The organism is Yersinia pekkanenii (genome assembly GCF_001152565.1).
Taxonomy (GTDB): domain Bacteria; phylum Pseudomonadota; class Gammaproteobacteria; order Enterobacterales; family Enterobacteriaceae; genus Yersinia; species Yersinia pekkanenii.
The window spans coordinates 1-55,189 of sequence record NZ_CQAZ01000034.1 but is presented as its reverse complement, the minus strand read 5'-3'; the positions used below and the strand labels follow the sequence as shown (position 1 = coordinate 55,189).

The following is a 55,189-nucleotide window of genomic DNA, read 5'->3' as shown; positions in this document are numbered from 1 at the left end:
TTGCAGAAGCACATAATTGCAGTGACGTGTAATCTTTATCCAGCTCCAACTCTTCAATCAGATGTCCGAATTCCTGTGCCAGCTCCCGCTGTGAAATCCGGCGGATATGTTCGGTTTGCAGTTCCTCAGTCATTTCACCGCGTAGGCTGCGAAACAGTTTGCGCCAACTGCCGTCAGCCTGTTGACTCTGGTTTTCGGCGTCGCGCTGCTTTTGTTGACTGCGGGTATCAACGGATCTCGGTACGTGAGTGGATCAAAACCCCCGCCTTTTTGCCAATAGACAAAAGTGGGCTTAAACACGTCAGAATTAAAATTACTTTAAGCAATAAACACAAATAGACTCAAAGGATTTTGCAAAAACACATATGAATATTCGAATGTATTGTTGTAATATTCACGGTGTTGGATATGCTAAACATCTTATAAATGGAGAATAATGATGGCTCTAATGCCCCTACAACTCTTCAAAAACCTATCTGACGAAACCCGTCTGGGTATCGTGCTGCTACTCAAAGAGATGGGTGAGTTATGTGTATGCGATCTCTGCGCAGCCCTTGATGAGCCCCAACCGAAGGTCTCACGCCACCTGGCAATACTACGTGAAAGTGGTCTGCTTCTGGATCGCAAGCAAGGGAAATGGGTTCACTACCGCCTGTCTCCGCATATCCCTTCATGGGCGGCACAGGTCATTGAGCAGGCCTGGTTAAGCCAGCAGAACGAGGTTCAGGCTATCGCGCATAAGCTGGCGTCAGTAAACTGCTCCACCAGCGGTAAGACCATCTGTATCTAAAAAATTCATCTTAATATATATGGATAATGTAATATGATATATTGAAAATAGAACTGCTTACAGTGTTTGGCCCAATCGTGGGTTAATCATTCAGATCATGTTACAGGGCCATTTTGCTGCCTTGACCGGAGGTTCTATGTTACTGGCGGGAGCAATATTTATCCTGACCATTGTGTTGGTTATCTGGCAACCAAAAGGGCTGGGGATTGGCTGGAGTGCAAGCTTAGGGGCGGTACTGGCCTTAGTCTCAGGCGTCGTTCATGTCACCGATATTCCTGTTGTCTGGAGCATCGTCTGGAATGCCACGGCGACCTTTATTGCCGTGATTATCATTAGTCTGTTGCTTGATGAGTCCGGTTTTTTCGAATGGGCCGCGTTGCATGTTTCCCGTTGGGGCAATGGGCGAGGACGCCTGCTATTCACCTACATTGTTCTATTGGGCGCTGCCGTGGCCGCGCTGTTCTCCAATGATGGTGCCGCACTCATTCTTACACCTATTGTTATCGCTATGTTGTTGGCGCTGGGTTTCAGCAAAGGCACAACGCTTGCTTTCGTGATGGCAGCCGGTTTCATCGCTGATATGGCTAGTCTGCCGCTCATTGTTTCGAACCTGGTCAACATTGTTTCTGCTGATTTCTTCGGACTCGGCTTCAGTGAATATGCGTCGGTGATGGTGCCAGTGGATATCGTTGCTATCATCGCGACATTGGTGATGCTGCACCTGTTCTTCCGCAAGGATATCCCACCAGTTTATGAGCTTTCTCTGCTTAAAGAACCGGCAAAAGCGATTAAAGATCCCGCGACGTTCAAAACCGGTTTGGCGGTGTTGGTCCTGTTGTTGGTCGGTTTTTTTGTGTTGGAACCGCTAGGCATTCCGGTCAGTGCAATTGCGGCCATTGGCGCATTAATCCTGTTTGCTGTGGCGAAAAAAGGGCATGGGATTAACACCGGAAAAGTGCTGCGTGGCGCACCCTGGCAAATCGTTATTTTCTCGTTGGGTATGTACCTGGTAGTTTATGGCCTGCGCAACGCCGGTTTAACGGAATATCTTTCTGGTATCCTTAACGTACTTGCCGATAAAGGGCTTTGGGCAGCCACAATAGGAACCGGTTTCCTGACGGCGTTCCTGTCTTCTATTATGAACAATATGCCAACGGTTCTGATTGGAGCACTGTCTATCGACGGCAGTACAGCTTCCGGTGCGATTAAAGAGGCAATGATTTATGCCAACGTGATTGGTTGCGACTTGGGGCCGAAAATTACCCCCATTGGTAGCCTGGCGACACTACTCTGGCTCCATGTTCTTTCGCAGAAGAACATGACAATTACCTGGGGATATTACTTCCGCACCGGGGTTGTCATGACTTTACCTGTGCTGTTTGTCACGCTGGCCGCGTTGGTACTCCGGCTCTCTTTCAAGCTGTAATGAGATACTGATATGAGCAACATTACTTTTTATCACAACCCGGCCTGTGGTACTTCGCGTAATGCGCTGGGGCTGGTTCGTAACTGCGGCGAAGAACCGACCATTATTTTTTATCTTGATACCCCCCCTTCTCGCGGCGAGCAGGTCGTTGATGAATCAGGTAATTGATCTTTAACATCATTGGGTAATGGGCTCTTCCTGATTAGGCGTTCTACTCTGCAACGCCGGTTATGGCCATTATAAAAGTTCTTATTAATGAAGATGAAGAGGATTATATTTTAGGTTTTTCGATGATTTAATGACCGGTTAGAAATAGACCGTCGCGGTTAATCATGGTGAATTAAGGGCGCGGAGACCCTTTGAGGTTGCTATCAATTTTCAGTAGTACTGATAATAAAAACATGTTCTTAAAAACAGTATTGACATCTAGTACAGAACACGTAAATTAGAATTTAACACCGGTGCACGTAGTCGCAAACTCTTTATTTAACCGGTGTCCATGTAGTAAGTTTGAAATAATGCGATAAAGGTCACGAAATATTTTTTATGTGAGATTCGCAATGGGTTTTGTATAGTGAACCTGTGCGATGAAGCTTTCAGGCCATGCAGTAAATCTTTACAATCGCATGCTGTGGACCATAACGCGATGAGTTAAGGCTTTGTTGTTAATAGTAATGTTCGCGATTTGTGTACGTAAGTATGAAGTCGAGGATATCGCGACGAAAGTAAAGCCACGTAACAAAGAGTATATATCGCGAGGGTGATGTACTAATTTAGTCAGTCTTATCATGAGCATGGCTAAATGTAATAAACGGGAAGAGTTACCATTCAGTTAATATATTGGAGGGCAAAGTAGTCTAAACGCAAAATATTCCTGTAAAACATGTACATCTTTAATTAGTAATATCGAGAGATAGCATCACATTATTAAGTTGATTAATGTTTAATTCTAAGTCTGTAGTAACTTAAAAGCCCTGGCTAATCTAGTCGGGGCTTTTATCATTTGGAAGCCTACTGTTATATTGAATAAAAAATCAGAAGGTTATATGAATGTTCGGCTGGTATCACCATGTGAAGCAGAGCAACTGTGGCAAATAAGGAACAGGGCGATAAGGCACAGATGCAAGGATATTTACGATGAGAAAACACTTACGGCCTGAACTCCGGACCAGATGGCAGGGGGATTCCCGAGGGCGATCGTGGATAATCCATTCTTTGTCGTTGATGACCCATCCCGTCAGGCTCTTGTTGCATGGATATGACCTGTCATTTGTAGATCGAAACCCCTTTGTTTACTCCTCTCGTTGCTTAATTATCCTCAATTAAAGGATTTACTCATGATCATGGATGTAAAGCTCACACACTTAACTGACAGATATCCCGGTGCATTATCGTGGTCGTTTGGTGATTCACCCGAATTGGCTGATGAACTCGTCGCATTGGTCGTCACGGGGAAAAAGACAGCAAGTTGCGGTTCACTACACTCCTTTGAAAATGAGGAAGAGCCACCCTCAATAGGAAGTTACAGCATTATTCTTGGTGGTAATGGCAAGCCAATTTGTGTAATAAGAACCGTTGCATTGCGCCTTATCCGGTTTTCGGATGTCACTGCGGGTCTTGCGAGTCAGGAAGGAGAGGGAGACCTGAGCCTTGGCTATTGGCGAGCGGCGCATCGGGCATTTTTCGAACGCGCGGGGGTATATTCAGACGATATGGAACTCGTCTTTGAACAGTTTGAACTTATTGAAGTACTGTGACCCTGCTGCTTGTCAGTGGCAGGATGTAAAATGTTGTACGAACCGGGTGCCTGAAGTGACGTGTTTTGAGCGTTGCAATGTAAAATCCGTGTGAAATATATGTGACTCGGTGCGCAAAAATACCCCAATTTTATGCTGATTTCATCGGCCAAATCACGTCGAAAATCCTCCCGCTCGGCTTTAATTCCGCATGAAGTTAATTATAACTAATTAATTTTAAAGATTATTACCATCACTATTTTTTTGATGTGCGGCTGCATATTGCAGTTTTTCCTGAGCTTGATTGTACTTGTCTATACGAGTATATGTTAATAAATGCTTAAGCTAAGTAATGTCGTTGATACCTGAAAAACTGGTTGAAGGAAATTGCCGTGACTGCCCAAAATAGATTCCGTGATAATGAGATTCGCGCCCCGCGTGGTACACAACTGACCGCCAAAAGTTGGCTGACTGAAGCCCCGTTGCGCATGCTGATGAACAACCTTGATCCTGAGGTGGCTGAAAATCCTAAAGAATTAGTAGTTTACGGTGGTATTGGCCGTGCTGCCCGTAATTGGGAATGCTATGACCAGATTGTTGAGAGTTTGACTCATTTAAATGATAACGAGACTTTGCTTATCCAGTCTGGTAAGCCGGTCGGTGTATTCAAAACTCACAGTAATGCCCCCAGGGTATTGATAGCTAACTCGAATTTGGTGCCTCACTGGGCTAACTGGGAACATTTTAACGAACTCGATGCTAAAGGGCTGGCCATGTACGGCCAGATGACCGCCGGCAGTTGGATTTATATCGGTAGCCAAGGAATCATACAGGGTACCTATGAAACCTTCGTCGAGGCCGGCCGGCAGCACTTCGGCGGTAATTTGAAAGGGCGTTGGGTGTTAACGGCAGGGCTCGGTGGCATGGGTGGCGCACAACCGTTGGCCGCGACTCTGGCGGGTGCCTGCTCTCTGAATATTGAATGCCAACAGAGCCGCATCGATTTTCGTCTTAAAACCCGTTACGTCGATGAACAAGCCACTGATCTGGACGATGCGTTAGCGCGAATCAAAAAATACACCGCCACCGGTGACGCGGTTTCTATTGCATTGTGCGGTAATGCGGCTGAGATCTTACCTGAACTGGTCCGTCGCGGGGTTCGCCCGGACATGGTGACCGACCAAACCAGTGCGCACGACCCATTGAATGGTTATTTGCCAAAAGGTTGGCGCTGGGAAGAGTATCGCCAGCGTGCGCAAAGTGAACCGACACTGGTGGTGAATGCGGCCAAAACCTCAATGGCAGAACATGTCGAAGCGATGCTGGCCTTCCACAATATGGGTATCCCAACCTTTGATTACGGCAATAATATCCGCCAAATGGCACAAGATATGGGTGTTGCCCATGCCTTTGATTTCCCTGGTTTTGTTCCTGCTTATATTCGTCCGCTATTCTGCCGTGGTATTGGCCCGTTCCGCTGGGTCGCACTCTCCGGTAACGCCGATGATATTTATAAAACCGATGCTAAGGTTAAAGAACTTATCCCTGATGATGCGCATTTGCATCACTGGCTAGATATGGCCCGTGAGCGTATCAACTTCCAAGGGTTACCCGCCCGTATTTGCTGGGTTGGTCTGGGTCAACGCGCTAGATTAGGCTTGGCATTTAACGAAATGGTACGTACTGGGGAGTTGTCGGCTCCCATTGTCATTGGCCGCGATCATCTGGATTCTGGCTCAGTCGCCAGCCCTAACCGCGAAACCGAAGCCATGCAGGATGGCTCTGATGCGGTATCTGACTGGCCGCTGCTTAATGCTTTATTGAATACAGCCAGTGGGGCAACTTGGGTATCACTGCACCATGGTGGTGGTGTCGGGATGGGCTTCTCGCAACATTCTGGCATGGTGGTGGTGTGTGATGGCACTGACGAAGCCGCCGAACGTATCGCCCGGGTATTACATAACGATCCGGCTACTGGTGTGATGCGTCATGCTGATGCGGGTTATGACATTGCTATTAATTGTGCACAAGAGCAGGGGTTGAATCTGCCAATGGTTGCCGCGACTCAAGGGAAACTCTCATGAAAACAAGCATGAAAACAATGACTCTACGCCCCGGCCAGATGACTCTGGCAGATTTACGGCATATTTATCAGCATCCGGTGCATATCACTTTGGATGATAGTGCTTACATCCCTATTCAGCAAAGTGTGGATTGTGTACAGGCTATATTGGCAGAGAAGCGTACTGCTTATGGTATCAATACGGGCTTTGGCCTGTTGGCCTCCACCCGTATTGCCACGGAAGATTTGGAAAACCTGCAACGCTCGATTGTGCTTTCCCACGCAGCCGGTGTTGGGGAGCCAAATGACGATGCCATTGTGCGTCTGATTATGGTGTTGAAAATCAATAGCCTGGCTCGCGGCTATTCAGGTATCCGGCTGGAGGTCATTCAGGCGCTGATGACTTTAGTTAATGCGCAAGTCTATCCACATATTCCGCTAAAAGGCTCAGTGGGCGCTTCTGGCGATTTAGCCCCGCTGGCACATATGAGCTTACTGCTGCTGGGCGAAGGTAAAGCCCGCTATCAGGGGGAATGGCTCGATGCCCGTACGGCACTGGCAAAGGCGAATCTGGAGCCTCTCACCCTGGCTGCGAAAGAGGGGTTGGCGCTACTTAATGGTACTCAGGTTTCTACTGCTTATGCATTGCGTGGCTTATTTGAGGCGGAAGATCTCTATGCTGCGGCTTCTGTCTTTGGCAGTCTGACCGTTGAGGCGGCATTAGGCTCCCGCAGCCCGTTTGACGCACGAATTCACGCCGCACGGGGGCAACGGGGGCAGATTGATGCCGCGAACACTTATCGCCACTTGTTGGGTTCCCGCAGCGAAGTTTCTGAGTCTCATCGGAATTGTGACAAAGTGCAGGATCCATACTCTTTGCGTTGTCAGCCACAGGTGATGGGTGCCTGCCTGACCCAAATGCGTCAAGCCGCAGAAGTACTGGCTATTGAATCTAATGCAGTATCAGATAACCCACTGGTGTTTGCTGAGCAAGGCGATGTGTTGTCTGGTGGTAATTTCCATGCTGAGCCAGTGGCGATGGCGGCGGATAATCTGGCGCTGGCGCTGGCTGAAATTGGTTCATTAGCAGAGCGCCGTATCTCACTATTAATGGATAAGCATATGTCGCAGTTACCCCCATTCTTGGTGGAAAATGGCGGCGTAAATTCTGGCTTTATGATTGCGCAGGTCACTGCTGCAGCGTTAACCAGCGAAAATAAAGGGCTGGCCTTCCCTTCCAGCGTTGATAGCATCCCAACGTCGGCCAATCAGGAAGATCATGTTTCTATGGCCCCCCGTGCTGGCAAACGTTTGTGGGAGATGGCCGAAAATGTGCGCGGTATTCTGGCCGTCGAGTGGTTGGCAGCATGTCAGGGGCTGGATTTACGCAAGGGACTGAAAACGTCAGATGCACTAGAGCCTGCGCGTCTGCTCTTGCGCCAGCATGTGGCCTACTACGAAAAAGATCGTTTCTTTGCCCCCGATATTGAGGCTGCAAGCCAACTCATTGCACAGCGTCATATGAATGAATTGATGCCACCGCATTTGCTACCAAGTCTTTAATAACCCGTAATCCATTAATAATAAATATAACAAACTATTACATCTACCTATGGGGGGTCCCAATTATCGGGATCACCCTCTCTGAACCCCTGCCTGAAAGGGCACAAATTTGCGAGAATGTACCATGAAGAATGATTCATCCACGCTCAAACGCGGCCTCAGTGCGCGGCATATTCGGTTCATGGCGTTAGGTTCCGCCATCGGTACTGGTCTGTTTTATGGCTCTGCAGAGGCGATTCGCTTGGCTGGCCCTGCTGTTTTACTGGCTTACCTGATCGGTGGCGCTGCGGTATTTATGGTCATGCGCGCATTAGGTGAGATGGCAGTACATGATCCGGTAGCCGGCTCTTTTGGCCATTATGCCAGCCGCTATCTTGGGCCGCTGGCGGGCTTTCTAACCGGCTGGACCTACACCTTTGAGATGATTATTGTGGCGTTGGCAGATGTCACCGCATTCGGTATCTATATGGGGCTATGGTTTCCTGATGCGCCGCAGTGGGTTTGGGTACTGAGTATTATTTTCTTTATTGGTGCGCTGAATCTCTGCTCTGTCAAAGTCTTTGGTGAAATGGAGTTCTGGTTATCGTTGCTAAAAGTCACGGCGATTATTGCTATGATTGCCGCCGGTTTAGGCATCATGATGTTTGGTTTTGGTGCGGGTCATGAAAGCACCGGTGTCAGTAATTTATGGTCTCACCAAGGGTTCATGCCGAATGGTCTCACTGGGGTTATTGCGTCATTTGCCGTAGTGATGTTTGCCTTTGGTGGAATTGAAATTATCGGGGTGACTGCCAGTGAGGCGAAAGATCCCGAAAAAGTTTTACCGCGCGCTATCAATACAGTACCTATACGTATTCTGCTGTTCTATGTTTTGACTTTATTTGTTCTGATGGCTATCTATCCGTGGAACAGTATTGGGCAAAATGGCAGTCCTTTTGTTGAGATTTTCAGCAGTTTAGGTATCAACTCCGCAGCTAATATACTGAATTTAGTGGTTATTACTGCCGCTATTTCGGCGATTAACAGTGATATCTACGGTGCTGGTCGTATGATGTATGGCATGGCGCAGGAAGGGCTGGCACCCAAATGCTTTAGCCGCCTGACCCGTAATGGTGTGCCATGGATGACTATTTTGGTAATGGCAATTGCGCTGCTATGTGGTGTGGTGCTGAATTATCTGATCCCTAAAAATGTGTTCCTGATCATCGCCTCGATAGCCACCTTTGCGACTGTTTGGGTGTGGCTGATGATTTTGCTCTCACAAGTGGCAATGCGCCGCTCTATGAGCAAAGCCAATATTGCTCGGCTGGCCTTCCGGGTACCATTTTGGCCGGTAGCACCCATTCTGACCATTATCTTTATGGCATTTATTATTGCCGTTCTTGGGTATTTCCCAGATACCCGTATTGCTCTATATGTTGGCTTGGCTTGGGTAGCATTAATGACGCTTGCCTGGTGGATTTGGTTGCGTAAGGCACCACCACAGATCATTCACGAGCGGGTCGAAAGCCGCGAAATGTAGCACCGGTGGGTCGCTGATAATATATTCAGCGGCCATAGAGATGTTTCAGGGGTGTGGCGGGAGTGTCGGTGAATTGAGCACCAGTTTTTGATGTAACTCAAAAGCCATGGTTTCAAGACGTGTTGTCAATTGATTGGTCAGCGTTGTCAGTTCTGTATTCTGCCGCAGTAATTCCAGCATTTGTTCAGCATTCTGCGCGGCCATTTTTTGCCGCTCTTCATTAGCAATGGCTAACGCCTCACGATGCTGTGCATCGGCTTCTGCATGGGCCTTATCGCGTTCTGCCTGACGGGTTTGCGCCAGCAAAATAAGTGGAGCGGCGTAAGCGGCCTGTAAGCTAAAAGCCAGGTTCAGTAAAATAAAGGGATAAATATCAAATTTGACGACACCCATGACATTCAGACCTATCCATACCACCACGATGAGTGTCTGTGCGCCCAGGAAAACCGGAGTGCCAAAAAACCGCGCAAAAGCTTCAGCCTTTTGGGCAAACCAACCGTTGCCGAAAGGGTTAGACAAATGTTCATGTGCGCGATGGAAGCGTAGATAATCTACCTTGTGTGGTTGTTCGGTTACGAGTTCAGTTTTTTTCATAGGATGTTACCCCGGTAGGTGAGTGATGCTGGCGCGATGTATTCACGACAAAGTTATACCCGTCATACTTCAAACCGGTCATCGACCGATTTGTTTTACCGCCTTCCTGTAACTCGAATTATTTAGGGCATGGATCAGATTATTTAATACTAGAGGGAGATTAAATTGGGAAGCGATAATTAGTCTGTTTAAAGATGTTTATTGGCAGCAATAATGACATAACAATTTTATTGTTATCACACTATATACCAATAGAATGTTTTGCGTTTAAAGTGGCTGCATGGCCAGATGGTGGTAAACTGACCTCAATTATGAAAAATTATAGACCTACGGAGTAGCGGCCCATGCCTGCCATAGCCATTAAGCGGTGGATTAAACGGATTGTACTGGTCTTGGTGGTAATGTCCGTTACCATACTTGCGATACGAATTTACGATACACAACGTGGCCCAAAGCTTGAGCTTTGGCATACTTTTGTTCCGCATGAAATGCGTGCAACTGAGATTGATAAAGCCAGTTGGGCGGATTACATCAAAACTGAAAATAATATTTTCGATGAAGTTCGGATTAATGTTACCGAAAAACTAGAGCCAAGAACTCAGGTTCCACTCAATCGTTATTATTCAGGTAGCGCGATTTATCCGCCACATTTTAAAAATGACTGGAACCGTTCTTATATTTTACAGCCCGACGGTAAGCCTAAAGGTGCTGTTGTATTGCTGCATGGTTTGACTGATACCCCTTATAGTCTGCGTCATATTGCTGAAAATTATCGTCAGCGTGGATATGTTGCTGTGGGTATTCGTTTGCCTGCCCACGGTTCTGTACCTGCCGCACTGACGGATGTTGAATGGCAGGATTGGTTAGCCGCAACTCGCCTGGCAGTTCGTGAAGCTAAGGCATTGAGTGGCCCGGACTTACCTCTGCATGTCGTTGGCTTCTCCAATGGCGGTGCGCTGGCAATGAAGTATACGCTGGACTCGATGGATGACCCGAAACTGGCGAAACCCGCGCGTGTCATATTGATATCCCCAATGATTGGCGTCACCAGTTTTGCGCGTTTTGCCGGTATTGCGGGCTGGCCTGCTATCTTCCCGGCCTTTGCCAAAGCAGCCTGGTTGGGGATAGTGCCCGAGTTTAATCCGTTTAAATACAACTCGTTCCCGGTGAATGCCGCCCGTCAGTCTTATTTACTGACTTCGGTGCTGCAACAGCAAATTGCTCGTGATGCCAGAAACAATAAAATGGACGAGTTACCGCCTATTTTGACCTTCCAGTCATTAATGGACTCAACGGTCAGTACTCGGGCTGTCGTTTCCGCGCTCTACAACCACTTGCCGAAGAATGGCAGCGAAGTGGTGCTGTTCGATTTGAACCGTGCAGCCAGTTTCGGCCCGTTACTGAGAACATCTTCTTATACCGCTCTGGCGCGCTTATTGCCTCCACCGCCGCGTAATTACAATACCACGGTGATCACTAACGTTTCACCGCAAAGTAATGAAACAGTGGCGATTACCACCTTGGCTGGTGAAACCAACGAGACTTCAGTGCTAACCGGGCTGATTTATCCGCCGGATATCTTCTCACTGTCCCACGTGGCATTGCCATTCCCCATGAGTGATTCACTGTATGGCCGCTATCCGGACCCGCGTGACCAATACGGTATCAGTCTGGGGACTTTTGCTGCTCGTGGTGAACGTGCTGTGTTGGTCGTCGGGTTGGATTCACTGATGCGCATTTCATCTAATCCGTTCTATCCCTATATGTTGCAGCGAATAGACGACAAGATAGACGCACCCACTAAATAAGATTGCCTTCGAATCCCTCAAAATCCCATGAGAATTATCTTGTGGGTTTTGAGTGTTTGGCCATTCTTTTCGCTTTATTTTCAAACAAATAAATCGGTATATCTTCCATAGACTATGCGTGAGTTCGCGGATTGGTTCATTAAGAATGGTTAAGATAATTCTTGTAATCGATATCAGTAGCATGCTTATTGATCTCGCACTGAACCTGAAGAGGGGTTCACTGTCTGATTGATTCAAGCCGTGAATAGTGTCTTTGGAGACCTGGCGTTATATGGACAGAGTTAAATCTTTATCGCAGCAAAGTATTTCTTTGTTGTTGGCGGTTTATATTGGTATTTTCCTGAATATATCTGTCTTTTATCGTCGTTTTGATTCATTCAGTCAGGGTGTCCAAGGCATAAAAGTCGTGTCAGCTATCATTGAAGTGATGGCCATTATTCTGTTTACCTTTTTTGTGATGCGGGTTATTTCCCTCGGCGGGCGGCTTTTTTACCGCATAATTGCGACGTTGTTGGTTCTTATTTCTGTCGCTGCCAGTTATTACATGACTTTTTTCAATGTCGTGATTGGCTATGGCATCGTGATTTCCGTATTAACGACAGATACTGACCTTTCTAAAGAGGTTATCGGACTCCATTTTGTGATTTGGATGGTGCTGGTTAGTGCCTTGCCTTTGCTACTTATCTGGAAAAATAACCTGCGGCTAACCCTACTTGAGCAATTTTTGACACCGGGGCAGCGTATCAAACCGTTATTGTTGATGGCGGTTGTGGTGGGGCTGGTTTGGTTGCCGTTACGCTATCTGGATAATGTACAAGATGCGAACGAGCAACTGAAAACTGTCGATTTACCCAGTTATGGTGGGGTGGTTGCTCACTCTTATTTGCCTTCTAACTGGTTGGCAGCATTGGGTTTATACGCTTATACACAATACAATGAAAAGTATGATGCGGCAGTATTATATAACCCTGCGGAACACCATACCTATGTGGCACCGGTAGGTATTGATGACACCTATGTTGTGTTTATTATTGGTGAAACGACGCGTTGGGATCATATGGGATTGCTGGGCTACCCACGAGATACCACCCCGCGCCTGAGCAAAGAAAAGAACCTGGTCGCCTTTCGCGGCACATCTTGTGATACCTCGACGAAACTTTCCCTGCGCTGTATGTTTGTGCGTGAAGGGGGTACGGAAGATAATCCGCAACGCACACTGAAAGAGCAAAACGTATTTTCGGTAATGAAATCATTGGGTTTCACGTCTGAATTATTCGCTATGCAGAGCGAGATGTGGTTCTACAATAATGCGAATACCAATAACTATTCATTCCGCGAATTAATCGCTTCGGAAAAGCGTAACGATAATAAACCGGTAGACGACATGCTGCTGGTTGATGAGTTGAAGGAGTCACTGGGGCGTTATCCGGTCGGTAAACATTTGGTTGTGCTACACACTAAAGGTTCACATTATCTCTATTCTCAACGTTACCCCCGCAGCTATGCCCGCTATCAGCCGGAATGCATGGGTGTGGATGATTTCTGCAGTAAGCAGATGCTAACAAATGCTTTTGATAATAGTGTGTTATATACGGATTCGTTTGTCGCAAATGTGATTAATCAAATGCGTGATAAGAAAGCTCTGGTGTTTTATTCCTCGGACCACGGTGAGTCCATTGACGATAACTCTCACTTTCACGGTACTCCGCGTGAAATGGCCCCACCGGAGCAATTTCGCGTACCATTGATGGTTTGGGCATCGGATAAATTTCTGGCACAACCCGAACATCTTGTTGCTTTTGAGCAATTACAGGCAGAACAGCGGGTGGGCAAAACCCATCGTCAGGTCGAACTGTTTGATTCCATCCTTGGTTGTTTAGGTTACACCTCGCCAGATGGCGGAATTAATGCACAAAATAACTGGTGCCAATCCCCAACTCAGCAGCAGCCGGCGATTTAGTCGCCATCGGCCAGATTTACCTCAGTCTGGTCCGATTTTTGACACCTCGCCCCCCTTTGTTATTTCTTGGTTACGGTATACTCCAGTCCTTATCCCTCATCGGCTGGAGTCTGGACATGACTTACCGTGTTGCCTTTATTGATGACCATGACATTGTACGCTCAGGTTTTGCCCAGTTGCTCTCTTTGGAAGATGATATTCAGGTGGTGGGGGAGTTCAGTTCAGCAAAGCAGGCACGCGCTGGATTACCGAGCTTACAGGCGAATATCTGCATTTGTGATATTTCCATGCCTGATGAGAGCGGCTTGGATTTACTGAAGGATCTCCCTTCAGGGATGGGGGTCATTATGCTGTCGATGCATGATAGCCCTGCGCTAGTGGAGATGGCACTGGAGCGCGGCGCACGGGGGTTTCTCTCCAAACGTTGTAAGCCGGAGGATCTGGTTAATGCCGTCCGCACGGTGGGCAGTGGCGGAGTCTATCTGATGCCTGAGATTGCCCAAAAGCTGGCACGCGTTGCCGTCGACCCGTTAACCCGCCGTGAACGTGAAGTTGCTGTGTTATTGGCTCAGGGAATGGACGTCCGCGAGATTGCAGAGTCACTCGGCCTGTCACCAAAAACTGTTCATGTTCATCGCGCTAACTTATTTGCCAAATTGGGTGTCAGCAATAATGTTGAACTGGCGAAGCAGGTGCTGAACCTATGATGCAGCGTTTGATCATGTTGGTAGCGCTATTTTTTATCTATACCACAGCGGCTTTCTGCTTGTGGTCAGTGGGTACTCAACTGGTCGATCGGCCTTTACAGGCACTGCTGTTGTTCCCCTTTGGCCTGCGTATGGGCATTTTATTGCAAAGCCCACGCCAATATTGGCCGGGTATTCTGCTGGGGGATGCCCTATTGTGGTGGCTGCTAACTGACCAGTTTGGCTACCCTTATAGTCTGTTGTTGACTGCTTTTCCCCTGCTGCTGGCGACCACCGTATTGGCGGTTGTTGTTTCCCCTTGGTTATTGCGTAATCAGAAGAATGACAGTGAATGGCAATGGCCCTTGATGCAAGGTGCGGTGATTATTGGTGCCGCGTTAATACAGGCATTGGGATGGCAAATTGCCAGTAATCAGGGCGCTATGGCGCTATTGCTGGGGCTGGTTGGCGGCTTTACCATTGCACCGATTTGCCTGTTGCTGTGGCATTATCTGGCGCGTCAAATCTGGGCTCCTCTGGAGCCGGGGCTGATCCATAAGCCGATTAACCTACGTTTGCACCATATCCTGTGGTATTTGCTATTATTTGCCTTGAGTATCTGGCTACAGCATCACATCACCGAGTCTGATTTATATCTGTTTGCGCCATTCTGTCTGGCTATTCCCATTGTATTTATGTCCTATCGCTATGGTTGGCAAGGGGCGGTGGTGGCCACACTGCTCAATGGCATGGTGTTATTGATCAATACACCAGCGGAGTTAGATTCACACCGTGATTTGTTGTTGTCGCTACTGGCACAAAGCTTGACCGGTTTATTATTGGGGGCGGGGATCCAACGTCAGCGCGAATTAAATTATCAATTACAGATACGGTTGAATGAAAATCGTGAATTGGCTAAAGCATTAGTGGTGGCAGAGGAGCACGCCCGCCGTGATGTCGCGCGTGAGTTGCACGATGAGGTAGGGCAAACGGTGACCGTCATCCGTACCCAAGCCAGCATCATTAAAAAGCTGACAACACAACAACCTGTATTGAGCAGTGCCGAGATGATAGAGACATCGGCGTTGCGAGTTTACGACGGTGTGCATGATATTTTGGCGAAACTATGGCCTGCGGCATTAAATAACCTGCCCTTGTCGGCCGCTGTTGCAGCCTTGATGCGTGAGCTTATTCCGCAGGACCAATCAGTGGTCGGGGTACTGAATTGGCAACTCGATGATGCTCCGATGGATGAAACACTGAGGATTACCTTATACCGTATCTGTCAGGAGGGGGTAACCAATGCCTATCGTCATGGTGCTGCCAGCCGGATTGAAATTAATGCACAACAGGAGGGGCAGCAGATAACGCTGACGATCCGTGATAATGGAAAAGGTGTTGATTTAGCGACATTAACGCCAGGTTATGGTTTAAGAGGTATGCAGTCGCGGGTGAGCGCTTTGGGCGGAAGTTTTACGCTGGGTATTGATAATGGCACCTGCTTAAATGTGACCTTTCCCACAATTTCTTTGTCAGCTAATGAAAACTAAGAAATATTCTCGTTTTATGCGCGTGTTTTTCTCACTAGTTCTGTGCGCGCGAGGAACATGATGACACTACGTGTAAAATTTTCTGAGGTTCATATGTGGTCTTTCCTCAAAAGCCGCGATAACGTACCGCCAGTGACGGATCAAGAGCAAATTGATTCATCGTATAAATATTGGCGTATTCAATTAATGTGGACGATGTATATCGGCTACGCAGCATTTTATTTCACCCGTAAAAGTTTTAACTTCATCATGCCTGCCATGCTCAGTGATTTAGGTTTGACGATGTCTGATGTCGGGATTTTGGGTACGCTGTTTTATATTACTTATGGCTGTTCTAAATTTATCTCTGGGATGATCAGCGACCGTTCAAATCCGCGCTATTTTATGGGTATTGGGCTGGTCATGACCGGGGTTATCAATATCCTGTTCGGCATGAGTTCTTCATTGTTGGTATTTGGTTCCTTGTGGATCCTTAACGCCTTCTTTCAGGGTTGGGGCTGGCCGCCATGTTCCAAAATTTTAACTAGCTGGTATTCGCGCTCAGAGCGCGGTGGTTGGTGGGCGATGTGGAATACGTCGCATAACTTTGGTGGGGCGTTGATCCCCTTGTTAGTCGGTTTTATTTCCCTGCACTTTAGTTGGCGCTACGGCATGATTATCCCCGGAATTATCGGTGTAGTGATTGGTTTGCTGATGTGTTGGCGCTTACGGGATAAGCCAAGCACTATGGGCTTGCCAAGTGTGGGTCAGTGGCGCAATGATGCGATGGAGCTGGTGCAGGAGTCTGAAGGCCAGGGCTTATCGAACAAAGAGATTGTGAAACGCTATGTGTTGACCAATAAATATATTTGGTTGCTGGCGGTGTCTTATGTGCTGGTTTATATCGTTCGTACTGCGATCAATGACTGGGGTAATCTCTATTTAACACAAGAGAAAGGCTATTCTTTGATGACGGCCAACTCGGCAATTTCACTATTTGAAGTCGGCGGATTTATTGGTTCGCTGGTGGCGGGTTGGGGATCAGATAAATGGTTTCGTGGTAATCGTGGGCCAATGAACCTTATTTTCGCCATTGGTATTTTCCTTTCTGTCGCTTCATTATGGATTATGCCGGGTGTCAGTTATGTCTTGCAGGCGAGTTGCTTCTTTGCCATTGGTTTCTTTATTTTTGGCCCGCAGATGCTAATTGGTATGGCTGCTGCTGAATGTTCACATAAAGATGCGGCAGGTGCTGCTACCGGCTTTGTTGGATTATTTGCTTATCTGGGGGCGGCCTTATCGGGTTACCCTATTGCGCGAATTATGGAAATTTGGCACTGGGATGGTTTCTTTGTGGTTATTTCCATTGCAGCCTGTTTATCTGCTTTCTTCTTGCTGCCATTCCTGCGGGCACAATCGCCGCAGTTAACGCACTCCGAGGCCTGATGTCATCCCAAATGATTCACTTTTAACCACTGGTGGTGGTTTTAACAACAGTCGCCAGTGGGTTCTTAACAAAGTGATTGACGGCTCAGGGTGGTAGCAGTAAGATGCGCCCCGATTCGGCGAGTAGCGCAGCTTGGTAGCGCAACTGGTTTGGGACCAGTGGGTCGGAGGTTCGAATCCTCTCTCGCCGACCAAATTTAAGAACCCTGACTTTTAAGTCAGGGTTTTTTTCGTCATTTTCTCATCTATTCTCTTATTTAAAAATACAGCTTAAAAAATTACAAATAAGCTAAATTCTGCTCACATGTCATGAACAATAATTACCATTAAGGTGATGTATTTGTGTTGTATATTATTGTTACTCATTAAATAAATTATATTATCTTTATCTGGTTGACTTTTATTATCTAAAAATAGGTAATGAATGGCGCTATGATTCAATAGACACCTTCATGCGACAAACATTAAAATTAATAATTTTATAAGGATAATATAATGAATATAAGATGTAGCCATACTGGGAAAATAGTTTCAATAATTTCAGTGTCTGTATTTTTATCTCTCAGCAGTGTATCAATAGCCCATTCGACAACGAATATTATTGCCGATGTTCGGGCCCCTGTAGAGCAACAGGCGGATATAAAAGTCGAGTCCTTATCCCCGCTATCCAAAGGGGTATGTCATAGTCTAAATTGTGGTGAAAAAACAACGGTAAATATTCAAACGCCAGATGAGTATGGATTATCACATAATAAATATAGTCATTTTAACGCGCATAGCGATAATGATGTGATAATTCTGAATAACGTATTGTCCGGTGAGGTTAATGGAAATCCTCATTTAAAAAATGCCGCGGCCCAGGTTATCTTAAATGAGGTTGTCTCTCCTCATGCCAGTTATTTAAACGGGCAGGTGAAGCTTGTCGGGCAGGATGCTCATGTTATTATTGCTAATCCATCTGGTATCAATTGTAGTGGATGTTCATTTTCTAACATGTCCCACATCGCCCTCACCACAGGGGTACCCACTTTCGATAGTGATAATAAATTGAAAAGCTTTGTTGTTACTGAAGGGAATATCAGTATTAGCAATAGCGGGGATGGCGCTAACGTGACGAAGCATCAGCGTAGTATTGAAGGGAAACGCGTCTATCTTGATTTATTCTCCAAGTCACTCACTCTTGCCGGTAAGCTACATGCGGATGATGTTTTTGCTGTGATGGGTGATGTTGAAATAAATCTGGCCTCTGCGGGTCAAAAGGTCACAGCAACACGGCCTGCCTATTTAAGTCCCCCTGTCACGCCGGTAAGTATCGATGTCGTTGACATAGGGGGAATGTATGCCAATAAAATACGTATTTACGCCGAGGGGGATATAGTCAATAGCTCGGATAGCGGGATTATATCTACGGGGCTACTTCACATGAGAGCGGGTGGCAATATTGATAATAGACACTCATATATTGAAGGCAGAAGTGTCGAGTTATATAGCCGAGGTGTAGTTAATAATAAAAATGGACATATTAATTTAAATGATAAATCAACGAACAAATCAAATATTAGAATAGTGGCAAAATCGTTAAATAACAATCAGGGCAATATCTACTCTGAAGGTGGTGCTGGGATCTATATAAATACGGGTGAAAGCATTAAAAATGAGCATGGATATATCGGGTTGTCTAACGGAATAAAAAACCAGCAAATTAAAATAAAAAATGGCAGTGGCTCTGTTTTTTTGGCTGCAAATAAATAGTTTTTAGTGATGGAAGATGTATTTTTTTCATTCCTTATTTATTTCACTATTAAATAATTGCAGTTGAAAATGAATTTATAGTTAGCCGCTATTCCGCGGTTAACTATCTTTTTAGTATGTTTTAATGCATTTTGTATTGAGAGAGGCTCTATTGAGATGACGAATGGAAAAATATTTGTAAGTGAGGTTAATCACCATAATAAAGTATGGGGTGGGTTATCTTTATTTTATTTTATGGTGTTTATTTTTACACCTTCATTTAATGTATATGCTGAGGTTAATCAAACTCAAACAACAATATTGGAGCAGCAACAACATATATTAAAAAATAATCTTATTCCTCCGCTTTCACATACACAAATTGAAAGTAAGCCTACCGCGCCACCCGAGGAAAACTCTGCCGACGACACAACCTGTTTAGTGATTAATCAGGTGGAGTTGATCAATATTAATGATTTCCCCAATGCAGTACATTTAAAGCGGTGGGCGCAGGGTGCAGAAGGCCGCTGTTTGGGCGATAAAGGATTAACAGCATTACGGGATAAATTGCAATGGCAAATGGCTATATCACTTCTCGGGTTATTTTTACCGAGGGAGGTTATGTGGATGGCTCTTTATATTTGACGCTGATACCCGGTAGAGTTGACCGCATTGAACACCATGATGACAGTGATAGTTACGCCCAACTGAGTCCTCTTTTCCCTGGTAGATCCGGTGATCTGGTGAATTTACGCCAGCTAGAACAGGGGTTGGAAAACTTACAGCGCTTGCCTTCGGTGAACGCCACAATGGATGTGAAACTCAATCGAGAAGACCTAAGCAGTAATATTGTTGTTAAGCGTCAGCAATCCCGTTTCTGGCGAATCAATGCTTTTCTTGATGACGCCGGGCATTATGCTGTTGGCCGCTATCGTGCCGGTGTGACATTTTTTCTCGATAATCCATTATCATTGAGTGACTTGGCTTATTTTTCTACCAGCCGGGATTTGGATAACCACCATAGCAAAGGCAATAACCATTTTTCATTACATTACTCAGTGCCTTACGGTAATTGGCTGTGGAATGTAACCGGTAGTCGGGGCGCTTATTATCAGTCTTTATTGTTAGCCAATAAAACATTTAAATACCATTCCCGCTGGCAGTCATTGGATTTGAAAATTCAACGGTTATTGATGCGAGGCGATGACTATAAAACGGTCGTTTATACTGGGGCGCTAATTCGTAAGTCCAATCGCTTTTTGGTCGATAAAGAACTGGATGTTCAGCGGCAGAATACGGTCGACTGGCAACTGGGGCTGCAACATCTGCATTATACCCATTGGGCCACTATTCGAGCCGGTGTTAATTACCAACAAGGAACCCAATGGTTTGGTGCTCGCCCGTCTCTTGGCAAAGAGTCGTTTCCGGCGGCTAAGCGAATTAATGTTACGGCTTCATTGGATATCCCCTTCAAACTGGGCGATCAGCGTTTCTATTATCAACCGACTTTTAGTCAGCAATATGCCGGTACCCATTTGGTGATGCAGGATAAGTTTTCTATTGGTGGGCGTAATTCAGTCCGTGGATTTCCAACCGGTAACGCCCTGGTGGGGTCACAGGGGGGGGTCTTGAAAAATGATATTGCCTGGATAATTCCACATACCGCCAGTCAGTTCTATGTGGGTGTGGATTACGGTGGCGTGAGCGAAAAAGGCAGCCCGTTTTTAGTAGAAGAACATTTGGCTGGGGCGGTTGTCGGGATCCAAGGAAATTATCATCGGTTTGGTTATAATTTTAATATTGGGATACCACTTGCTAAACCGGCTAATTTTACCACTGATCCTGTGGTATTGGGCTTCACACTTAATTGGCAATATTAGCTTATAGGCTTTTTTTCTTGGGATGCACCCATGAGGGGCACTATTATGGGGCGCTTTTGTATCGAGGCGGGCCATCTCTTACGAGAAGGGGGAGGGCCGATCCAATTTTGCTTTTTTAACAGCACACAAGATGTTTGAGATTATGGCTGGATGTGACAAGGATCACGTCACTTATCGGCTGTTGTAGCTGCATTTTCTCCTATTTTCTGTCGAAATTACAAAAAAAACTGAACAGATATACGTCATTTAGCAACAAAGTTTTTTTGTTTGTCGCTGGATGTTACGACTGCTTTATTTGAATTACCCAGTCAATATCGCTGACATATTATCGGTAGCATAATTTTTCATGCTAATAATGTTAACGAGAAGTTTTTTTTATGTTTGCTTGTTGTTTCTCATTGTCTTGATAAATCCTTTCAGGCCGTATTGACGTTGCCACCAACTGTTGCCAAATTGGTACCCTCAGGGGCAGTAATCGAGAGCAGTTTGGGTGATTTCACATACTCAACATTGTCGTCGCGATAGCTTTTATCCGGCATCTCAATCCCGCATCCCTGCGGCTAATGAGCCAAAACGGCACAGTCCGCGGACTAAAAAATTATAGGGTCTGGCCGTACACACAACACACATCACCATAATGGAGCACAAGCGATGACGATTTCCTTGGGAAAAACAGGGATACTGAAATTCGGTATTGGGCTGATTGCACTGACCGTGGCAGCCAGTGTACAAGCTAAAACATTAGTCTATTGTTCTGAGGGTTCTCCGGAAGGTTTCAACCCACAGCTTTTCACCTCTGGTACGACTTATGACGCCAGCTCGGTGCCTATTTACAACCGTCTGGTTGAATTCAAACTCGGTACCACCGAAATTGAACCTGGTCTGGCTGAAAAGTGGGAAATTAGCGAAGATGGCAAGAGTTATACTTTCCACCTGCGTAAAGGCGTGAAGTGGCAAGATAATAAAGACTTCAAACCGACCCGTGATTTCAATGCTGATGACGTGATCTATTCCTTCATGCGCCAGAAAGATGATAAACATCCGTACCATAAAGTCTCTGGCGGCAGCTATGAATACTTCCAGGGTATGGGTATGGGTGATTTAATCACCAATATCGTTAAAGTTGATGATAATACCGTTCGCTTTGAACTGGCCCGTCCGGAGTCGCCATTCTTGGCTGATTTGGCGATGGACTTTGCTTCTATTTTGTCTGCTGAATATGCCGACAATATGCTGAAAGCGAGCACGCCAGAAAAAGTCGATTTAAACCCAATTGGCACCGGCCCGTTCCAGTTACAACAATACCAAAAAGACTCGCGTATTCTGTACAAAGCCTTTGATGGTTATTGGGGTACCAAACCGAAAATTGATCGTCTGGTCTTCTCTATTACCCCAGATGCGTCAGTCCGTTACGCCAAATTGCAGAAAAACGAATGCCAGGTTATGCCATACCCGAACCCGGCTGATATTGCTCGCATGAAGCAAGATAAAACCATCAACCTGATGGAGCAACCGGGCTTGAACGTCGGTTACCTCTCCTTCAACGTTGAGAAAAAACCACTGGATAACCTCAAAGTCCGTCAAGCGTTGACCATGGCCGTGGATAAAGACGCGATTATCGAAGCGGTTTATCAGGGCGCAGGCCAGTCGGCCAAAAACCTGATCCCACCGACGATGTGGGGCTACAACGATGACGTGAAAGATTACGCTTATGATCCGGCTAAAGCGAAAGCGCTGCTGAAAGAAGCGGGTCTGCCAGACGGTTTCTCCATCGACCTGTGGGCAATGCCAGTTCAGCGTCCGTATAACCCGAATGCGCGTCGTATGGCTGAAATGATCCAGTCCGACTGGGCGAAAGTAGGCGTGAAAGCCAAGATAGTAACTTACGAGTGGGGCGAATACCTCAAGCGCGCCAAAGACGGCGAACATGAAACGGTGATGATGGGTTGGACCGGGGACAATGGGGATCCAGACAACTTCTTCGCCACCCTGTTTAGCTGTGATGCGGCCAAGCAAGGTTCTAACTACTCAAGATGGTGTTATAAGCCGTTTGAAGACGTGATCCAGCCAGCTCGTGCTGAGTCTGACCATGACAAACGTGTCGCACTTTACAAACAAGCTCAGGTTGTTATGCACGATCAAGCCCCTGCGCTGATTATTGCTCACTCAACGGTGTACGAGCCAGTGCGTAAAGAAGTGAAAGGTTATGTTGTAGATCCGTTGGGTAAACACCATTTCGAGAACGTGTCCCTGGATTAATTTTAGCCTGCCAGATGACCGGTGAATGTGCGTAATCGGCATGTTCACCGGTTTCTTATTTAGGTTAAGACAGATACAGATGTGAGCCATATAAGCCTAGTTGCCCACGAGCAGCCAGGCATTCTACACAGAGAGTTCGGGATATGTTGCAGTTCATACTCCGACGTTTGGGGTTAGTTATCCCAACGTTTATCGGCATTACTTTGCTGACCTTCGCTTTTGTTCATATGATCCCGGGTGACCCGGTGACCATCATGGCCGGGGAACGCGGTATCTCCACCGAGCGTCATGCTCAAATCATGGCGGAAATGGGGCTGGACAAGCCTCTTTATCAACAATACTTCCATTATGTGAATGGCGTATTACATGGCGACCTCGGCATTTCGTTGAAAAGCCGTATTGCTGTCTGGGATGAGTTTGTTCCCCGCTTTAAAGCCACTCTGGAACTTGGGATCTGCGCGATGCTGTTTGCTATCGCCGTCGGTATTCCGGTGGGGGTGCTCGCGGCAGTTAAACGCGGTTCAATATTCGATCACACGGCGGTAGGGATCTCCCTCACCGGCTACTCGATGCCTATCTTCTGGTGGGGCATCATGCTGATTATGCTGGTCTCGGTTCAATGGAATTTGACCCCGGTATCCGGGCGCGTCAGTGATACGGTGTTCCTCGATGACAGCCTGCCTCTAACCGGTTTTATGCTGATTGACACCCTTATTTGGGGTGAGCCTGGTGATTTCAAAGACGCGGTTATGCACATGGTTTTACCGGCCATTGTCTTGGGTACCATTCCCCTTGCAGTCATTGTGCGTATGACTCGCTCCTCCATGTTGGAAGTGTTAGGCGAGGATTATATCCGTACTGCACGGGCGAAAGGTCTGAGCCGGATGCGGGTGATTGTGGTCCATGCATTGCGTAATGCTCTGCTGCCGGTGATTACCGTGATTGGCTTGCAGGTCGGTACCCTGCTGGCTGGCGCTATCCTGACCGAAACCATCTTCTCCTGGCCGGGGTTGGGGCGTTGGTTGATGGATGCCTTGCAACGCCGCGATTATCCGGTGGTGCAAGGCGGTGTGTTGCTGGTCGCAATCATGATTATTTTAGTTAACTTGCTGGTAGATGTGCTCTATGGCGTAGTTAACCCGCGTATTCGTCACAAGAAATAAGGGGCGCATAATGTCTCAACTTACCGAGTCTGTTGTAAAACGTGCGCCGAAACCCATGACTCCTTTGCAGGAGTTTTGGCACTATTTCAAGCGCAATAAAGGGGCTGTTGTCGGCCTGTTCTACATTATTATTATGCTGCTGATTGCCGCAGGTGCTACCTGGTTGGCCCCACACGGCCCGGCAGAGCAATTTCGCGATGCATTACTGAAACCACCGGTCTGGGAAGCAGGGGGGAGCTGGAAGTTTCTTCTCGGTACTGATGATGTGGGTCGTGATGTCTTGTCCCGCCTGATGTACGGTGCCCGGCTCTCGCTGTTGGTCGGCTGTCTGGTGGTGGTGCTGTCACTGGTAATGGGGGTGTTTTTCGGCTTACTGGCCGGTTATTTTGGCGGCATGGTCGATGCCATCATCATGCGTGTTGTCGATATCATGCTGGCACTGCCAAGTCTGTTGTTGGCATTGGTTTTGGTGGCGGTATTCGGGCCTTCCATTGTTAACGCCTCATTGGCGCTGACCTTCGTTGCCTTACCGCATTATGTGCGTTTGACGCGCGCAGCGGTGCTGGTTGAGGTCAATCGCGACTACGTAATGGCCTCAAGAGTGGCCGGTGCGGGTGCTATGCGCCAGATGTTTATTAATATCCTGCCAAACTGCCTCGCGCCGTTAATCGTGCAGGCTTCTCTCGGCTTCTCTAACGCCATTCTGGATATGGCGGCTCTCGGCTTCCTTGGCATGGGTGCGCAACCGCCAACACCGGAATGGGGCACTATGCTCTCCGACGTGTTGCAGTTCGCCCAAAGTGCCTGGTGGGTCGTGACCTTCCCCGGTGTGGCGATCCTGCTGACGGTTCTGGCGTTTAACCTGATGGGGGACGGCCTGCGTGATGCTCTCGACCCCAAACTCAAGCAGTAACAGAGGTAGAGAGATATGGCACTTTTAAATATAGACAAACTGTCAGTGCACTTTGGCGACGAAGGTGCGCCGTTCAAGGCTGTAGACCGTATCAGTTACAGCATTGATCAAGGACAGGTGGTAGGGATTGTCGGCGAATCCGGCTCCGGTAAATCGGTCAGTTCACTGGCTATTATGGGGCTGATTGATTACCCCGGTAAAGTGATGGCCGATAAGCTGGAATTTAATGGCCGCGACCTGACCAAAATTTCTGAGAAAGAGCGGCGTCAGTTAGTGGGTGCGGAAGTGGCTATGATCTTCCAAGACCCGATGACCAGCCTTAACCCATGCTATACCGTCGGTTTCCAGATCATGGAAGCGCTGAAGGTACATCAGGGCGGCAACCGTAAAACCCGCCATCAGCGGGCGGTTGATTTGCTGACTCTGGTGGGTATTCCTGATCCCGCTTCACGGCTGGATGTGTATCCGCATCAGCTTTCTGGTGGGATGAGCCAGCGCGTGATGATCGCCATGGCGATTGCCTGTAAGCCAAAACTGCTGATTGCCGATGAGCCGACCACCGCGCTGGACGTGACTATTCAGGCGCAAATTATTGAATTACTGCTGGAATTACAGCAGCGTGAAAATATGGCGTTATTGCTGATAACCCATGATTTGGCTCTGGTGGCGGAAGCGGCACATCATATTATTGTGATGTATGCCGGCCAGGTGGTGGAAACCGGTAAAGCGTCAGAGATTTTCCGCGCGCCACGGCACCCGTACACGCAGGCATTGTTACGTGCGTTACCCGAGTTCGCGCAAGATAAAGCGCGGTTGGCATCTTTACCAGGGGTGGTTCCGGGCAAATATGACCGTCCTGACGGGTGCCTGCTTAACCCACGTTGCCCGTATGCCAATGATCGTTGCCGCCGTGAGGAGCCTGAATTACTGGGGCCAGCGGGGCGGCAGGTTAAATGTCATACACCGCTCGATGATGCGGGGAGGCCGACCCTATGAGCCAGAACACACCGGCAATACCTGATACAGAAAACATGCCTGATACAGAGAATATGTCTGATACCGAATTGAGTGGGACTTTAGCTGCGGATAGCGGCCACAAACCGCTATTGCAGGCGATTGATCTGAAAAAGTACTATCCGGTGAAGAAAGGTTTCTTCGCGCCGGAACGTTTGGTTAAAGCACTGGATGGGGTTTCGTTCACCCTTGAACGGGGAAAGACCTTGGCAGTCGTCGGGGAGTCCGGTTGTGGTAAATCCACTCTGGGCCGCTTACTGACCATGATAGAGATCCCCACGGGGGGCGAGCTGTACTATCAGGGTCAAGATCTGCTCAAGCCTGATGAAAGTGCGGAAAAACTGCGTCGGCAGAAAATCCAGATTGTATTCCAGAACCCTTATGGTTCCCTGAACCCGCGTAAGAAAGTCGGGCAAATTCTGGAAGAACCACTGCAAATCAATACCAAACTCAATCGCCAAGAGCGTCGTGAAAAAACATTGGCGATGATGGCGAAAGTTGGCTTGAAGACCGAGCATTATGATCGCTATCCTCATATGTTCTCCGGCGGTCAGCGTCAGCGTATCGCCATTGCTCGTGGGCTGATGTTGAATCCGGATGTGGTGATTGCTGATGAGCCGGTCTCGGCGCTGGATGTGTCAGTTCGGGCGCAGGTATTGAACCTGATGATGGATTTACAGCAGGAACTGGGGCTGTCGTATGTCTTTATCTCCCACGACTTGTCAGTGGTTGAGCATATTGCCGATGAAGTCATGGTGATGTATCTGGGCCGTTGTGTTGAAAAAGGCAGTAAAGCGGCCATTTTTAACAATCCACGCCACCCTTATACTCAGGCATTGTTATCTGCGACACCACGGCTGAATCCGGATATGCGCCGTGAGCGTATTAAGCTGACGGGGGAATTACCCAGCCCGATGAGCCCGCCGCCAGGTTGTGCGTTCAATGCGCGCTGCCGCAGAGCCTTTGGTCCTTGTACTCAGTTGCAACCACAACTGAAGCAATACGGCGGCCAAATGGTAGCCTGTTTTGCTGTTGATAAGGATGAAGAGGAAAAAAACGGATAGCAATCGCGTAAGGTTGCTGATAATCCTAATTTACAGGCCGGATACAGAATATTCGCGCGTCAGGCACCGGTGTTGACTGATCAAGTGTTAATCTTGGTCAGTCGCTGCGAGTTGTCGCTTGATGAGAGAGATTAATGTTGATAGTCGAGATAGTTAAACGATGGGCCTGTGGTCTGCTGTTGCTGACCAGTTTTGTTAGCGCAGCAGCCTGCGATTGGCCTGCATGGCAGCAGTTCAAACATGATTATATCAGTGATGTCGGGCGGGTTATTGACCCTAGCAGCCCGCAGAAAATAACCACCTCTGAAGGACAGAGTTATGGGTTGTTTTTTGCACTGGTTGCTAATGATCGGGAAATCTTTGACCAGTTATTAACCTGGACGGAAAACAACCTGGCCGCAGGCGATTTAACGGCCCGCCTCCCCGCATGGCTGTGGGGGCAACACAAGCAACAAAATTGGGACGTTCTGGACCCGAACTCAGCCTCTGATGCCGATGTCTGGATTGCATACAGTTTGCTGGAAGCAGGCCGGTTATGGAATCACCGTCGCTACCAGACGATGGGTACTTTGTTGTTGCAACGTATTGCTAAGGATGAAGTGGTGAATATTCCGGGCCTTGGCAAGATGTTATTGCCGGGGAAGATTGGCTTTTACAACGATGATCGCTGGCGGCTTAACCCCAGTTATCTGCCGCCACAACTGCTGACGCGTTTTGCTTCTTTGGCTGGGCCGTGGCAAGCGATGCTTGAAGTGAATCAGCGTTTATTGCTGGAAACGGCACCTCAGGGCTTTTCACCTGATTGGGTGGTTTGGCAAAAAGGCACAGGTTGGCAATCAGATGAGACACGGCCGAATATTGGCAGCTACGATGCTATCCGCACCTATTTGTGGGTCGGTATGTTATCCGATAACAGCCCGCAAAAGGCCGAATTAATCCAGCGCTTCCAATCGATGGCGGCGGTTACTCAGCAACAAGGGCTACCACCGGAGAATATCAATACCAGCAATGGTAAAATCAGTGGCAATGGGTCAGAAGGATTTTCGGCGGCGTTACTGCCATTTTTAGTCAGCAGCCCGAAGCCATTTAATCAGCAGACGCTTCGCGTGCAACAGCAACGAGTACAAGATTCACCGCCGGGCAGAGATGACTATTACAGTGCGGTACTGACACTGTTTGGTCAGGGATGGTCACAGCATCGTTATCGTTTTAATCGTCAGGGTGAGCTTCAATCCTCATGGAACAGTCAATACGTGACATTAAAATATACTGACCATTAGTGCCATACGCAGATCTAAGTAATCAGCCAGCCGTGTAACATTCAGAGTGAGAAATAGCACTCTGATGTAGTGATCCTGATAGGAAAACACCGAAACCCACGGTATTCTTCCCCGATTCGCTATCAAAAGATAAAAATGGGGTGTCGTCAGGTATTATAGGCTCGAAGTACTGTCGCCATATAAAATGGCATTATTTTATTCAGTCGGAATTGGTGGAGAGCGAGTTTGCGGGTAAGGCGTTCATTAACGATTAAACAAATGGCGGCAGTGACAGTTGTGGCACTGGTAACCATCTGTATTTTTATCGTCATTCAGTTGTTCCACTTTGTGCAGCAGCGCAAAGATGACTACGCCAGGCAGTTGGAGAGCATCGCATATTCAGTTCGCCAACCGTTGTCCGAAGCAATATTAAGCGTTGATATCCCACAAGCTAAAAAAGTCCTCAATAGCCTGTTACCTATTGGTATTCTCAGCCGTGCTGAAGTGATATTACCGAACCAAATTCAGGTGTTACATGCCAATTTCCCCACGGAACGGCCGGTTCCCCGCTGGGCTAAGCATATTTTTTCTCTGCCAATACAAATAACCATACCCCTGTATGCACTGGAGCGGGTCTCCGCCAATCCGCAGCCGCTGGCGCATTTAGTGTTGCGTGCAGATTCATTCCGCATGTATCAATTTATTCTCAGCGCCTTGTCGGCCATGCTTTCCACCTATTTACTACTGGCATTGGTGCTTTCAGTTTCTATCGCTTGGTGTATTAATCGACTCATCATTCACCCGCTACGGGCCATGGCGAAAGAACTGGAAAAGATTGGTCAGCAAGGTGTGCTGGATCATCAGCTCACACTACCCGCTCATCATCAGGATGATGAATTGGGTGTGTTGGTACACAATTACAATCGTAACCAGCAACTATTAGTCGAAGCCTACACGGACATGAGCCGTATCAATGCCCACCATCAGGGGCAAGACCAGACTATGGTGTTTGAGCCGCATTTGACGGAGAAAATGCAAAAGCGGCTGATACAGGAAAATGATATTTTACAGGCGATTGAAAACCGTGATTTTGTACTGTTTTTACAGCCGCAATGGGATATGCAAGAGCAACGGGTGATCGGCGCGGAAGCGCTGTTGCGCTGGCGTCAGGCGGATGGCAGTTATCGTTTACCTTCTGAGTTTATCCTTGACGCGGAAGAGAGCGGTGCAATGATGCCACTAGGTAGTTGGGTGCTGGACGAGGCTTGTCGCATTCTGGCTGACTGGAAGGCGCAAGGGATTACCTTGTCACTGGCGGTCAATATTTCTGGCTTACAAGTGCAATGTGATCATATCCTGACCCACCTACAAACTATCATCAGTCGCTATCACATTGATTTACAACAATTAGTGCTGGAGATTACTGAGACTGCCCGTATTCAGAACCTTGATAACGCACTGATGGTGTTGCGTAAATTGCGAGGGCTTGGCTTATCTATCGCACTGGATGATTTTGGTACCGGATACTCAAGCCTACAGTATCTCAACCATTTGAAAAGCTTGCCAATCAACATGATTAAGCTGGATAAAAGCTTTGTGAAACACTTGCCCGAAGATGCTGTGATGGCGCGTATTATAGCGACCATTGCAGAAGTATTGAATCTGCGGGTAATGGCCGAAGGAGTAGAAACAGACGAGCAGTGCCAATGGCTGTTGAAGCACGGTATCCACTGTGGTCAGGGGTTTTTATTTTCACAGCCTTTACCGCGTGAGGAGTTTGAAGCTCGCTATACCCTTCGCCCTTGACGCTACCGCGGCGTTAGCTGCATTCACTTACCCGAATCACGTTCATCGGGATACATTCACCTTGTTTATAGGGTATTACTGTATTCTAACCTGCCACGTTAAGTTTATTTATCCTACATATAATCCCGCATGAAATAGCATCATCCCTTTGCCATACCTACGTTATAACAAAAAAATTATAGCGCCAGCGCATTAGTAAAACTATTTACTTTGAAGTTAGTCACATAAATGGATATTTGTTTTATTAATTTCAAACTATTAGTTCTAGATCTCGGAACTTAATATCAAAACAAATAAAATGCTGTTCCATAAATATATTTGTACTTGTAGTGATAACTAATGTTTTTATTAAAATAGGGAAAGTGTAATGAACATTAAATTATTATCTCTGGCAATGGCATCACTTATCAGCACCAGCGCAATGGCTGTAACTATTGATTATCGTCATGAAATGCAAGATCAAAGCGGTAACAATCATAAAGACCGCGTAGTCATGTCCCATCGTTTCGCGAATGGCTTCGGTTTATCGCTGGAAGGCAAGTGGAAAGGAGCACAGGACAAAGATAAGGTATTGCATGAAACAGTGAGTAATGGCACTGAAGTCGTCGCCAGCTATGTGTACAAGATTGATAATACCTTCTCTATTGAACCCGGCTTCTCATTAGATTCAAACTCAACATCCAATAATTATCGCCCTTACCTGCGTGGCAAGGCAAATATTGTCGACGATGTCTCGGTCTCATTACGTTATCGTCCTTATTACAAACGCACCAGCGCCAATATTAATACGGCAAAAGACACCTCTGAGCACGGCTATAACCTGACGAGTGTACTTAGCTATAAATTCTTCAAAAATTACCAATTAGATTATGAGTTGGATTACAAACAAGCCAATAAAGCCGGTGTAGTTCTGGCAAATGAAGAGAATTATGATTGGAGCCACGATTTTAAATTAACTTACAAGTGGGATAAAAACTGGTCGCCTTATATGGCCATTGGTAACGTCGCTGGCAGTAAATATACCAATGAACGTCAGACTCGTTATCGCATCGGGATCAAATACAGTTTCTGATCTATCACCAAAATAATCAGATTCTGATCTCTGGGATGACGCCACACCATAACGATTTCTGACGGGTAACCAGCAATGAAAAAAAGAGCGTTATTTTTAAGTTTGGCAGTGTTGGCAACGCTGTATATACCCGCCGGACAGGCAGCGGATACCGATCGCCTTACTGTAGTGAAACAGTATGTCGATAACGTGTTGGATAAAGCTTCAGATACTTACCACGGTGATAAGCCTAGCCCGCTACTGGCGGATGGTGTTGACCCCCGTACCGGGCAACAACTGGAATGGATATTCCCCGATGGCCGTCGGGCGGTGTTATCAAACTTCTCAGCACAACAAAATCTGATGCGCGTTATGAGTGGCTTAAGCCAGCTTACCCATGATGCCCGTTATCAGAAGCGTGCTGAAGATATCGTTCGCTACCACTTCCAGCACTATCAAGACCCAAGTGGCTTGTTGTACTGGGGAGGGCACCGCTTTGTTGACCTGAAAACATTGCAACCCGAAGGGCCAAGTGAAAAAGAGAAGGTGCATGAGCTGAAAAATGCCTATCCCTACTATGACCTGATGTTCCGTGTCGACAGCGACGCAACCGCCCGCTTTATTCGCGGTTTTTGGAATGCCCATGTCTATGACTGGCGTATCCTCGAAACCAGCCGCCACGGCGAATATGGCAAGCCGATGGGGGCATTGTGGGAAAGTAAATTTGAACAGCAGCCGCCTTTCTTTGCCACCAAAGGACTTAGCTTCCTCAATGCGGGCAACGACCTGATTTACTCCGCCTCGCTGTTATACCAATATCAGCAGGAACCCGGCGCATTAGTGTGGGCTAAGCGTTTGGCGGATCAGTATGTATTACCGCGCGATGCTAAAACCGGCCTCGGTGTCTATCAGTTTACGCAGGCCCTGAAACGGGAAGAGCCAATGGATGATGCCGATACTCACTCCAAGTTTGGTGACCGCGCACAGCGTCAGTTTGGGCCGGAGTTTGGCCCGGCAGCGCTGGAAGGCAATATGATGCTCAAAGGGCGCACCAGTACCCTCTATGCTGAAAATGCCTTGATGCAGTTGCAATTGGGCAAGGATCTAGGTAACCAAGGGCAGGATTTACTGAAATGGACTGTGGATGGCCTGAAAGCCTTTGCTAAATATGCTTATAACGATCAGGACAATACGTTCCGCCCGATGATTGCCGACGGGCAGGACTTATCCCATTACAGGCTGCCACGTGATGGCTATTATGGCAAAAAAGGGACGCTGCTCAAGCCGTACAAAGCCGGTAATGAATTCCTGATTTCATACGCCCGCGCCTATGCCATTGATAACGATCCACTGTTGTGGAAAGTCGCGCGCGGTATTGCCAACGATCAGGGGCTGGGCGATATCGGGACCGCACCGGGCAAAGAGATGAAGGTCAAGCTGGATACCACCAACAGTGATCCATACGCTTTGTTGGCTTTGTTGGATCTTTACCATGGCAGTCAGGTGGCTGATTATCGGCGATTGGCGGAAAAAATCGGCGATAACATTATAAAAACCCGTTATATCGACGGCTTCTTTATGGCTTCCCCCGATCGTCAATATGCCGATATCGATGCCATTGAGCCTTACGCATTACTGGCGCTGGAAGCCTCACTGCGCAATAAACCACAGGCGGTGGCACCTTTCCTTAATGGTGCGGGCTTCACCGAAGGTGCTTACCGCATGGACGATGGTTCAGCCCGGATTTCAACCCGCGACAATGAGCTGTTCTTGCTCAATGTGGGCGAGAAGCTGCAACCGAACGGTCGTAAATAGTCCCAACGGCGGCCCGTGCTGGGGCCGCTGTTGGGAAACGAGCCGGACAGGGCTTCCCTGGCTCTGTTTGTCCGGCGCTTTTTCCCTCGGATCTGATGGTCACCGGGCATCACCCGGCGATTCACTTCGCTAAAAAACCATAAGTTCTACGCTTACGCGATACCGCCAATAGCCTCCTTTCTACATATCCTGTTCATTAATCATTTTGAGTTAATTGTCTGGTTGATCTGACCCTATTCCCTTTATTGCTGCCGCTTGAAGCGTTTCAGTTCTTAATTTCGCGTTAAGGGTGCAATCCAGTGCAACTAATAATTTCCATATTGTTATGAGGGTGTTATTTTCCGCGCCAGCACGGATAAAAAAGAAGTGTCACTCAATCATCACCGAGAGCAAAGCGACAGGTTGCCGTGTATTTAATAAAAAGGACATAGCTATGAAAGTTTCTGTATTTAAAAGTCTTTATTTTCAGGTGTTAACGGCGATTACCTTGGGCGTTTTACTGGGTCACTTTTACCCTGATATCGGCGCTCAAATGAAACCACTGGGTGATGGGTTTGTTAAACTAATTAAAATGATTATTGCACCGGTTATTTTTTGTACCGTCGTTACCGGTATTGCGGGTATGGAAAGTATGAAGGCCGTTGGCCGTACCGGTGCGATAGCTCTGCTTTACTTTGAGATTGTTAGCACCATTGCCTTACTGATTGGTTTGGTGATTGTTAACGTGGTGCAACCCGGTGCAGGTATGAATATCGACCCGGCGACACTGGATGCTAAAGCGGTTGCACTTTATGCCGAGCAAGCGACGCAACAAGGGATTGTGCCATTCTTGATGGATATCATTCCTGGTAGTGTCATCGGTGCATTTGCCAGCGGTAATATTCTCCAGGTGTTGCTGTTTGCTGTTCTGTTCGGCTTCGCCCTGCACCGTTTGGGTGAAAAAGGTCAGTTAATCTTTAATGTTATCGAGAGCTTCTCCCGCGTGATCTTCGGCATTATCAATATGATTATGCGCTTGGCACCGCTTGGGGCTTTCGGCGCGATGGCCTTTACCATCGGTAAATATGGTGTGGGTAGTCTGGTGCAATTAGGTCAGTTGATCATCTGCTTCTACGCAACCTGTATCCTGTTTGTCGTGGTAGTGCTTGGCTCTATTGCGAGATTCAATGGTTTTAATATCTTCAAATTTATCCGCTATATAAAAGAAGAACTGTTGATCGTGTTGGGGACTTCATCTTCAGAGTCGGTGCTACCGCGCATGCTGGATAAGATGGAGAAAGCAGGGTGTAAGAAGTCCGTGGTGGGCTTGGTTATCCCGACCGGTTACTCATTTAACCTGGACGGTACCTCTATTTACTTGACCATGGCGGCGGTATTTATCGCGCAGGCCACGAATACCCATATGGATGTTATGCATCAGGTAACCTTGCTGGTGGTGTTGTTACTCTCTTCAAAAGGTGCCGCCGGGGTAACCGGTAGTGGCTTTATTGTATTGGCTGCCACCATTTCTGCGGTGGGGCATTTGCCATTGGCCGGGTTGGCATTGATTCTGGGTATCGACCGCTTTATGTCTGAGGCCCGAGCCTTGACCAATCTGGTGGGGAATGGGGTCGCCACTATCGTGGTTGCCAAATGGTGTAAACAATTGGATAACGATCAATTGCAGGCGGTGCTGTCCAATAAAACGCCACCTAATCAGATGAATAAAGAGGCTTCTTCTTCCTTATAGGTTGCACCACTGAGTATCAGGCCGGTAGTACCCTCCATTTGCTAGCGGTGACTTGCTGCCACCGCTAGCACCTCTGCGCAATATTCTTAAAATAGTGCCCCGCGATCCATTTTTTACGCATTTTGGCGTTTCAATACTATTTTTTACATTGATGAGTGACATCGGCAAAAGCATGCGGTCTAACAGAATGGTACACTTCCGCGTTCCGCTCCCACTGTGACAATTTGCATGAAAAAACGCATGGTTCACGTAAGGATTGCATTGTTTTAAAATTGGATAGTTTATTAAAGTAGGGGTTCACATGCAGGGCACCAGAATTCGTCTCATAGTTGGTGGGTTATTGTTGGCTGCCGCCAGCAGTAATGTGCAGGCTGAAGCACTACAACCCGATCCTGCCTGGCAGCAGGGCAAGTTAGACAACGGGTTCTCATGGCAGTTGCTGGCTACGCCGCAGCGCCCAAGCGATCGGATTGAGTTACGTCTGGTGGTTAATACCGGCTCCTTATCAGAAAGCGCGCAGCAAGTTGGTTTTGCCCATTTGTTGCCACGTCTGGCATTAATGAGCAGTGCGAGTTTTACTCCCGCCCAACTCCAGTCGCTGTGGCAACAAGGGGTCGATAGTGAACGCCCATTGCCACCGGCCATTACCTCTTATGATTTCACATTATACAGCCTGAGTTTGCCCAATAACCGCCCTGACCTGATGAAGGAAGCGCTGGCTTGGTTATCTGATACCAGTGGCAAGCTGGCTATAAATGAACAAACCGTCAATGCGGCACTGAATAGCGCGACCGATCCTATTGCCACTTTTCCGCAAAATATTCAGGAACCCTGGTGGCGTTATCGGCTTAAAGGCTCTTCTTTAATTGGCCATGATCCCGGCCAGCCGGTGGCAAAACCGGTAGATATCGAGAAACTCCAACAGTTTTATCAGCAGTGGTATACCCCGGATGCCATGACGTTATATGTGGTGGGTAATGTGGATAGTCGCAGTATCTCCTCCCAAATCAGTAAGACGTTCTCTGAGCTAAAAGGGAAACGTACCACGCCAGCATCGGTTGCGACATTAGCGCCATTGCCGCCAGAACCCGTCGGTCTGATGAATGACCAGGCAGCACAAGATACATTGTCGCTGATGTGGGACACCCCGTGGCATCCGATCCAGGACTCCATCGCGTTAAGCCGCTACTGGCGCAGTGATTTAGCCCGTGAGGCGCTGTTCTGGCATGTCCAGCAAGTGTTAGATAAAAGTGACCAGAAGAACCTGAAGCTTGGTTTTGATTGTCGTGTGCAATATCAGCGCGCTCAATGTGCTATTCACTTGAATACACCGGCAGAAAATCTGATCTCGGGGATGAATTTTGTCGCCCGTGAGCTGGCTAACTTACGTACTAATGGCCTGAGTCAGGCAGAGTTTGATGCATTAATGGTGCAGAAAAATGATCAACTTAGTCAGTTGTTTGCTACCTATGCCCGCACCGATACCGATATTCTGATGAGCCAACGCCTGCGGTCACAGCAAAGTGGCGTAGTCGATATTGCCCCGGAACAATATCAGAAGCTACGGCAGGCATTTTTATCTGGTCTGACTCTGGCTGAGCTGAATCAGGAGTTGAAACAGCAGCTATCGCAAGATACCACGCTGATTCTGACACAGCCGAAAGGCGAGCCAGAAGTGAATGTGAAGGCATTGCAGGATGCGTATAATGCGGTTATGACACCGCATACCGTGGTGCCCGAAGATGCGGCTCCAACGGGAGCAAGTGCTGTTGAAGCCGCACCCGCGATACCAACAACCGCGCAGTAAGTAAAATATTGAGTGATGAATCAGCCCGGACGCCAGGTTCCGGGCTTCAGTCATTGAAGGGGGTAACGCACCTCGGGGCGCTCCGACGGCACGTTTCCCCTTTTCATCCTGAATTGCTGGTGATAGATGCGGCCAATCAAACCGCGGGCATGGCTGCCAGTGGGATGATTGCGCCACGATATTGAATCACGGTGCTGGCTGTTAAATGGCCACGCACTGCCGCGTCGTGGGCGCTGCCACCGGTCAGGCGAACCGCCAGATAACCGGCACTAAACGAATCCCCGGCAGCGGTCGTATCCACCACTTTCTCTTTCGGTAACTTGACGGCCGGAATATCGTACTGATGGGCTTCAAAGCCATCTTTCGCCCAGACGATGCATGAATCTGCGCCGCGCTTGATAATAATCTCACTGACACCCAACGCCTGAGTGCGATCAATGACCTGTTCCAGTGGCTTCTCGCCCCACAACATATCTTCATCATCCAGTGTCAGGAAGGCGATGTCAGTACAGGCTAACATGTCACGGTAGGCTTCCTGAGTCTCTTCTTTGCTTTGCCACAGGCGCGGGCGATAGTTGTTATCAAAGATAACGTTGCCACCGTTGGCACGGCAGGCACGTAGCAATTTCAGTAAACGCTGGCGTGACGTGTTGTCCAGAATTGCCAGGCTGATCCCGCTGAGATACAGATAATCAAATTTTTCCAAACGTTGGCAGATTTCATCCGCCGCCGGGCTGGTTAGCCAGAAACGCGCGGCGGCATCATTGCGCCAGTAATAGAAAGCGCGCTCGCCGGTGCTGTCGGTCTCGATGAAATACAGCCCCGGCAATTTATTATCCAAGCGCTGAATAAGGGAGGTCTGGATTTTCTCTTGCTGCCAGGCTGCCAGCATCTCTTCACTGAAACTGTCGGTACCCAGTGCGGTCACGTAATGCACATTCAGGGCCTGCTCAGAAACCTGACGGGCAACATACACCGCAGTGTTCAGCGTATCACCGCCAAAGCCCCGACTAAGGTCAGTACCTTGTTGTGATAGTTCAATCATGCATTCGCCGATAACGGCAATATTTTTGCTGGTCATGGAAAGCGGGCCTATTCCTGAAAATGTATCAGTGGTGAGAAGGAGTGAGACTAGTCTCACTGTTGGTTTAGTCAGAGTCAATAGTATTAAAACGACGTTTTAATTTTTTTATGATGTAGGTCGGGAAACTGATAAGTTTCCCGCTATTCAGCATCACATTAGGACGACTTTCGCAGGTCGGTGACGCAGTGACCACCAATACCCCAGTTATCCGTATCCACTTCATCAATCACTACCACGGTAGTTGCAGGGTTTTTACCCAAGGTATCGACCAATAATTGGGTGACTCCGGCGATCAACTGTTTTTTCTGTTCCGCAGTTGCCCCTTCACGGGTAATTTTAATATTGACATAAGGCATATCTATCTCCATCCAGTTCTTGGCTAGGGCATTGATTAACCACTATAGATGGCTTGAATGTGCCGTGCCAGCCCGCCTGATAGCAATAATCTGTCAGGCCGCTATATAAAGTTCTGGTCACTTGAGTCGATAACATCTCCAGAAGGAAAACCGTTTACCACAGGATGTCATCAGACTGGCGGCAATGCATGTTGCTATAACGGTCTGGTGTCCTGAAACAGGGCGATTAAACTGATGATGACCAATAAAGTATCAAGTTTACTTGCGCCATCCTTTGCCGCTATTGATAGTAATAAAGGCCAGAGCTTCTGGCGGCAATGTCAGCGCCGGTACACTTTTCAACCGATTTATCGCACGTCCGGGGCGTTGTTGGCGATTGAGTTGCTCACGGCTGTTTTTCACCCTTCATCGCCAGATACCCGTTTATCCCCAGAAGATTACTTCAACGCCATCAGTACCCGCGCCCGGTTAGATGTGGTGCTGGAACAACTGAGTATGGTTAAACAGTGGCACGCGATATTTGTTCATCACTCGGTATTGGTTTCGATCAATATAGATGGTCAGGCACTGATGGCTATGCAGGATGACCGACAGGCTAAGTTGCTGATCGACGCCATGCCTTATATTCGCTTTGAATTGCTTGAGCACGTTGATACCTCTCTTGATACCCCCTTTGCGCGCATTGCTGAAGCCGATCGACTATGGTTGGATGATTTTGGCAGCGGGTTGGCGAATTTCACTTCATTCATTAGCTGGCGCTATGAGTACATCAAAGTTGCCCGAGACTTGTTTATCGTTTTGCAACAAAGTGATGCCGGGAATCAACTGTTTTTCACGTTGGTTACCTTAATGGATCGCTACAGCAAAGGGGTGATAGTTGAAGGGGTTGAGACCTCCCAGGAATGGGCAATGGTACAACGTTCTGATGCCGTCGCCGCACAGGGTTATTACCTTTCCCGTCCTACCTCATTTGATAAACTACAGATGCTCCCTATGTTGTTTTGTGGCTAATACTTTCTCAGTAATAACAGTACCGCCTCCGCCATGTTGCCTTCCCGCGTCACTGGATTCAGTTACCCACGCTGTATTATTCTCGACTATGGTTAAAGTTATCTGCTGAATTTGTATTATTAACATACCCGTCATACTTCAAGTTGCATGTGCGTTGGCTGCCCAAGTTCACCCCAGTCACTTACTTATGTAAGCTCTTGGGGATTATCTTAGTTGCCGTCTTCCTGTAACTCGAATTATTTAGGGTATAAGTGCTGGCATGGAGCTGTGTATGACAAAAACTGGAAAAGTGCTGACGGGTGTCGGTGGGCTTATCGTGCTGCTACTGGCGGCCACGGTGATATTGGTGATGACCTTTGACTGGAACCGTTTGAAGCCAACTATCAATGAGAAGGTTTCTGCTGAGTTGCAACGGCCTTTTGCCATTCGTGGCAATCTGGGGGTGGACTGGTCACGAAAAGGTGATGAATCGGGCTGGCGCAGTTGGGTCCCCTGGCCGCATCTCCACGCCGAAGATATTGTGTTGGGTAATCCGCCAGATTTCGTCAGTGATAACACCACAGATAAGGATAAAACAGAATCTACGGTGTTCCCGTCCGGAGCTATGGTCACCCTAAAACGGGTTGATGCCAGTATTGCGCCGCTGGCTTTATTGGCGAAGGAAGTATTGATCCCCCGTATCTGGTTGACGCAACCGGATGCTAATCTGCGCCGTCTGGCTAATGGTAAGAATAACTGGACGTTCAATCTGGCCAGTAACCCCGCAAAAGGCGAGAACCCACAGTCAGCATGGTCGGTGAATATCAACGATATCGTCTTTGATCGCGGCGAGATAAGCCTGAATGATGCCCTTCTGGACGCTGACCTACGCGCGGTAATTGACCCTCTCGGTAAGCCGCTGCCATTTGCTGAAGTGATGGGGGCAGGTAATAAGGAAAAAGCTAAACAGGCTGCGGAATCGGTACAAAGTAGCACGCCAGATTATGTTTTTGGTTGGAAAATTGACGGAAAGTATCAAGGCCAACCATTAACTGGCAGCGGTAAAATCGGCGGTATGTTGTCGATGAGTGATGCGAACGAGCCATTCCCGTTGCAGGCGGATATTCGCTCAGGCTCCACCCGAGTGGCGGTGGCGGGGACGTTAACTGACCCCAGCAATCTGGCCGGCCTGGATCTGCAATTGACGTTTTCCGGTGCCAGTCTGGATAACCTCTATCCGTTGATGGGGGTATTACTGCCAGCGACCCCGGCTTACAACACCGATGGCCGCTTAATTGCCAGCCTGAAGCAAGCGGGCGGGGCGGTTTATCGCTATGAAAACTTTAACGGTAAAATCGGTGACAGTGATATTCGTGGCAGCCTGACGTATACCGCCAGCCAGCCACGTCCGAAATTAACCGGTAAAATTTCATCCGAGAAATTGCGCTTTGCCGATTTGGCTCCATTAATTGGGGCTGATTCTAATCAGGAAAAAGCCAATCGTGGTGAGCGAAGCCGACAACCGACGAATAAGGTGTTACCGACTGAGAAGTTTGATACCAAAAGTTGGGGAATGATGGATGCCGATGTTACCTATTCCGCTAAACGTATTGAACGGGATAAATCATTACCATTAAGTGATCTGTCGACTCATGTGGTACTGAATAATGGCGAGTTATTACTCGATCCGTTGCGTTTCGGCATGGCGGGGGGGGATCTGAATGCCACCCTACGGCTGAATGGCAACAAAAATCCGATGGACGGCAAGGTAGATTTGCATGCCCGCCGCCTGCAACTGAAAGAACTATTGCCACAAGTACAGGCAATGCGTAACAGTTTGGGGCAATTGAATGGCGATGCGTCATTTACCGCCACCGGTAACTCAGTTGCCGCTCTGCTGGCAACCAGCAATGGTAATCTGCGTCTGTTGCTGAATCAGGGGCTGGTCAGCCGCAGCTTGATGGAGTTGCTTGGCCTGAATGTCGGTAACTACCTGGTGGCGAAGTTGTTTGGTGACGATGAGGTGAAAATTAACTGTGCAGTGGCAGATATTCAGTTAAGGAATGGATTAGCGACACCGCGTCTGTTTGTTATTGATACTGAGAATGCCATTATTAACGTTAGCGGTAATATTAACTTTGCTACTGAGCGGCTGGATTTATCCATCGATCCTGAAAGCAAAGGGCTGCGTATTCTGACTCTGCGTTCCCCACTCTATGTAAAAGGAACATTCAAACAACCGGATGCCGGTGTGAAAGCCGGGCCGTTGCTGGCCCGAGGTGCGGTTGCTGCGGTATTGGGGGTGGCGCTCACGCCCGCAGCGGCATTGCTGGCACTGATTTCTCCTAGTGAAGCTGATAAAAATCAATGCACACCATTCCTGCAAAAAATAAAGCAGAAGCAATAACGCGTTAATGTATCGGTGGTTGGGACAGCAGCTTACAGTCGTGATCCTGCAACTCTTCCACCGATGCACGATTCAATTTTATTAGGCTCGCCTTACTGGCGAGCAGTAGGAACTGCCCATCTGGCAATGCTGTCATGGCTAAACCATAACGGCCCATTTCCTCTTTCGCGCCCGGCACTTCGTCGGCTAACAAACGAAATGCCCCCGATTGCTGCAATTGTGCCGCCGTAGTCCGCCGAACTAAATAATCGTGCCCCAATAAGCCGCCAGGCAAGGGCTCCCATTGCTGACGAAAGTTTGCCTCTTGCGCTGCCAGAGCCGCTTTTACCGGTGGACTCAGGCAAGAAATATGAATATGTAAATGATCCTGACTACGGCCATATTTTGAATTGATGGTTAGCGACACATCCTCGTCATCAATGGGTGTTCCGTGTTTATCTGCCATAAAGTGGCGGGCTTGCCAAGCATCAAAGAAATAATTTGGGCTGTTGTGGGCTAACAACTGCGGGCTTTCTATGCCGCTGAGTTTAGCGGTCGGCATCAATAAATACTGCAATGGCCCATGAATATCTTTATACACCACAAAACCGGACTGCGTATTCACCTCAACGCAAGGCTGTGGGTTATGTTCTGCTGCCATATGGGGAACACATTGTTGGCTGACTATTTTCCATAATGTATCAGCATTGCTAACGCGCAATTTATACCCAATACCCAGCAGGATCACCGCCAGTAATATGAGTAAAACCCACGGCTTTTTTAGATAACGAAACATTGGCTTCCTTTCACTTTCAATGATGAGTCACCCGTGTAGTGATAAATCGGAGGGGCGGACCAACCCCATAATACTTATTTATCATTATGAGGTGTTGACCTTAAGATTGGCATATTCGGGCTATTATACCGCCTTATTGCCAGGTTCTTGGGGCAAGGTTCCGTCTTCGGCATCGCGGGCGGTGGCAATCCAGGCTGCGCAGAATAAGGTGAGACGGGCAAAAAAGTAGAAAAAAGCCATTAAGCCAATAACGGAACCGAAAGCGGCACCGGACGGTGAACTGGCAAGGCGTGGCAGCATCATGGTCATTACGAACTTGATTATCTCAAAGCCGATAGCGGCAACCAGAGTGCCCCGTAGCAGGGCTTTTTTCTTCGGTTTATGCCGTGGCAGAATCCAGAATATCCACAAAAATAACAAATAGTTAGCGGCGATAGAAATCGACAGTGCAATCAGTGTCATGGCGGGCCGCAACCAATCAATGCCCTCCAGCCCTAATGCCTCGACAATTGCAGACTGTGCCGCACCGGCGATCGATGTCAGCGAGAGAGTGATAATCAGCGCCACAACTAACCCGATGAGCGAAATAAAGTCGCGTCCATAGCGGTAATAGAATTTTTCCTGATCCCGTGGGTTACGCTCCCACACATCCCGTGACTGGGCGCGAATCGCTTCGCGCAAATTGCCCATCCAACTGACACCGGAATAAAGAGCGATCGCTAAGCCACTCAACCCGACGGTGGTACGCTGCTGAATGGCGGTATTTACCGTGTTTTTAAGTGTGGTCGCTAACGTTGGGTCACTGATGGTATTAACAATTTTATTAATTAATTCAGCCAATAAGTCAGGATTCGAGGCCAACACAAAACCGACAGCGGCAAAAGAAACCATTAAAATAGGGATCAGCGACAGAAATGAAAAATAAGTAATAGCCGCACCGAACTGGCTACCCATCCGGTCATTAAAGCGATCCGTGGCACGGATAATATGAGCGACAAAGGGATAAGCTGCCACACGGTTACTTAACCGTGTCATAGAGGAAATGGCTTTTTTGCCGGTTTCAATCCCAGCGGTCAGTGGCGCTGAGTTGTCTTTTGATGCGTTCGGCATAACTCTCCTTAATTACGTTAATCCATGCCTTATATAGATGATTATTATATAAAATATAGCATAAAATGGTGGATTATCTGTTGATGATAGCAGAGTTAGGGACTATCACAAATCGAGGGTATCCATTTGAACCGCGTTTTGTTCCTTGTTATGCGAGTTATAAGTCAACAGCAGTATGAAATATCTTACCATGACTAATAATATGCTTTTCTTCCTAATTAATATTAGGATAAATATTAGAGTAAAATCCTAAAAATGAAAATATTTTCATAAATATAAGTGTTGTTTTTTAAATAAAACCAAAAATTAACGATCTGTTTTTCAATTATTGGAATATTCTTATTTTTCATGTTAATAGATATTATTTTTATTTACTTAAATGCAGTTGTATATTTTTAAAACGATAATTTAAAGCTGTTAGCTAAGTTTTTATTTTATTTTTAAGGAAAACTCCTACGTGCAAGGTGATGCTATCTCATATTACATGAACCTGTAAGTAAATAGACTGACCGGCACGATAGGATTAATTTATTTCTTGGAATTAAACCTCGCGATTGAATAAAAGTAATGCAACCCAAAACGAGAGATAGAAACAGATCAGCGATCTGTTCTATTTAAATTATTTTTTGTCAAAATCTAGGTTATTACCATGAAAAAAATCAGAACGACCTTGTCACCAAGCTTTAGAAAAACGCTGTTGGCCAGTGTACTGGTATCGCTGCTAACTCCGCTTTATAGCTGGGCGGCGCAAACTGTCAGTATTACTGATGGGAGTTCTGTTGAAATTTCAGGTGAGTACGGCACCGACAGCGACAATCTATCTCCGGTCGTCGTGCAAGGATCCACCAGTGTGGTCACTGGCGATGCAGATGTCACTATCCATACCACGGGCCGTGCCGCTAATGGTGCTAATGTCACTAACGGTGGCACTCTGAACCTGAATGGAGCCGTTATCAAGACTGACGGAGTGGTGGCGAGAGGTATCAATAATAGTAAAAGCACGGTCAATTTACAGGGGGGGGCGGTGACGACGGCTGGCTCCTCCGCTTACGGTGTTTCTTCGACGGGTTTGGGTAGCCGTACTGATATTAATGGCACTGTGATCTCCACCAGTGGCATATCAGCTTATGGTATTTCGGGTTCTGGCGGTACCCAATTGACGGTAAATAACACCACACTTAATGCCAGTGGCAGTGGTAGCTATGGTATTTTTTTGAGCAGTATTGGTAGCACGTTAAGTGGCTCGAATAACACCATAAATAACACCAGTACGGCCAGTGGTATCGGGGTTTATATTGATAATGGGGGTGTCCATGCCACCTTAGATAACACCACGATTAATATGGACAATGCCTCTACGGGGGTCAGTGTTGGCCAGGATTCATCTATTGTCATGGATGGCCTTAATGTTACTGGTAATATTCTTCAGGTTTTCAACATTAACGGCAAAGCCACTGTCAGCAATGCTGATATCGAGTTAGCTTCTGGTGGCGTATTGCGGGCGATAGGCAACAGTCTGAGTAAAGCCATCACGGTATTAAATGACGTCAATGCCGTGTCTAACAGCGGTAATACGGTAATGATTGACGTGAATTCGAACTCTGATGTCACGTTAAATGGCGGTTCTTATCATACCAAAGGCAGTGATGCGACGGGGGTTTGGATTACCGACAGCGCCTCATCGTTCAAGGCTAAGGATACTGTGATTATCACCGAAGGGGATAATGCGACGGCGATTGATAACCGTGGTACGGCCGTTGTGGAAAATACCACTACGATCACCAAAGGGAACAACGCGGATGGTATCTATTCTGAACGGATTTTTGATGCCAGCAATATGACCATTTCAACCGCGGGAGTTGCCAGCATTGGTGCTGCTGCGGCGCGTGGCGGAAACCTTAATCTGACTGGTGCGACGATTGACACTACCGGTGACCTCGGCATAGTTCTTGGCACGTTTGCTGGTTCATCTATCAATGCCAAGAATGTCACTGCGACATCAACGGGTGTTGGTGCTTATGCTTTGTGGACTGATATTCGCGGTTCTATCACGCTGAAAGATAGCCAAATTACCACCACGGGTATGGACGCGAGTGGGATTTATGCCACAGCCAGTGATGTGGTTTATAGTAAGGTTACGTTGGATAACACCCAGATTATCAGTGAGAACGGCGCTGGCGTTCACACGGAAGGTGCCAATATCAATGTCAATGTGAACAACGGCTCACAGCTAACCGGCGGAAATGGGTTATTGATTAATGCCAGCACTCACCTTGGGACGATGTCGACTATCAGTAACGTTAATCTCAATGCTGATAATCATTCAACACTGGTCGGTGATATTCTGGCGGAAGAAAATAACAATGCTAGCTTAACATTGACGAATAATTCGGTCTGGACCGGTGCGGCACATAACGCCAAAAGTGTTGAGGTTGATAGCAGCAGTATTTGGCATCTGACCGGTGATGCCGATGTTGAGTCGATGCATATTTTGGGGCAGATGAACTTTATCCCCACCGGCAGTAACCCAAATGCACGAGCTGTGGGTGACAGTTTTAGTACCTTAACCATTAATAGCAATCTTACTGGCAATGGCAGTTTCGTCTTCAATGCGAAATTGGGTGATGACAGTTCACCCGCAGATAGACTGTATGTGACCGGGAGTGCGACCGGTGATCATTATATTTGGGTGGTTAATCAAGGCGGGTTGGGGGCATTAACCACGGGCACAGGGATTAACCTGATTACGGTAGAGGGTGATACCGACTCTGGGCAATTCACCATGAGCAACGCGGTTGTTGCGGGTGCTTATCAGTATTTCTTATACCAGATTGACGATCATCGTTGGAATTTGCAGTCCAATCTAACGCCGGTTGACCCGACAGATCCGGGTGAAATTATTACAACTGACCCAGAAATCCCAGGGGAGGTCATCCCGACTGACCCTGCCCCGTTTGTACCTGAACCTGTCGTACCACCAACCCCTGAAACCGCTTATCGCGGTGAAGTACCGGGGTATATTGCCGCACCGTGGTTAAATGCATTCTACGGTTTTACGACGTTAGGGAGTCTGCATGAGCGTCGTGGTTCAGCGGAAGGGGCGGCGAACGGTTTTAATCAGGATTCTTGGGGCCGGATCAGCGGGCAGCATAATAAGTTTGATGCGGGTCGTTTTAGCTATGACTCAGATATCTGGTTCGTTCAACTGGGCCATGACTTCTATCAAGCTGAAAGTTCCGCTGGAACGCAGGCTACCGCTGGTGTGCTGATTACGCTGGGTAAACAGGAAACTGACACGCAAGATAAGGCGCGGGCTGTGCGCCCAGAGTTGTCGGTGAATACCGGTAAGATTAAAACCGATGCTTATGGGCTGGGCGGTTATTACACTTTAATGACGCAACAAGGTGGCTATATCGATGTTGTCGGTCAGGGGACGTTATATCGCAACAGTTATCAGAGCCAATATGATGCCAACCAGAATGGCTATGGTGTGGCGATGTCTGCCGAGGTGGGTCAGGTGTATCCAATCGCGGGCAGCTGGAAAGTAGAACCGCAGGGGCAGTTAAAGTACCAATATCTGAACTTGAACAGCTTTAATGATGAGATTTCAGGCGTAAATGGTACCTCCTACTCTGTGGGTCAGGTACGTGCCGGAGTACGGGTGTTCAGTGAAGGGACTAAACCGCAGGCGATTAAACCTTATCTGTCGACCGATGTGGTGTCCCAGTTAGGTAAAAACCCTAAGGTCACGGTTGATACAGTGAGCCTACGTCCTGAATTCAGTAAAACTTACTGGCAGGGTGGTGCGGGTGTCACCGCTAAAGTGAACAGCAACGTTGATATCTATGCCGATGTGAAATACCAAAGAGCCTTTGATGGCAACATGGATGGCTACGCCGGTAATCTGGGTGTGAAAGTGAGCTTCTAAATCTCGACAGTGGTCAACGGTTTATCATCAGGCCAGAGCTTAGTTTTGGCCTTTTTGATCACCTGACTCAAATCAGAGGTTGTAATAAAAAAGGCCATGAACCCTGCGGTCCATAGCCTTTAAAGGTCTTTTACCTGACCTTAGCGCATCGTCACAAATTCTTCGGCGGCAGTGGGGTGGATAGCGACAGTGTTGTCGAAATCTTTCTTGGTCGCGCCCATTTTCACGGCGACTGCAAACCCTTGCAGGATTTCATCCATACCGAAACCAATACCATGGATACCAACCACCTTCTCTTCCGCACCCACGCAGACTAACTTCATCCGGCATGGCTGGCGGTGTTGAGTCACTGCGCTGTACATCGCGGTGAATGAAGATGTGTACACTTTCACCTGGCTGTCGCCAAACTTCTCGCGGGCTTGCGGCTCAGTCAGGCCAATAGTGCCAATAGGCGGATGGCTGAACACCACGGTCGGGATATTGCTGTAATCCAGATGCTCATCCGGTTTGTTATTGAACAAGCGCTCAGACAAACGGCGGCCCGCAGCGACAGCCACCGGTGTCAGTTCGATCGCACCGGTATTATCGCCAACGGCATAGAGACCTTTGACGTTAGTGTTCTGGAACTTATCAACCTCGATATAGCCTTTTTCATTGGTTTTGACACCGCTGGCAGGCAGATTCAGGTTATCGGTTGCAGGTTCACGGCCGATGGCCCAAATCAGTTGGTCGACCGTCACTTCGGTACTGTTTTCCAATTGCAGCGTCAGGCTGCCATCGGCATTTTTGATGACCGCTTTCGGCACCGCTTCAGTATGCAGTTTTGGCCCTTCGGTATTCATGACTTCCAGCAGCGTTTCCACAATCAACGGATCAAAAGTACGCAGTGGCGCATGCTTGCGAACAAACAGGTGCGTCTCTGTCCCTAACCCATTGAGAACACCCGCGATTTCTACCGCGATATAACCGGCACCCACGATGGCAACCCGTTTTGGCATCTGGTCCAATTCGAAGAAACCATCGGAGTCGATACCATACTCAGCACCAGGAATATCGGGATGGCTTGGGCGGCCACCGGTGGCGATCAGGATGTGATCTGCGGTAATTTTCTCGCCGTTAACCTCCACGGTATGCGCATCAACAAAACGTGCGAAACCATGAATAACATCCACTTTATTATTGCCTAAGCCACGCTCATAAGACTGATGGATACGATCGATGTAAGCAGTACGGTTAGCAATCAGTTTTTTCCAATCGAAATGGTTCACTGTGGTATCGAAACCGTAATCCGGGCCATACAAATGAATCGCTTCCGCAATTTGCGCGGCATGCCACATCACTTTTTTCGGCACACAACCCACGTTTACACAGGTGCCACCGAGCTGCTTCGCTTCGATTAGCGCACACTTTTTGCCATACATGGCAGCCCGGTTGATCGACGCGATCCCACCACTGCCACCGCCAATTGCCAGATAATCGTAATGTTTGGTCATCAGTGTCGTTTCCAAGTCGTTTAAAGTTTGTCTAACAGTTTAACGTCTGACAGTGTTTTGTGCATCAATGGCTCTGATAGGCATTAGCATTATTCCGGAACTACCCACTTCACCAGCGTATGACCATGACCGGAGGGGACCAAGACTTTATGCAGCCACGGCAACAGCGTGTTCATTTGCTGTTCCAGTTTCCACGGTGGGTTAATGACAATCATGCCAGATGCAGTCATACCATGTTGGTCGCTGTCCGGGCGCACTGCCAGTTCAATTTGCAAAATGCGGCGGATGCCCGTGGCTTCCAAATCTCGCAACATGCGTTTGATTTGCTGACGTAAAACCACCGGATACCATAATGCATAGGTACCGGTTGCAAAGCGTTTATAACCTTCCTGAATACCTTTAACCACGTCTTGATAATCGGTTTTCATTTCATACGGCGGATCGATCAGAATGAAACCACGACGTGACTGCGGTGGTAACTGCGATTTAAGTTGTTGATAACCATCGGCTCGTTGCACTTTGGCCCGCTCATCTTTGGCAAACTCATTGCGCAGCAGCGGATAATCGCTAGGGTGCAGTTCGGTCAGATGGATTTTGTCATCTTCACGCAATAAATGGCGCGCAATTAAGGGGGAACCGGGGTAATAACGCAGTTTCTCGCCACGGTTAAAATAATTGATAACACTCATATACGGGGCTAAATCAGCCGGTAAATCATCGCGTTGCCATAATTGGCCGATACCTTCAAGGTATTCACCGGTGCGCTCGGCATGCTCGCCGCTTAACTGATAGCGACCGGCCCCGGCGTGGGTATCCAGGTAAAGCAACGGTTTTTCTTTCTCTTTCAAAGACTCAATAATCAAGCTCTGAACGGTATGTTTAAGAACGTCGGCATGGTTGCCAGCGTGAAAACTATGGCGGTAACTCAACATAGTGTTTTTATGTTTCCCTGTGCTATCTTGATTTCTATTAAAATCAGTAACTTAAATAAATTAATCACTGTATATTGTTCCAGTGCTTTTTGCTGTTTTCTCATTCTTGCGGTAAACTGTGGATCACGTGGTGAGTCACGTGAAAACAGGAACACTATACTATGGCGTCCAGTATAAACCGTCTTACCGATAAAAAGTTAAAAGCACTGTCAGCAGCAAGCAATGATAAAGAGCATACCCTATCTGATGGCGGCGGGCTGATGATTCGCGTCAGCAAGAACGGTGCTATCAGCTGGTTCTATCAGTATAGGCTTGATGGACGGGGTTCAAGTATCAACAGACCAAATCTAGGCCGCTATCCCGACATCTCGCTAAGCAAAGCGCGTGAACTGCGTGATCAGTGCCGTAAGTGGCTGGCTGAGGGGCGAGATCCGCAACGTATGCTTAAACTTGATAGAGAATCCACACTAAAGCCTGTAACTGTCAAGGATGCGTTAGAATATTGGTTAACTGAATATGTTGACGGTAATCTTGTTAACGCCACTCGATATAGAGAAAGATTCGATATTCATGTTTATCCATATATTGGTGAAATGGCTCTTGCTGATTGTGAAACCCATTATTGGTTAAAATGCCTTGCCCGGACAAAGAAAAAAGCCCCCAGTGTTGCTGGAATGATTTTACAAATGTCTCAACAGGCTTTTAAGTTTTGTCGTATTCGTCGTTATGCTATTTGTCACGAGCTTGACGGATTAACCATGCAAGATATTGGCGTAAAAATTAATAAGCGGAAGAGAGTCTTATCCAATAAAGAATTAACTGATTTGCTGGTGGCAATAAAAAGTGATTTCTTTTCGCCATTTTATCAAAACATGTTTTATCTATTAACGGTTTTTGGGTCGCGTACAGTTGAAGTGCGATTATCTGAATGTAGTGAGTGGGACTTAAAAGATAAAATATGGACAGTCCCCGAAGCGCATAGCAAGACAAGTGAGAAAATTATTAGGCCAATACCTGAAAGTATCTACCCATTAATTAAAAGACTGACAAAAGAAAATAAGAAGTCAGGTTATTTACTCGGAGAATTAAAAGAGAATACCGCAGTTAGTTCTACTGGAGGCCGTATTTGTGAGCGACTGGGTCATTCAGAACGATGGCGCTTACATGACCTACGCCGCACCTTCTCCACCGGTATGAATGATTTGGGTATTCCTCCCCATATTGTGGAATTGCTGCTAGGTCACTCGCTTGGTGGTGTTATGGCAGTATACAACCGTAGTCAGTATCTGCCTGAGAAACTGGACGCACTGAACAAGTGGATTGAGCGGCTAGATGTGCTGGCCGGTAATCATAAAAACGTTGTTATTTTAAAGGTTGGTGAAAAATGAGCAATGCATATCCAGAAAACACACCGAAATTATTAATAGATTTCTATGAGTCAGACTACGCATTCGACATTAGCACTGGCAGCGGTTCGATTACCACGAGAGATGTTATTGGTTTATTAATATTTGATGATAGTGTTAGGCATATATCTAACGCATTGGTAAAACGATTTTTAAAATATGAAAATACAGATATTAAGTTATTAACTTTTTCAATTATGGTGTCGGAAGCCTCAAAAGGCCCTAATGGATGGGAGTCCTTAACGCCAACAGAGCAGAAAGAAAAAATAAGTAGAATAAGAAAATTGGCTACTGAATTAAGTAGTGAAGTAAATGGCACTCCTTTTGATAAGGCGATAAGTACATTTATTGATGATAAACTACTTGATAATCATTATCATAATGGTCTTAAGTATTTAACCAGAAAATACTTAGACAGTTCTAAATCAGAAAACAAAGATCTAGATGTTGAGCATGCTTTTTTTTCATTGGTTGGATATTCGCAAGCTAAATTACCTTCACTTTTAGAGTCATTTGCGAATAAAGATATGATTCCTGATATTAATCCTATTCTTAAAAGAAAAACCAATCCAAGGAGATTATTTTTTATTAGAAGTCTGTCTAGATATTTTAAAAAACAATTTGGCACCAATTTGTATAATATAACAGCAGTCATTAGCAGCGCTGTACTTAAAGAAGCTGTAACTATTGATGATGTTAGATCCGCAATGAAATGATGTTTTGAGCGTTGGTTATCACTCCACATTGGTAAATAAGACATATAAAAATGCACCTTATATCCAATGTGGATATTTTCATCAAAGAACATGCGTTAAGCACAGCGTGCTTTATTTTGATAGAATAACAATGCAATAATCATGATATTTAGAATGTATTAATAATTTATTTAAAACCAATTATATAATCCTTTCCGATTAAGAATAATAGCCTCACAAAGCATTAAAACAGTGGAGGCAGCATGATTACGAATCACTTCAACCCTACCCCAGAACAGCGCCGTGTTGTTCTTGCCGAATATGCTGAACCTTATGATCGCCTCGTGCGTGAAAAGGAACGTCAGCGCATTACTTCTATTTCCCGCTCAACTGCATGGCTTCTTGAGAATGAAGGCCGGTTCCCTGCCCGTAAGCCTCTTGGCCGCAATTCATGTGCGTGGTTGCTCAGTGACTTACTTTGCTGGGTTCGTAACCCTCCAGCGGTAAATAACGTTAATACTCCATGTGGTCGCAAGTCTGCTTAATTAAGGCCTGAAATATGAAACTTCAAGAAACTGGCAATAGCCGGGGCGGATACCCCTACGCCCAAAACATGGTGAACGGTATTAACGAAATTCGTCGTAACGTTATTTGTGGTGACTGGTCAGCCGTTAATAATCGCGTTTGCACATTAACGGATTTAGGCTTGCGTCATAACGGTCAGGGGCTGGTCTGGCTACGTTCTGGTGTGCCAGTCCGTGAAGCTGATAGCGATACTGGGTTCAGTGGTAAAGCGAAGGTATCCCATGGGTACCATGAGTCGCTATGTCCATCACGTCCTGCAGATAACAAGGGCTTCATCCGTGGCGTCCACTCTCATAAAGTTGATGGTTATTGCCTGAATATCCTCACCAGCAGCCCGTCATGGATTGAGTACTGGCATCGGCGGGATGGTAAGGCTCTTTCTACTTTCGCCGTTCAGGTACTCACTAATGAGCGTCAGGAAGCCTTCGACGATTGGGTCATTTATCGCAGCCCGGCGCAGCCAGATAAATACACAGTGATTAATACGGTGCGTAATAGCTCGACAGTGAAGGAATATCAGCGTTTGGGCTGGGTATGTGAATCAACGCATGAACTATCGTTGCTGGTTAAGAACGATGCTGAGTTTAGCCGTCTGATGGGCCGGTTGGGTTACGTGAAAATCCGAACCCGCAAAATTACCGGGCGATTCGAAACGTTTTGGGTTTATCGGTCAGCGGAAAAAGGATTATCGGCGACAGAGAAGCAGCCCCTAATTGATGCAAATTATGTGGCAGTGGTTAAGCGTGTTTCTGGTGGTAAGCAAGAGGTATGTGCAGAAGGAGCCCTACCACGCAAGGCCTCAGAGCCATTTGTGCAGGTGTCACACAAGCCTCGATATGGTTATAACGAGGTTGCTGTAGATGGAAAGTTACTTCATGTATACGGCGACCACATTCGTTTACTGACTAAAAAGCGGGTTCGTGTGAATGGTAAGCAGGTTCAGGGCTACACAGCTAAAGGTCTGCGTGTCGAGGTGGTGGCATGATGCTCATAACTCCAGTGGTCAGCCAGAAACGGGCCTTTTCCCTGGCTGGCATCCTGAACCGACTATCTTTGAGCGAGTCGCATACTAAAAACCGCAATTCACCGAGTTTACCGGCCCACAGTAACCTGTTGATTAAGCTTGATTGTCCCGAAACGGAGCAATTAGCTAACTCATTGATTCTTGCACAACCCTGTCGCGCAGGAGGTGGGGAAATCAAAGACGAACAGGGGGTAAGCAATGTCTAGCTTAACCCATCAACGTTTGCAGGAAGTTTTGCACTATTCCCCGGATACAGGCGTTTTTATCTGGCAGTTATCTAATTCTAACCGAGTCCGTATAGGCAGTGTTGCTGGTAGCCCGAACAGCGGCAAATACATCCTGATTTCGATAGATCGCAAGAGTTATCCTGCTCACCGTTTGGCTTGGTTTTATGTCAACGGTAAATGGCCTGATAACGAAATTGACCATATCAATGGTGCCAAGACTGACAATCGTATCTGCAATCTGCGTCAAGCTACTCATGCAGAGAATTGCCGCAATCGCTCAATGAAAAAAACTAATACATCTGGTGTTAAGGGGGTGAGTCGGGAAGGAAAAATAAACAAATGGAGGGCTGAGTGTATGGTCAATGGAAAACAGCACCGCGTAGGTTTATTCACGAACCTCTCCGAAGCAGAGAAAACCGTCAGGCAATTTCGTGAAATACACCACGGGGAATTTGCTAACCACGGAATCGGCGTGGAGAGCAAAAGCCATGCGTAAACTTCTCAACGTTAAACCGGATAATTATTCCGGTTCACCTGAACATTACCGTTACTCAGGTTCGGCAGTCATTCAAAACGGATGTAACAACGAAAATCAGCAAGTTATAACGTGCAGTCAACTTTCACCATTGGTGGGAGTTAAACTAAATCAGCAGATTACAGGCAAAGAAAAGGGTAGCATTCACAGTGCTACCCTTCGGGATTACTCAGATGGTTCTGATTTGGATTTCTTGCGCTGGCGGCGTTTGATCTCACTCTGCGCTACGTTAACGATGGCCTTGATATTTTCCCCTGCCTTCGTACCGATCTCTTCGATACGAGCTAGTGCTTCTAGTGCGCCATTGAGGTTGGACAGCAACTTATTTTCATCGCTCTCTTTGAGTTGGCGGCGGGCTATCTCATCTTGCATAGCTGTAACGATAAAACCGGCATTACTTTCACCGTCCATTTTTACCGCTTCCATACCATCCATTACATCGTGTGGAATGCGAATGGATATTTGTTTTGATTTGTCGTTAACCGTATTTGTTGCCATGTTCAGCACCTTAAATAAAACGTGTGATTCAGTATACATGAAATCAAATCACACAAAACACTTGATGTGTGATTCATTTGATTGTAATTTAAATCACACCCTATCCACAGATAAGGCACAGGCAGTACACAAAATAACGAAGCCCAGCAGTGCGCTAACACTAACCGGGCCTCTTACCACCAACGATAGATTGAGTATCGAGGTAGCTATGTTAAATCATACCCCAACTCGCTTTAAATTTCTCTTTCTCGCCGTGTGCCGTTCTGACCTGAACGCCAAGCCGCACCGTGAATCTGTAACCGCCCATTCTGAACAAGACGCCCGCCGCTCTCTGGCCGGTCAGTTCGTACTTTCCTTTGCTGGTCGTCTGCCGGAGGTCACTCATGGATAAAGAAACCTTTGAAGTCGTGAATCACGCAGAAAACGCACTGGCATACAGTAATCAGGCTATCGCTGTGCTGAATATGTGGATGGACACCCTTACAGCAAACGACAACGACGAAGCCAATCGCGTTGCCGCTGTACACAGTC

Annotated in this window: 42 protein-coding genes, 1 tRNA gene and 3 pseudogenes; 36 read left to right on the top strand and 10 right to left on the bottom strand. The window is 47.2% G+C overall.

All coding sequences use genetic code 11. From position 1 onward, the window contains the following. Positions 1-223, bottom strand: a pseudogene (locus AEP37_RS27750) (aldehyde dehydrogenase); the annotation flags it as partial. Positions 224-439: 216 nt separating this feature from the next. Here AEP37_RS27750 and AEP37_RS16390 point away from each other — a divergent pair. The 7 genes and pseudogenes from AEP37_RS16390 to AEP37_RS16360 all read left to right on the top strand — a co-directional run bounded on the left by AEP37_RS16390 (position 440) and on the right by AEP37_RS16360 (position 9,099). After that, a complete protein-coding gene (locus tag AEP37_RS16390) occupies positions 440-790 on the top strand; it encodes a transcriptional regulator (RefSeq protein WP_049614350.1) in 351 nt (116 codons plus the stop codon). 136 nt (positions 791-926) lie between these two features. Continuing rightward, positions 927-2,216 (top strand): arsenic transporter, encoded by a 1,290-nt coding sequence (locus tag AEP37_RS16385; RefSeq protein WP_049614349.1) that lies wholly within the window; start codon positions 927-929, stop codon positions 2,214-2,216. Positions 2,217-2,228: 12 nt separating this feature from the next. After that, positions 2,229-2,363: pseudogene (locus AEP37_RS16380) on the top strand (arsenate reductase); the annotation flags it as partial. Between the two features lie 1,190 nt (positions 2,364-3,553). Further along, entirely contained in the window at positions 3,554-3,973 is a 420-nt protein-coding gene (locus tag AEP37_RS16375) for an ASCH domain-containing protein (protein ID WP_156168630.1), read from the top strand. Positions 3,974-4,344: 371 nt separating this feature from the next. Beyond that, a complete protein-coding gene (gene hutU, locus AEP37_RS16370; RefSeq protein ID WP_049614348.1) occupies positions 4,345-6,036 on the top strand; it encodes a urocanate hydratase in 1,692 nt (563 codons plus the stop codon). 8 nt (positions 6,037-6,044) lie between these two features. Next, positions 6,045-7,577, top strand: coding sequence for a histidine ammonia-lyase (hutH, locus tag AEP37_RS16365; RefSeq protein ID WP_049614356.1), 1,533 nt, complete (start codon positions 6,045-6,047; stop codon positions 7,575-7,577). Between the two features lie 124 nt (positions 7,578-7,701). Beyond that, positions 7,702-9,099 (top strand): amino acid permease, encoded by a 1,398-nt coding sequence (locus AEP37_RS16360; RefSeq protein WP_049614347.1) that lies wholly within the window; start codon positions 7,702-7,704, stop codon positions 9,097-9,099. A gap of 45 nt (positions 9,100-9,144) precedes the next feature. Here the strand turns inward: AEP37_RS16360 and AEP37_RS16355 are convergent, their stop codons facing one another. Next, positions 9,145-9,693 (bottom strand): DUF1003 domain-containing protein, encoded by a 549-nt coding sequence (locus AEP37_RS16355; protein WP_049614346.1) that lies wholly within the window; start codon positions 9,691-9,693, stop codon positions 9,145-9,147. 344 nt (positions 9,694-10,037) lie between these two features. On the opposite strand from AEP37_RS16355, the gene AEP37_RS16350 reads away from it, so the two are divergent. The 8 genes and pseudogenes from AEP37_RS16350 to AEP37_RS16315 all read left to right on the top strand — a co-directional run bounded on the left by AEP37_RS16350 (position 10,038) and on the right by AEP37_RS16315 (position 20,733). Then, on the top strand, positions 10,038-11,501 hold the full coding sequence (locus AEP37_RS16350) for an alpha/beta hydrolase (RefSeq protein WP_049614345.1): 1,464 nt from the start codon (positions 10,038-10,040) through the stop codon (positions 11,499-11,501). A 271-nt stretch (positions 11,502-11,772) separates the two neighbouring features. After that, positions 11,773-13,461 carry a kdo(2)-lipid A phosphoethanolamine 7''-transferase gene (gene eptB, locus AEP37_RS16345; RefSeq protein WP_049614355.1) on the top strand — a complete coding sequence of 563 codons (1,689 nt, stop codon included), beginning with the start codon at positions 11,773-11,775 and terminating at the stop codon, positions 13,459-13,461. A gap of 116 nt (positions 13,462-13,577) precedes the next feature. Beyond that, on the top strand, positions 13,578-14,168 hold the full coding sequence (gene uhpA, locus AEP37_RS16340; protein WP_049614344.1) for a transcriptional regulator UhpA: 591 nt from the start codon (positions 13,578-13,580) through the stop codon (positions 14,166-14,168). Then, positions 14,165-15,697: a signal transduction histidine-protein kinase/phosphatase UhpB gene (gene uhpB, locus AEP37_RS16335; protein ID WP_049614343.1), complete on the top strand. Its 1,533-nt coding sequence runs from the start codon at positions 14,165-14,167 to the stop codon at positions 15,695-15,697. Before uhpA ends, uhpB begins: the two co-directional genes overlap by 4 nt. A gap of 93 nt (positions 15,698-15,790) precedes the next feature. Next, positions 15,791-17,122 (top strand): MFS transporter, encoded by a 1,332-nt coding sequence (uhpC, locus tag AEP37_RS16330; protein ID WP_049614354.1) that lies wholly within the window; start codon positions 15,791-15,793, stop codon positions 17,120-17,122. Between the two features lie 117 nt (positions 17,123-17,239). Further along, positions 17,240-17,316, top strand: a tRNA-Pro gene (locus AEP37_RS16325). A 301-nt stretch (positions 17,317-17,617) separates the two neighbouring features. Further along, a complete protein-coding gene (locus AEP37_RS24325; RefSeq protein ID WP_050691867.1) occupies positions 17,618-18,874 on the top strand; it encodes a two-partner secretion domain-containing protein in 1,257 nt (418 codons plus the stop codon). 156 nt (positions 18,875-19,030) lie between these two features. Beyond that, positions 19,031-20,733 (top strand): annotated as a pseudogene (locus AEP37_RS16315) (ShlB/FhaC/HecB family hemolysin secretion/activation protein). A gap of 416 nt (positions 20,734-21,149) precedes the next feature. On the opposite strand, the gene AEP37_RS27605 reads toward AEP37_RS16315, so the two are convergent. Then, entirely contained in the window at positions 21,150-21,272 is a 123-nt protein-coding gene (locus AEP37_RS27605) for a hypothetical protein (RefSeq protein ID WP_268872742.1), read from the bottom strand. A gap of 112 nt (positions 21,273-21,384) precedes the next feature. On the opposite strand from AEP37_RS27605, the gene dppA reads away from it, so the two are divergent. From dppA to AEP37_RS16260, 11 genes are all read left to right on the top strand, one after another. Further along, entirely contained in the window at positions 21,385-22,992 is a 1,608-nt protein-coding gene (gene dppA, locus AEP37_RS16310; protein ID WP_049614342.1) for a dipeptide ABC transporter periplasmic-binding protein DppA, read from the top strand. A gap of 143 nt (positions 22,993-23,135) precedes the next feature. Then, positions 23,136-24,155 (top strand): dipeptide ABC transporter permease DppB, encoded by a 1,020-nt coding sequence (gene dppB / locus AEP37_RS16305; protein ID WP_049614341.1) that lies wholly within the window; start codon positions 23,136-23,138, stop codon positions 24,153-24,155. A gap of 10 nt (positions 24,156-24,165) precedes the next feature. Further along, positions 24,166-25,068 carry a dipeptide ABC transporter permease DppC gene (dppC, locus tag AEP37_RS16300; protein WP_049614340.1) on the top strand — a complete coding sequence of 301 codons (903 nt, stop codon included), beginning with the start codon at positions 24,166-24,168 and terminating at the stop codon, positions 25,066-25,068. 15 nt (positions 25,069-25,083) lie between these two features. Then, positions 25,084-26,064 carry a dipeptide ABC transporter ATP-binding protein gene (dppD, locus tag AEP37_RS16295; RefSeq protein ID WP_049614339.1) on the top strand — a complete coding sequence of 327 codons (981 nt, stop codon included), beginning with the start codon at positions 25,084-25,086 and terminating at the stop codon, positions 26,062-26,064. A gap of 53 nt (positions 26,065-26,117) precedes the next feature. After that, positions 26,118-27,146 carry a dipeptide ABC transporter ATP-binding subunit DppF gene (dppF, locus tag AEP37_RS16290; protein WP_156168632.1) on the top strand — a complete coding sequence of 343 codons (1,029 nt, stop codon included), beginning with the start codon at positions 26,118-26,120 and terminating at the stop codon, positions 27,144-27,146. A gap of 134 nt (positions 27,147-27,280) precedes the next feature. Further along, positions 27,281-28,426: a cellulose synthase complex periplasmic endoglucanase BcsZ gene (gene bcsZ, locus AEP37_RS16285; RefSeq protein WP_408068341.1), complete on the top strand. Its 1,146-nt coding sequence runs from the start codon at positions 27,281-27,283 to the stop codon at positions 28,424-28,426. A gap of 225 nt (positions 28,427-28,651) precedes the next feature. Further along, positions 28,652-30,211, top strand: a complete 1,560-nt coding sequence (locus AEP37_RS16280; protein ID WP_156168628.1) for an EAL domain-containing protein — start codon at positions 28,652-28,654, stop codon at positions 30,209-30,211. A 367-nt stretch (positions 30,212-30,578) separates the two neighbouring features. Continuing rightward, positions 30,579-31,283 (top strand): oligogalacturonate-specific porin KdgM family protein, encoded by a 705-nt coding sequence (locus tag AEP37_RS16275; protein ID WP_049614336.1) that lies wholly within the window; start codon positions 30,579-30,581, stop codon positions 31,281-31,283. A 75-nt stretch (positions 31,284-31,358) separates the two neighbouring features. Next, positions 31,359-33,077: a pectate lyase gene (locus AEP37_RS16270; RefSeq protein WP_049614335.1), complete on the top strand. Its 1,719-nt coding sequence runs from the start codon at positions 31,359-31,361 to the stop codon at positions 33,075-33,077. 433 nt (positions 33,078-33,510) lie between these two features. After that, positions 33,511-34,806 carry a dicarboxylate/amino acid:cation symporter gene (locus AEP37_RS16265; protein WP_049614334.1) on the top strand — a complete coding sequence of 432 codons (1,296 nt, stop codon included), beginning with the start codon at positions 33,511-33,513 and terminating at the stop codon, positions 34,804-34,806. 301 nt (positions 34,807-35,107) lie between these two features. Then, positions 35,108-36,613, top strand: a complete 1,506-nt coding sequence (locus AEP37_RS16260) for a M16 family metallopeptidase (RefSeq protein WP_049614333.1) — start codon at positions 35,108-35,110, stop codon at positions 36,611-36,613. Positions 36,614-36,749: 136 nt separating this feature from the next. Here AEP37_RS16260 and kdgK read toward each other — a convergent pair whose 3' ends face one another. Beyond that, positions 36,750-37,694 (bottom strand): 2-dehydro-3-deoxygluconokinase, encoded by a 945-nt coding sequence (kdgK, locus tag AEP37_RS16255; RefSeq protein WP_049614332.1) that lies wholly within the window; start codon positions 37,692-37,694, stop codon positions 36,750-36,752. A gap of 158 nt (positions 37,695-37,852) precedes the next feature. Then, the gene (locus AEP37_RS16250; protein ID WP_049614331.1) at positions 37,853-38,053 is read right to left on the bottom strand and encodes a 2-hydroxymuconate tautomerase family protein; all 201 of its coding nucleotides are present in this window, start codon (positions 38,051-38,053) and stop codon (positions 37,853-37,855) included. Between the two features lie 234 nt (positions 38,054-38,287). On the opposite strand from AEP37_RS16250, the gene pdeH reads away from it, so the two are divergent. Further along, complete coding sequence (gene pdeH / locus AEP37_RS16245; RefSeq protein WP_049614330.1) at positions 38,288-39,064, top strand: cyclic-guanylate-specific phosphodiesterase; 777 nt, start codon at positions 38,288-38,290, stop codon at positions 39,062-39,064. 271 nt (positions 39,065-39,335) lie between these two features. Then, complete coding sequence (locus tag AEP37_RS16240; protein WP_049614329.1) at positions 39,336-41,450, top strand: AsmA family protein; 2,115 nt, start codon at positions 39,336-39,338, stop codon at positions 41,448-41,450. Positions 41,451-41,454: 4 nt separating this feature from the next. Here the strand turns inward: AEP37_RS16240 and AEP37_RS16235 are convergent, their stop codons facing one another. Beyond that, entirely contained in the window at positions 41,455-42,225 is a 771-nt protein-coding gene (locus AEP37_RS16235; protein ID WP_049614328.1) for a CDP-diacylglycerol diphosphatase, read from the bottom strand. 123 nt (positions 42,226-42,348) lie between these two features. Beyond that, a complete protein-coding gene (yhjD, locus tag AEP37_RS16230; RefSeq protein WP_049614327.1) occupies positions 42,349-43,335 on the bottom strand; it encodes an inner membrane protein YhjD in 987 nt (328 codons plus the stop codon). Positions 43,336-43,984: 649 nt separating this feature from the next. On the opposite strand from yhjD, the gene AEP37_RS16225 reads away from it, so the two are divergent. Further along, a complete protein-coding gene (locus AEP37_RS16225; RefSeq protein WP_049614326.1) occupies positions 43,985-47,263 on the top strand; it encodes an autotransporter outer membrane beta-barrel domain-containing protein in 3,279 nt (1,092 codons plus the stop codon). A 140-nt stretch (positions 47,264-47,403) separates the two neighbouring features. On the opposite strand, the gene gorA is transcribed toward AEP37_RS16225, so the two are convergent. Next, complete coding sequence (gene gorA, locus AEP37_RS16220; RefSeq protein WP_049614325.1) at positions 47,404-48,756, bottom strand: glutathione-disulfide reductase; 1,353 nt, start codon at positions 48,754-48,756, stop codon at positions 47,404-47,406. 89 nt (positions 48,757-48,845) lie between these two features. Further along, positions 48,846-49,688 (bottom strand): 23S rRNA (adenine(2030)-N(6))-methyltransferase RlmJ, encoded by an 843-nt coding sequence (locus AEP37_RS16215; RefSeq protein ID WP_049614324.1) that lies wholly within the window; start codon positions 49,686-49,688, stop codon positions 48,846-48,848. 161 nt (positions 49,689-49,849) lie between these two features. Here AEP37_RS16215 and AEP37_RS16210 point away from each other — a divergent pair, with 161 nt between their 5' ends. The 6 genes from AEP37_RS16210 to AEP37_RS16185 all read left to right on the top strand — a co-directional run bounded on the left by AEP37_RS16210 (position 49,850) and on the right by AEP37_RS16185 (position 54,121). Next, entirely contained in the window at positions 49,850-51,076 is a 1,227-nt protein-coding gene (locus tag AEP37_RS16210) for a tyrosine-type recombinase/integrase (RefSeq protein WP_049614323.1), read from the top strand. Continuing rightward, the gene (locus AEP37_RS16205) at positions 51,073-51,810 is read left to right on the top strand and encodes a hypothetical protein (protein WP_049614322.1); all 738 of its coding nucleotides are present in this window, start codon (positions 51,073-51,075) and stop codon (positions 51,808-51,810) included. Before AEP37_RS16210 ends, AEP37_RS16205 begins: the two co-directional genes overlap by 4 nt. A 242-nt stretch (positions 51,811-52,052) precedes the next feature. Continuing rightward, positions 52,053-52,334, top strand: a complete 282-nt coding sequence (locus tag AEP37_RS16200) for a helix-turn-helix transcriptional regulator (RefSeq protein ID WP_049614321.1) — start codon at positions 52,053-52,055, stop codon at positions 52,332-52,334. A gap of 14 nt (positions 52,335-52,348) precedes the next feature. Beyond that, positions 52,349-53,359 carry a hypothetical protein gene (locus AEP37_RS16195; protein WP_049614320.1) on the top strand — a complete coding sequence of 337 codons (1,011 nt, stop codon included), beginning with the start codon at positions 52,349-52,351 and terminating at the stop codon, positions 53,357-53,359. Beyond that, positions 53,356-53,604 (top strand): hypothetical protein, encoded by a 249-nt coding sequence (locus AEP37_RS16190; RefSeq protein WP_049614319.1) that lies wholly within the window; start codon positions 53,356-53,358, stop codon positions 53,602-53,604. Before AEP37_RS16195 ends, AEP37_RS16190 begins: the two co-directional genes overlap by 4 nt. After that, complete coding sequence (locus tag AEP37_RS16185) at positions 53,597-54,121, top strand: HNH endonuclease (RefSeq protein ID WP_049614318.1); 525 nt, start codon at positions 53,597-53,599, stop codon at positions 54,119-54,121. The genes AEP37_RS16190 and AEP37_RS16185 overlap by 8 nt, the downstream gene beginning before the upstream one ends. A 204-nt stretch (positions 54,122-54,325) precedes the next feature. Here AEP37_RS16185 and AEP37_RS26575 read toward each other — a convergent pair whose 3' ends face one another. Further along, positions 54,326-54,658 (bottom strand): YlcI/YnfO family protein, encoded by a 333-nt coding sequence (locus AEP37_RS26575; RefSeq protein ID WP_049614317.1) that lies wholly within the window; start codon positions 54,656-54,658, stop codon positions 54,326-54,328. Here AEP37_RS26575 and AEP37_RS27930 point away from each other — a divergent pair. Further along, positions 54,609-55,049 carry a host cell division inhibitor Icd-like protein gene (locus tag AEP37_RS27930; protein ID WP_408068340.1) on the top strand — a complete coding sequence of 147 codons (441 nt, stop codon included), beginning with the start codon at positions 54,609-54,611 and terminating at the stop codon, positions 55,047-55,049. The genes AEP37_RS26575 and AEP37_RS27930 overlap by 50 nt on opposite strands. Positions 55,050-55,189 lie beyond the last annotated feature (140 nt).

Bases quoted from the DNA above. Each gene is read 5' to 3' on its own strand.
- AEP37_RS16390 (WP_049614350.1), top strand. From the start codon at position 440: ATGGCTCTAATGCCCCTACAACTCTTCAAAAACCTATCTGACGAAACC.
- AEP37_RS16385 (WP_049614349.1), top strand. From the start codon at position 927: ATGTTACTGGCGGGAGCAATATTTATCCTGACCATTGTGTTGGTTATC.
- AEP37_RS16375 (WP_156168630.1), top strand. From the start codon at position 3,554: ATGATCATGGATGTAAAGCTCACACACTTAACTGACAGATATCCCGGT.
- hutH (WP_049614356.1), top strand. From the start codon at position 6,045: ATGAAAACAATGACTCTACGCCCCGGCCAGATGACTCTGGCAGATTTA.
- AEP37_RS16360 (WP_049614347.1), top strand. From the start codon at position 7,702: ATGAAGAATGATTCATCCACGCTCAAACGCGGCCTCAGTGCGCGGCAT.
- AEP37_RS16355 (WP_049614346.1), bottom strand. From the start codon at position 9,693: ATGAAAAAAACTGAACTCGTAACCGAACAACCACACAAGGTAGATTAT.
- AEP37_RS16350 (WP_049614345.1), top strand. From the start codon at position 10,038: ATGCCTGCCATAGCCATTAAGCGGTGGATTAAACGGATTGTACTGGTC.
- eptB (WP_049614355.1), top strand. From the start codon at position 11,773: ATGGACAGAGTTAAATCTTTATCGCAGCAAAGTATTTCTTTGTTGTTG.
- uhpA (WP_049614344.1), top strand. From the start codon at position 13,578: ATGACTTACCGTGTTGCCTTTATTGATGACCATGACATTGTACGCTCA.
- uhpB (WP_049614343.1), top strand. From the start codon at position 14,165: ATGATGCAGCGTTTGATCATGTTGGTAGCGCTATTTTTTATCTATACC.
- uhpC (WP_049614354.1), top strand. From the start codon at position 15,791: ATGTGGTCTTTCCTCAAAAGCCGCGATAACGTACCGCCAGTGACGGAT.
- AEP37_RS24325 (WP_050691867.1), top strand. From the start codon at position 17,618: ATGAATATAAGATGTAGCCATACTGGGAAAATAGTTTCAATAATTTCA.
- AEP37_RS27605 (WP_268872742.1), bottom strand. From the start codon at position 21,272: ATGCCGGATAAAAGCTATCGCGACGACAATGTTGAGTATGTGAAATCA.
- dppA (WP_049614342.1), top strand. From the start codon at position 21,385: ATGACGATTTCCTTGGGAAAAACAGGGATACTGAAATTCGGTATTGGG.
- dppB (WP_049614341.1), top strand. From the start codon at position 23,136: ATGTTGCAGTTCATACTCCGACGTTTGGGGTTAGTTATCCCAACGTTT.
- dppC (WP_049614340.1), top strand. From the start codon at position 24,166: ATGTCTCAACTTACCGAGTCTGTTGTAAAACGTGCGCCGAAACCCATG.
- dppD (WP_049614339.1), top strand. From the start codon at position 25,084: ATGGCACTTTTAAATATAGACAAACTGTCAGTGCACTTTGGCGACGAA.
- dppF (WP_156168632.1), top strand. From the start codon at position 26,118: ATGTCTGATACCGAATTGAGTGGGACTTTAGCTGCGGATAGCGGCCAC.
- bcsZ (WP_408068341.1), top strand. From the start codon at position 27,281: ATGTTGATAGTCGAGATAGTTAAACGATGGGCCTGTGGTCTGCTGTTG.
- AEP37_RS16275 (WP_049614336.1), top strand. From the start codon at position 30,579: ATGAACATTAAATTATTATCTCTGGCAATGGCATCACTTATCAGCACC.
- AEP37_RS16270 (WP_049614335.1), top strand. From the start codon at position 31,359: ATGAAAAAAAGAGCGTTATTTTTAAGTTTGGCAGTGTTGGCAACGCTG.
- AEP37_RS16265 (WP_049614334.1), top strand. From the start codon at position 33,511: ATGAAAGTTTCTGTATTTAAAAGTCTTTATTTTCAGGTGTTAACGGCG.
- AEP37_RS16260 (WP_049614333.1), top strand. From the start codon at position 35,108: ATGCAGGGCACCAGAATTCGTCTCATAGTTGGTGGGTTATTGTTGGCT.
- kdgK (WP_049614332.1), bottom strand. From the start codon at position 37,694: ATGACCAGCAAAAATATTGCCGTTATCGGCGAATGCATGATTGAACTA.
- AEP37_RS16250 (WP_049614331.1), bottom strand. From the start codon at position 38,053: ATGCCTTATGTCAATATTAAAATTACCCGTGAAGGGGCAACTGCGGAA.
- pdeH (WP_049614330.1), top strand. From the start codon at position 38,288: ATGATGACCAATAAAGTATCAAGTTTACTTGCGCCATCCTTTGCCGCT.
- AEP37_RS16240 (WP_049614329.1), top strand. From the start codon at position 39,336: ATGACAAAAACTGGAAAAGTGCTGACGGGTGTCGGTGGGCTTATCGTG.
- AEP37_RS16235 (WP_049614328.1), bottom strand. From the start codon at position 42,225: ATGTTTCGTTATCTAAAAAAGCCGTGGGTTTTACTCATATTACTGGCG.
- yhjD (WP_049614327.1), bottom strand. From the start codon at position 43,335: ATGCCGAACGCATCAAAAGACAACTCAGCGCCACTGACCGCTGGGATT.
- AEP37_RS16225 (WP_049614326.1), top strand. From the start codon at position 43,985: ATGAAAAAAATCAGAACGACCTTGTCACCAAGCTTTAGAAAAACGCTG.
- gorA (WP_049614325.1), bottom strand. From the start codon at position 48,756: ATGACCAAACATTACGATTATCTGGCAATTGGCGGTGGCAGTGGTGGG.
- AEP37_RS16215 (WP_049614324.1), bottom strand. From the start codon at position 49,688: ATGTTGAGTTACCGCCATAGTTTTCACGCTGGCAACCATGCCGACGTT.
- AEP37_RS16210 (WP_049614323.1), top strand. From the start codon at position 49,850: ATGGCGTCCAGTATAAACCGTCTTACCGATAAAAAGTTAAAAGCACTG.
- AEP37_RS16205 (WP_049614322.1), top strand. From the start codon at position 51,073: ATGAGCAATGCATATCCAGAAAACACACCGAAATTATTAATAGATTTC.
- AEP37_RS16200 (WP_049614321.1), top strand. From the start codon at position 52,053: ATGATTACGAATCACTTCAACCCTACCCCAGAACAGCGCCGTGTTGTT.
- AEP37_RS16195 (WP_049614320.1), top strand. From the start codon at position 52,349: ATGAAACTTCAAGAAACTGGCAATAGCCGGGGCGGATACCCCTACGCC.
- AEP37_RS16190 (WP_049614319.1), top strand. From the start codon at position 53,356: ATGATGCTCATAACTCCAGTGGTCAGCCAGAAACGGGCCTTTTCCCTG.
- AEP37_RS16185 (WP_049614318.1), top strand. From the start codon at position 53,597: ATGTCTAGCTTAACCCATCAACGTTTGCAGGAAGTTTTGCACTATTCC.
- AEP37_RS27930 (WP_408068340.1), top strand. From the start codon at position 54,609: ATGCGAATGGATATTTGTTTTGATTTGTCGTTAACCGTATTTGTTGCC.
- AEP37_RS26575 (WP_049614317.1), bottom strand. From the start codon at position 54,658: ATGGCAACAAATACGGTTAACGACAAATCAAAACAAATATCCATTCGC.